The organism is Anaeromicrobium sp. (assembly GCF_025210435.1).
In the GTDB taxonomy this organism is placed as follows: Bacteria; Bacillota; Clostridia; order Peptostreptococcales; family Thermotaleaceae; genus Anaeromicrobium.
Genome location: NZ_JAOART010000123.1, coordinates 1 through 57,671, shown reverse-complemented (window position 1 = coordinate 57,671; position 57,671 = coordinate 1). Strand labels below are relative to the sequence as shown.

The 57,671-nt window shown below is 31.7% G+C and carries 63 protein-coding genes (1 of these 63 running past the window's edge); all 63 read right to left on the bottom strand.

Annotation, left to right across the window (positions count from 1 at the left end):
- Positions 1–639 carry the 5' portion of a bifunctional riboflavin kinase/FAD synthetase gene (locus N4A57_RS15365; RefSeq protein ID WP_293658916.1) on the bottom strand. It extends 303 nt beyond the left edge of the window, so the window shows 639 of its 942 coding nt (coding positions 1–639); its start codon is at positions 637–639; its stop codon lies off the left edge, out of view.
- Positions 640–651: 12 nt separating this feature from the next.
- The gene (gene truB / locus N4A57_RS15360; protein WP_293658915.1) at positions 652–1,536 is read right to left on the bottom strand and encodes a tRNA pseudouridine(55) synthase TruB; all 885 of its coding nucleotides are present in this window, start codon (positions 1,534–1,536) and stop codon (positions 652–654) included.
- A gap of 20 nt (positions 1,537–1,556) precedes the next feature.
- Positions 1,557–2,522: a DHH family phosphoesterase gene (locus N4A57_RS15355; protein ID WP_293658914.1), complete on the bottom strand. Its 966-nt coding sequence runs from the start codon at positions 2,520–2,522 to the stop codon at positions 1,557–1,559.
- Entirely contained in the window at positions 2,500–2,859 is a 360-nt protein-coding gene (gene rbfA / locus N4A57_RS15350; protein WP_293658913.1) for a 30S ribosome-binding factor RbfA, read from the bottom strand. Before rbfA ends, N4A57_RS15355 begins: the two co-directional genes overlap by 23 nt.
- 19 nt (positions 2,860–2,878) lie before the next feature.
- Entirely contained in the window at positions 2,879–4,819 is a 1,941-nt protein-coding gene (gene infB / locus N4A57_RS15345; protein ID WP_293658912.1) for a translation initiation factor IF-2, read from the bottom strand.
- A gap of 30 nt (positions 4,820–4,849) precedes the next feature.
- Positions 4,850–5,155 (bottom strand): L7Ae/L30e/S12e/Gadd45 family ribosomal protein, encoded by a 306-nt coding sequence (locus N4A57_RS15340; protein WP_293658919.1) that lies wholly within the window; start codon positions 5,153–5,155, stop codon positions 4,850–4,852.
- Positions 5,145–5,420, bottom strand: coding sequence for an RNase P modulator RnpM (gene rnpM, locus N4A57_RS15335; protein ID WP_293658911.1), 276 nt, complete (start codon positions 5,418–5,420; stop codon positions 5,145–5,147). Before rnpM ends, N4A57_RS15340 begins: the two co-directional genes overlap by 11 nt.
- A 15-nt stretch (positions 5,421–5,435) precedes the next feature.
- Positions 5,436–6,485 (bottom strand): transcription termination factor NusA, encoded by a 1,050-nt coding sequence (gene nusA / locus N4A57_RS15330; RefSeq protein ID WP_293658910.1) that lies wholly within the window; start codon positions 6,483–6,485, stop codon positions 5,436–5,438.
- 18 nt (positions 6,486–6,503) lie between these two features.
- A complete protein-coding gene (rimP, locus tag N4A57_RS15325; protein ID WP_293658909.1) occupies positions 6,504–6,968 on the bottom strand; it encodes a ribosome maturation factor RimP in 465 nt (154 codons plus the stop codon).
- A 226-nt stretch (positions 6,969–7,194) separates the two neighbouring features.
- Positions 7,195–11,451 (bottom strand): PolC-type DNA polymerase III, encoded by a 4,257-nt coding sequence (locus N4A57_RS15320; protein WP_293658908.1) that lies wholly within the window; start codon positions 11,449–11,451, stop codon positions 7,195–7,197.
- A 17-nt stretch (positions 11,452–11,468) separates the two neighbouring features.
- A complete protein-coding gene (ispG, locus tag N4A57_RS15315; protein WP_293658907.1) occupies positions 11,469–12,524 on the bottom strand; it encodes a flavodoxin-dependent (E)-4-hydroxy-3-methylbut-2-enyl-diphosphate synthase in 1,056 nt (351 codons plus the stop codon).
- A 39-nt stretch (positions 12,525–12,563) separates the two neighbouring features.
- Positions 12,564–13,565, bottom strand: a complete 1,002-nt coding sequence (gene rseP / locus N4A57_RS15310; protein WP_293658906.1) for an RIP metalloprotease RseP — start codon at positions 13,563–13,565, stop codon at positions 12,564–12,566.
- Positions 13,566–13,567: 2 nt separating this feature from the next.
- Positions 13,568–14,722, bottom strand: coding sequence for a 1-deoxy-D-xylulose-5-phosphate reductoisomerase (locus tag N4A57_RS15305; RefSeq protein WP_293658905.1), 1,155 nt, complete (start codon positions 14,720–14,722; stop codon positions 13,568–13,570).
- Between the two features lie 122 nt (positions 14,723–14,844).
- The gene (locus N4A57_RS15300; protein WP_293658903.1) at positions 14,845–15,630 is read right to left on the bottom strand and encodes a phosphatidate cytidylyltransferase; all 786 of its coding nucleotides are present in this window, start codon (positions 15,628–15,630) and stop codon (positions 14,845–14,847) included.
- Positions 15,631–15,644: 14 nt separating this feature from the next.
- The gene (locus N4A57_RS15295; RefSeq protein WP_293658902.1) at positions 15,645–16,403 is read right to left on the bottom strand and encodes an isoprenyl transferase; all 759 of its coding nucleotides are present in this window, start codon (positions 16,401–16,403) and stop codon (positions 15,645–15,647) included.
- Positions 16,404–16,450: 47 nt separating this feature from the next.
- Positions 16,451–16,639, bottom strand: a complete 189-nt coding sequence (locus N4A57_RS15290; RefSeq protein WP_293658901.1) for a hypothetical protein — start codon at positions 16,637–16,639, stop codon at positions 16,451–16,453.
- Positions 16,640–16,642: 3 nt separating this feature from the next.
- Positions 16,643–17,200, bottom strand: coding sequence for a ribosome recycling factor (frr, locus tag N4A57_RS15285; protein ID WP_293658900.1), 558 nt, complete (start codon positions 17,198–17,200; stop codon positions 16,643–16,645).
- A 13-nt stretch (positions 17,201–17,213) separates the two neighbouring features.
- Entirely contained in the window at positions 17,214–17,924 is a 711-nt protein-coding gene (gene pyrH / locus N4A57_RS15280; RefSeq protein WP_293658899.1) for a UMP kinase, read from the bottom strand.
- Between the two features lie 204 nt (positions 17,925–18,128).
- Positions 18,129–18,776 carry a translation elongation factor Ts gene (tsf, locus tag N4A57_RS15275; protein ID WP_293658898.1) on the bottom strand — a complete coding sequence of 216 codons (648 nt, stop codon included), beginning with the start codon at positions 18,774–18,776 and terminating at the stop codon, positions 18,129–18,131.
- A gap of 81 nt (positions 18,777–18,857) precedes the next feature.
- Positions 18,858–19,556, bottom strand: coding sequence for a 30S ribosomal protein S2 (gene rpsB / locus N4A57_RS15270; RefSeq protein ID WP_293658897.1), 699 nt, complete (start codon positions 19,554–19,556; stop codon positions 18,858–18,860).
- A 191-nt stretch (positions 19,557–19,747) separates the two neighbouring features.
- Positions 19,748–20,194 carry a hypothetical protein gene (locus N4A57_RS15265; protein WP_293658896.1) on the bottom strand — a complete coding sequence of 149 codons (447 nt, stop codon included), beginning with the start codon at positions 20,192–20,194 and terminating at the stop codon, positions 19,748–19,750.
- 4 nt (positions 20,195–20,198) lie between these two features.
- Entirely contained in the window at positions 20,199–20,648 is a 450-nt protein-coding gene (locus N4A57_RS15260) for a DUF6115 domain-containing protein (RefSeq protein WP_293658894.1), read from the bottom strand.
- Between the two features lie 12 nt (positions 20,649–20,660).
- Positions 20,661–20,945, bottom strand: coding sequence for a hypothetical protein (locus N4A57_RS15255; RefSeq protein WP_293658892.1), 285 nt, complete (start codon positions 20,943–20,945; stop codon positions 20,661–20,663).
- A gap of 13 nt (positions 20,946–20,958) precedes the next feature.
- Positions 20,959–22,320 (bottom strand): DUF342 domain-containing protein, encoded by a 1,362-nt coding sequence (locus N4A57_RS15250; protein ID WP_293658891.1) that lies wholly within the window; start codon positions 22,318–22,320, stop codon positions 20,959–20,961.
- Between the two features lie 26 nt (positions 22,321–22,346).
- On the bottom strand, positions 22,347–23,081 hold the full coding sequence (locus N4A57_RS15245; RefSeq protein ID WP_293658890.1) for a FliA/WhiG family RNA polymerase sigma factor: 735 nt from the start codon (positions 23,079–23,081) through the stop codon (positions 22,347–22,349).
- A gap of 16 nt (positions 23,082–23,097) precedes the next feature.
- The gene (locus tag N4A57_RS15240) at positions 23,098–23,331 is read right to left on the bottom strand and encodes a hypothetical protein (RefSeq protein ID WP_293658889.1); all 234 of its coding nucleotides are present in this window, start codon (positions 23,329–23,331) and stop codon (positions 23,098–23,100) included.
- Between the two features lie 14 nt (positions 23,332–23,345).
- Positions 23,346–23,831, bottom strand: a complete 486-nt coding sequence (locus N4A57_RS15235) for a chemotaxis protein CheD (protein WP_293658888.1) — start codon at positions 23,829–23,831, stop codon at positions 23,346–23,348.
- A complete protein-coding gene (locus tag N4A57_RS15230; RefSeq protein ID WP_293658887.1) occupies positions 23,831–24,448 on the bottom strand; it encodes a chemotaxis protein CheC in 618 nt (205 codons plus the stop codon). The genes N4A57_RS15235 and N4A57_RS15230 overlap by 1 nt, the downstream gene beginning before the upstream one ends.
- Before the next feature lie 29 nt (positions 24,449–24,477).
- Complete coding sequence (locus tag N4A57_RS15225) at positions 24,478–24,918, bottom strand: chemotaxis protein CheW (protein WP_293658886.1); 441 nt, start codon at positions 24,916–24,918, stop codon at positions 24,478–24,480.
- A gap of 19 nt (positions 24,919–24,937) precedes the next feature.
- The gene (locus N4A57_RS15220) at positions 24,938–26,989 is read right to left on the bottom strand and encodes a chemotaxis protein CheA (RefSeq protein ID WP_293658885.1); all 2,052 of its coding nucleotides are present in this window, start codon (positions 26,987–26,989) and stop codon (positions 24,938–24,940) included.
- Positions 26,990–26,991: 2 nt separating this feature from the next.
- Positions 26,992–28,068, bottom strand: coding sequence for a protein-glutamate methylesterase/protein-glutamine glutaminase (locus N4A57_RS15215; protein WP_293658884.1), 1,077 nt, complete (start codon positions 28,066–28,068; stop codon positions 26,992–26,994).
- Positions 28,069–28,083: 15 nt separating this feature from the next.
- Positions 28,084–28,752 (bottom strand): flagellar brake protein, encoded by a 669-nt coding sequence (locus tag N4A57_RS15210; protein ID WP_293658883.1) that lies wholly within the window; start codon positions 28,750–28,752, stop codon positions 28,084–28,086.
- Between the two features lie 63 nt (positions 28,753–28,815).
- Positions 28,816–29,730, bottom strand: coding sequence for a MinD/ParA family protein (locus N4A57_RS15205; protein WP_293658882.1), 915 nt, complete (start codon positions 29,728–29,730; stop codon positions 28,816–28,818).
- Positions 29,723–30,847 (bottom strand): flagellar biosynthesis protein FlhF, encoded by a 1,125-nt coding sequence (gene flhF, locus N4A57_RS15200; RefSeq protein WP_293658881.1) that lies wholly within the window; start codon positions 30,845–30,847, stop codon positions 29,723–29,725. The genes N4A57_RS15205 and flhF overlap by 8 nt, the downstream gene beginning before the upstream one ends.
- A 1-nt stretch (position 30,848) precedes the next feature.
- Positions 30,849–32,876, bottom strand: coding sequence for a flagellar biosynthesis protein FlhA (gene flhA, locus N4A57_RS15195; RefSeq protein WP_293658880.1), 2,028 nt, complete (start codon positions 32,874–32,876; stop codon positions 30,849–30,851).
- An 11-nt stretch (positions 32,877–32,887) separates the two neighbouring features.
- Positions 32,888–33,970: a flagellar biosynthesis protein FlhB gene (flhB, locus tag N4A57_RS15190; protein ID WP_293658879.1), complete on the bottom strand. Its 1,083-nt coding sequence runs from the start codon at positions 33,968–33,970 to the stop codon at positions 32,888–32,890.
- Between the two features lie 7 nt (positions 33,971–33,977).
- On the bottom strand, positions 33,978–34,763 hold the full coding sequence (fliR, locus tag N4A57_RS15185; RefSeq protein WP_293658878.1) for a flagellar biosynthetic protein FliR: 786 nt from the start codon (positions 34,761–34,763) through the stop codon (positions 33,978–33,980).
- A 14-nt stretch (positions 34,764–34,777) separates the two neighbouring features.
- Positions 34,778–35,047: a flagellar biosynthesis protein FliQ gene (fliQ, locus tag N4A57_RS15180; protein ID WP_293658877.1), complete on the bottom strand. Its 270-nt coding sequence runs from the start codon at positions 35,045–35,047 to the stop codon at positions 34,778–34,780.
- A gap of 10 nt (positions 35,048–35,057) precedes the next feature.
- The gene (gene fliP, locus N4A57_RS15175; RefSeq protein WP_293658876.1) at positions 35,058–35,822 is read right to left on the bottom strand and encodes a flagellar type III secretion system pore protein FliP; all 765 of its coding nucleotides are present in this window, start codon (positions 35,820–35,822) and stop codon (positions 35,058–35,060) included.
- Positions 35,823–35,837: 15 nt separating this feature from the next.
- Positions 35,838–36,113, bottom strand: a complete 276-nt coding sequence (locus N4A57_RS15170) for a flagellar biosynthetic protein FliO (protein WP_293658875.1) — start codon at positions 36,111–36,113, stop codon at positions 35,838–35,840.
- A 73-nt stretch (positions 36,114–36,186) separates the two neighbouring features.
- Positions 36,187–36,549 carry a response regulator gene (locus N4A57_RS15165; protein WP_293658873.1) on the bottom strand — a complete coding sequence of 121 codons (363 nt, stop codon included), beginning with the start codon at positions 36,547–36,549 and terminating at the stop codon, positions 36,187–36,189.
- A gap of 41 nt (positions 36,550–36,590) precedes the next feature.
- Positions 36,591–37,814: a flagellar motor switch phosphatase FliY gene (gene fliY / locus N4A57_RS15160; RefSeq protein WP_293658872.1), complete on the bottom strand. Its 1,224-nt coding sequence runs from the start codon at positions 37,812–37,814 to the stop codon at positions 36,591–36,593.
- Between the two features lies 1 nt (position 37,815).
- The gene (gene fliM / locus N4A57_RS15155; RefSeq protein WP_293658871.1) at positions 37,816–38,802 is read right to left on the bottom strand and encodes a flagellar motor switch protein FliM; all 987 of its coding nucleotides are present in this window, start codon (positions 38,800–38,802) and stop codon (positions 37,816–37,818) included.
- A 17-nt stretch (positions 38,803–38,819) separates the two neighbouring features.
- Entirely contained in the window at positions 38,820–39,236 is a 417-nt protein-coding gene (locus N4A57_RS15150) for a flagellar basal body-associated FliL family protein (RefSeq protein WP_293658870.1), read from the bottom strand.
- A gap of 22 nt (positions 39,237–39,258) precedes the next feature.
- Positions 39,259–39,999: a flagellar motor protein MotB gene (locus tag N4A57_RS15145; RefSeq protein ID WP_293658868.1), complete on the bottom strand. Its 741-nt coding sequence runs from the start codon at positions 39,997–39,999 to the stop codon at positions 39,259–39,261.
- Positions 40,000–40,785 (bottom strand): flagellar motor protein, encoded by a 786-nt coding sequence (locus tag N4A57_RS15140; RefSeq protein ID WP_293658867.1) that lies wholly within the window; start codon positions 40,783–40,785, stop codon positions 40,000–40,002. It abuts the gene before it with no gap.
- Between the two features lie 22 nt (positions 40,786–40,807).
- On the bottom strand, positions 40,808–41,008 hold the full coding sequence (locus N4A57_RS15135) for a flagellar FlbD family protein (RefSeq protein WP_293658866.1): 201 nt from the start codon (positions 41,006–41,008) through the stop codon (positions 40,808–40,810).
- Between the two features lie 48 nt (positions 41,009–41,056).
- Positions 41,057–42,538: a flagellar hook protein FlgE gene (locus N4A57_RS15130; protein ID WP_293658865.1), complete on the bottom strand. Its 1,482-nt coding sequence runs from the start codon at positions 42,536–42,538 to the stop codon at positions 41,057–41,059.
- A gap of 77 nt (positions 42,539–42,615) precedes the next feature.
- On the bottom strand, positions 42,616–42,975 hold the full coding sequence (locus N4A57_RS15125; protein ID WP_293658864.1) for a TIGR02530 family flagellar biosynthesis protein: 360 nt from the start codon (positions 42,973–42,975) through the stop codon (positions 42,616–42,618).
- 11 nt (positions 42,976–42,986) lie between these two features.
- Positions 42,987–43,442 carry a flagellar hook assembly protein FlgD gene (locus tag N4A57_RS18535; RefSeq protein ID WP_330671533.1) on the bottom strand — a complete coding sequence of 152 codons (456 nt, stop codon included), beginning with the start codon at positions 43,440–43,442 and terminating at the stop codon, positions 42,987–42,989.
- Positions 43,443–43,452: 10 nt separating this feature from the next.
- A complete protein-coding gene (locus tag N4A57_RS15115; RefSeq protein ID WP_293658863.1) occupies positions 43,453–44,763 on the bottom strand; it encodes a flagellar hook-length control protein FliK in 1,311 nt (436 codons plus the stop codon).
- 17 nt (positions 44,764–44,780) lie between these two features.
- Positions 44,781–46,028: a hypothetical protein gene (locus N4A57_RS15110; protein ID WP_293658862.1), complete on the bottom strand. Its 1,248-nt coding sequence runs from the start codon at positions 46,026–46,028 to the stop codon at positions 44,781–44,783.
- Between the two features lie 9 nt (positions 46,029–46,037).
- Positions 46,038–46,481, bottom strand: coding sequence for a flagellar export protein FliJ (gene fliJ / locus N4A57_RS15105; RefSeq protein ID WP_293658861.1), 444 nt, complete (start codon positions 46,479–46,481; stop codon positions 46,038–46,040).
- Between the two features lie 13 nt (positions 46,482–46,494).
- Entirely contained in the window at positions 46,495–47,802 is a 1,308-nt protein-coding gene (gene fliI / locus N4A57_RS15100; protein ID WP_293658860.1) for a flagellar protein export ATPase FliI, read from the bottom strand.
- Positions 47,803–48,585: a FliH/SctL family protein gene (locus N4A57_RS15095; protein ID WP_293658859.1), complete on the bottom strand. Its 783-nt coding sequence runs from the start codon at positions 48,583–48,585 to the stop codon at positions 47,803–47,805.
- A complete protein-coding gene (gene fliG, locus N4A57_RS15090; RefSeq protein ID WP_293658858.1) occupies positions 48,569–49,579 on the bottom strand; it encodes a flagellar motor switch protein FliG in 1,011 nt (336 codons plus the stop codon). The genes N4A57_RS15095 and fliG overlap by 17 nt, the downstream gene beginning before the upstream one ends.
- 11 nt (positions 49,580–49,590) lie before the next feature.
- The gene (fliF, locus tag N4A57_RS15085; RefSeq protein WP_293658857.1) at positions 49,591–51,141 is read right to left on the bottom strand and encodes a flagellar basal-body MS-ring/collar protein FliF; all 1,551 of its coding nucleotides are present in this window, start codon (positions 51,139–51,141) and stop codon (positions 49,591–49,593) included.
- A 27-nt stretch (positions 51,142–51,168) separates the two neighbouring features.
- Positions 51,169–51,483 (bottom strand): flagellar hook-basal body complex protein FliE, encoded by a 315-nt coding sequence (gene fliE / locus N4A57_RS15080; protein ID WP_293658856.1) that lies wholly within the window; start codon positions 51,481–51,483, stop codon positions 51,169–51,171.
- Positions 51,473–51,913, bottom strand: coding sequence for a flagellar basal body rod protein FlgC (gene flgC, locus N4A57_RS15075; RefSeq protein ID WP_293658855.1), 441 nt, complete (start codon positions 51,911–51,913; stop codon positions 51,473–51,475). The genes fliE and flgC overlap by 11 nt, the downstream gene beginning before the upstream one ends.
- Before the next feature lie 6 nt (positions 51,914–51,919).
- A complete protein-coding gene (gene flgB, locus N4A57_RS15070) occupies positions 51,920–52,333 on the bottom strand; it encodes a flagellar basal body rod protein FlgB (protein WP_293658854.1) in 414 nt (137 codons plus the stop codon).
- A 336-nt stretch (positions 52,334–52,669) separates the two neighbouring features.
- Positions 52,670–53,449, bottom strand: coding sequence for a GTP-sensing pleiotropic transcriptional regulator CodY (gene codY, locus N4A57_RS15065; protein ID WP_293658853.1), 780 nt, complete (start codon positions 53,447–53,449; stop codon positions 52,670–52,672).
- A 318-nt stretch (positions 53,450–53,767) separates the two neighbouring features.
- A complete protein-coding gene (topA, locus tag N4A57_RS15060; RefSeq protein WP_293658852.1) occupies positions 53,768–55,840 on the bottom strand; it encodes a type I DNA topoisomerase in 2,073 nt (690 codons plus the stop codon).
- A gap of 72 nt (positions 55,841–55,912) precedes the next feature.
- Positions 55,913–56,992 (bottom strand): DNA-processing protein DprA, encoded by a 1,080-nt coding sequence (dprA, locus tag N4A57_RS15055; protein ID WP_293658851.1) that lies wholly within the window; start codon positions 56,990–56,992, stop codon positions 55,913–55,915.
- Positions 56,993–57,671 lie beyond the last annotated feature (679 nt).

The window sequence follows — 57,671 nt, the reverse complement described above, 5'->3', positions numbered from 1 at the left end:
CTCTAACTTAATGTTAGCAGTTGGCACGCCTATCTTACGTCCTACTTTTTTTCCTTCTACCACTTGTCCATTTATTGAATATTTTTTTCCTAAGAATAGATTAGCTCTTTGAATGTTTCCATCACTAATTAAATTTCTAATATTAGTGCTGCTTACAATTTGTCTTTGAATTTCAATAGAATCTATTTCATTTAATTCATAGTCGTATTCTTTTGATAATTCCCTAAGTAAGTGTGTATCTCCCTGTGCCTTATAACCAAACTTATAATTAAATCCCACAATACAACTCTTCATTTTTAATGTATTTTTTAAAATATCTCTTATAAAACTTTCTGCCTTTAACTTCATTTGAAATTCATCAAAGGGCACTAACACTACATAATCTATACCCAGTTCACTTAATGTACTTAGCTTCTTATTTAAATTCATTATTCTCTTTGGTGCCCCATCCTCACTTGTAAAAGCTCTAGGATGATTTGAAAAGGTATATACTACACTTTTTAAGTTTCTGAGTCTACATGTCTCTACTAAATTCACAAGTAGAGTTTGATGTCCTATATGTACACCATCAAAATTGCCTAAGGCAACCCCCGTATCCTCACTAATATTCACATCACTTAACTTTCTTATTACTTTCATTTTGTTGCCCCTTTAATGAAATACTCTGTCTGTATGAATATATACATTCCTATCCTTATCTTTTTTTACTCTTCCTATGGCTATAAACTTATCCTTGCTGTACATTCTTACCAGGTCATCTTCTTTAAATTTTTCATTTTCTTTTATATTTTTCATATATATGGTATTTCCATTTAAAAGAAATCTCTCGGCCCAGTCGTGTACTATTACCTTAGGAAAAGATTCTATTGGATAATCTAGGGAGTAAAGCTTTTCCTCTAATTCTTCTATAGATAAGTTCTCTATATCTTCTATAGTAACTGTATCTTTTAAGCTAAAACCACCTGTTTGAGTTCTTAAAAGAAAGGTCATATGTGCCCCACATTCAAGTTTATTACCTATATCTTCACATATGGTTCTAACATAGGTTCCCTTAGAACATTCCACATCAAATAATATATTGTTACCTGAAATTTTAATAACTTCAATATTGTATATACATATTTTTCTGCTTTTTCTTTCTACAATTTTACCTTCCCTAGCCAACTCATACAATTTTTTCCCATCTTTTTTTAAAGCAGAATACATGGGAGGAGTTTGAAGAATTTCACCTTTAAACTCTTCAAAAACTCCAAGTATTTCTTTCTCGTCTACATTCACTGGTCTTTCATTAACTATAGTACCCCATCTATCCTGTGTATCTGTATTAGATCCTAAGACCATTTCACATCTGTATTTTTTTCTATCATTAAGTAAATATTGACTTACTTTTGTAGCCTGCCCTATACATATGGGTAAAACTCCACATGCCATTGGATCTAGTGTGCCCGTATGGCCTACTTTTTTTATTTTTAATGTTCTTCGTATTAACCCTACCACATCATGGGAAGTCATATTAGGAGGTTTTAGTATATTCATAATTCCATTCACTATATCACCTACAAGTATTCTTCTATGTTCTCTATTATGATTTCATTAACTTTTTTAATACTATCATTTATCAAACAACCAGCTGCTTTTTTGTGGCCTCCTCCTCCAAATATGTGAGCAATTTTACTTACATCCACATCATATTTAGATCGAAGTCCTACCTTAACCTTTTTTTCTTCCAGTTCTTTTAATAGTACACTTACCTCTACTCCCCATATGTCTCTTCCCATTTCAATTAATCCATCCGTATCCGATATGCCCATTTTGTTATTTTCTAGCATTTTCTGTGTCACATGCATAATAGCTACTTTTCCGTCATAATAAAATTTCATAGTATTTATGACATCCTTTAACAACTTAACCTTGTTTATAGGTTTATTTTGATACAACTCCACATTTATAGAGTTCACACTGATTCCTACATCTATTAATTCTGCTACAATTTTATGAGTCTTAGATGTGGTATTGTCGTATTTAAAACTACCCGTATCTGTTGACAAAGCAGTATAAAGACAAGTAGCTATTTTTTTGTCCATATGTACATTTAAATTCTTAATAAGGTCATATACTATCTCACCAGTGGCTGCTGCCTTTGGATCCACTAAATTATATTCACCATAAAAATCATTAGTGATGTGATGATCAATGTTAATGGTATTTCCCTTAAGGTATTCGCTTCTCTTTCCTAGTCTTTCTGTATCGCTAGAATCTATAGTAATACATAAATCATATTGAAATTCATATGCCCATTCATTTATTCCTTCAAATTCAATAAATTTAATGTTATTAGGTAAAGGTTCATCCATTATAATCTTAACGTCCTTGCCCAGGCTTTTAAGAGCTAAACACAGTGCCATAGACGAACCAATAGTATCACCATCAGGCATAATATGAGGAAGAATTATGATTTTGTTAGATGTTTTTATCACCTTTATGATTTCAATTAATCTATTATTCATTATCAACACCATCATTGATTTTTTTTATCAATCCGGATATATACATTCCATTTTCTATTGAGTTATCATTTTCAAAAATTGGTTCTGGTGTATATCTTAACTTCAGTTGTTTTCCAATTTCCCTTCTGACAAATCCACTAGAATTATTTAATGCTTCTAGTGTTGACTCTCTTTCCTTCTCATTTCCAAACACACTAACATAAATGTTTGCATATCTTAAATCACGTGTTACTTTTACCTCTACAATACTAGTTAGTGAAGAAATCCTAGGGTCTTTAAGTTCATTCATTATCATTTGGCTAACTATCTTTTTTATTTCTCCAGCTATCCTATTAGCTCTCATATACCCCATTTTTTATCACCCTTCTTTACTAGTCTCTTTTAATTTCTTCTATTATATAAGCTTCTATAATATCTCCTTCTCTAAGATCATTATAGTTTGCAATTCCTATACCGCATTCGTATCCAGTTTGAACTTCCTTTGCATCATCCTTAAATCTCTTAAGTGATGATACATCTCCTTCAAAGATTACTATTCCATCTCTTACTAATCTCATCTTAGCATTTCTAGCCATCTTACCTTCTTTCACATATGCACCAGCTATAGTTCCAATGTTAGGTACTTTAAATGTTGCTCTTACTTCTGCTTTACCTATAACAGCTTCTCTAAATTCTGGATCTAGCATACCCTTCATTGCCTTTTGCACATCTTCTATAGCTTCATAGATAACCCTATAAATTCTTACATCTACATTTTCTCTTTCAGCCATGTTAGATACTGCAGATGATGGTCTTACATTAAATCCTATTATAATAGCATTAGAAGCTGTAGCCAGTAGAATGTCTGATTCAGTAACAGTACCTACACCACCATGAATTACATTTATTTTAACTTCATTATTGGATAATTTAGCTAAAGATTGTTTTACAGCCTCAACAGAACCTTGAACATCTGCCTTAACAATTATATTTAGTTCTTTAACTTCTCCTTCTTGAATATGCATAAATAAATCTTCTAATGATACTTTTGTAGTAGCATTTAAGTTAGCTTCTCTAAACTTAGCTTTTCTCTTTTCTCCAATTTGTCTTGCAAGCTTATCACTTTTAACTGCATTAAAAGTATCTCCCGCATTTGGAACATCTGATAAACCTAATATTTCAACTGCAGTTGATGGGTTAGCTTTTTTAATATTTTTACCCTTATCATTTATCATGGCTCTAACTCTACCAAAGGAAGCACCTGCCACAATAGGGTCTCCAACCTTTAAGTTACCCTTTTGTACTAAAACAGTAGCCACAGGCCCTCTACTCTTATCAAGTTTCGCTTCAATTACAACTCCAGTACCTAATCTATTAGGGTTGGCTTTTAATTCTTGCATTTCTGCTGCCAACACTATCATTTCTAAAAGATTGTCAATACCTTCACCTTTAAGTGCAGATACGGGAACAGAAATAGTGTCGCCACCCCAATCCTCCACTAAAATTCCATGTTCAGATAATTCTTGCTTTACTCTATCTGGGTTTGATCCTGGTTTATCCATTTTATTTATAGCCACAATTATTGGTACTCCTGCAGCCTTAGCATGGTTTATAGCCTCTTTAGTCTGAGGCATAACACCATCATCTGCTGCTACAACCAATATGGCTATATCTGTAATACTAGCTCCTCTAGCCCTCATAGATGTAAAGGCCTCATGTCCTGGTGTATCTAAAAATACAATTTTCTTACCGTCTACATAGACCTCTGATGCACCTATATGCTGAGTAATTCCACCTGCTTCTTTAGCAGTTACATTAGTCTCTCTAATAGCATCTAAAAGAGATGTTTTTCCATGGTCAACATGCCCCATAACAGTTATAACTGGTGGTCTATCTTTTAAATCCTTTGGATCATCTTCAAAATCCTCAATCCCATATTCTGCTTCTTCTTCCTCTGCACCTTCTAATTTAACAGCTACATCAAATTCTAAAGCAAGAGTTTCAGCCGTTTCAAAATCTATTTCTTGGTTTATAGTTGCAAATACGCCCATAGATACTAACTTAGTCATGACCTCAGTAACTGACTTGCCTATTTTATCACAAAAATCCTTTACAGAAATACTCTCTGGCAATCCGATTGCATTTTCATCGTCTGCAGAGTTCATATTTCCCTCACCAGATTTGTAAAGTTCCTTAATAATTTCTATAATATCATCTTCTAAAGTGCTCATATGATTTGTTACTTCCACATCATATTCTTCTAATTTACTTATAAGTTCTTTGCTTGATATGTCTAATTCTTTAGCTAATTGATATACCCTAGTTTTTGACATATGCATTCACCCCCAAATTTATTTAGGCTATTAATTGGTTTCTATGAGAGAACATATTTTTTCTGAAAAACCCTTATCCCTAACTGCATAAACCGCCCTATTGTACTTTCCAATGGCATGGGAAAGTTCTTCTCTTTCTCCATATACTAAAAATTTAATGTTCCTATATGCGCATGCATCCTTAAATTTCTTTTTAGTATTCTCTGAAGCATCATCTGCCACAATGACTAAATTTATTTTTCCTTTTTTTATATCCATAAGACAAGTGTCTTCTCCGGTCATGAGATTTCCTGACCTTTGTGCTAACCCTAGCATAGAATAAATTTTATTTTTCATCACCTTTTATCTCTCCACATAGTTGTTCATATATTTCTTCTGAAATTTCTTGACTAAACGCTCTATTTAAACCTCTTTTTTTCTTAAGTTTATTAAAGCACTGAATATCATCACATATATATGCGCCTCTGCCAGCTAATTTACCTGTTTTGTCTATACTTATTTGACCATCCTTTGATCTTACAACTCTAATTAATTCTTTTTTTGGCTTACTTTCCATACAACCAAGACATTGTCTAAGAGGAATCTTTTTGGCTCTTACCATAATATACCTCCTTGATTATATTTCTAAAGACTGGCTATATTGTGATTCACTTTTGATATCAATTTTCCAATTTGTGAGTTTTGCAGCTAATCGAGCATTTTGCCCTTCTTTTCCTATTGCTAAAGATAATTGATAATCAGGAACCACAACTAAAGCTGTTTTTTCTTCTTCATTGACAATTACTTTTAATACTTTAGATGGACTCAATGAACTTGCTATAAGTTCTTCAGGATTTTCACTCCATTTTATAATGTCGATTTTTTCTCCCTTTAACTCATTTACAATAGTCTGTACTCTCACACCTTTGTGTCCCACACACGCTCCCACAGGATCTACATTTTCGTCATGAGAATATACAGCGATTTTACTTCTAGAACCTGCTTCTCTTGATATGCTCTTAATTTCTACAACACCATCATGAATTTCAGGTACTTCTAATTCAAACAATCTTTTAACTAATCCTGGATGTGTTCTAGATACTAATATTTGAGGTCCCTTTGTAGTCTTTTTAACTTCTACAATATATGTTTTTATTCTATCATTATGATTATAAGTTTCTCCTGGTATTTGTTCTGTAGGAGATAAAATAGATTCTGCTTTACCTAAGTTAATATATACATTACCTTTGCTCATTCTTTGTATAATACCAGTGACAATTTCGCTTTCCTTGTTTACGAATTCATCATATATAATACCTCTTTCAGCTTCTCTAATTCTTTGTACTACTACCTGTTTAGCAGTTTGAGCTGCTATTCTACCAAAGTTCTTTGGAGTCACTTCTCTTTCAATCATGTCTCCAATTTCGTAGTTTCTATCAATTTCCTTTGCTTCCTCTAGGCTAATTTGCAGTAACTCATCCTCTACAAATTCCTCTACGCTCTTAGCTGAAAAAACTCTAACCTCTCCTGTTTCCCTATTTATGTACACCTTAACATTTTGTGACGTTCCATAGTTTCTTTTATAAGCAGAGATTAATGCAGCTTCTATAGCGTCTATTAATATTTCCTTAGATATGCCCTTTTCCTTCTCTATTTGCTCTAATGCGTCAATAAAGTCTGCATTCATTTGCCACACCTCCTTAATTTAGAAAATAACAGCTAATTTAACTTTAGAAACTTTGTTTCTTCCTATATTAATTATATTGTTATTTTCATCTTTTACTTTAATTTCATTATTTTCTAGTCCTAACAATTCACCTTGAAGGACCTTTTTGCCCTCATATGGAGCATATAAAAATATTTCTATCTGTTCACCTTTATATTTCTCAAAATCTCTATCCTTTTTAAGTGGTCTATCTATTCCTGGTGAAGATACTTCTAAATAGTAATTATGTTCTATAGGATCTACTTCGTCTAATTTCTTACTTATTTTTTCACTTACTAATTGACAATGATCTAATCCTATACCTCCGTCTTTATCTATGTATAATCGTAAAAACCAATGTGGTCCTTCTTTTACAAATTCCACATCAACTAATTCAAATTTATTTTCTTCTATGATAGGAATAGCCAATTCTTCTACTATTTCCACAGTACGCTTCTTTGACATAATATCCCTCCCTTGTTTTATTTCTATATACATATTTTTATAAAAGTTTAAATATATTATTCTCTATGATTTCTTAATAAATGCAAAGAGTGGGTTTTTCCCACTCTTTTTAACAGAAAATTATATGATTATCGTTTTAATGATATCACATATGAAATAGTGACGCAAGTGTAAAATAGAGTTTAATACAGATTAAGGCATATTACACATATTTAATCTATAACTATTAAAACAAACTTAACTGATTAGTTTCTGGTACTCCCTTTAAACATCCATGGTTCTTTAATGTTTCTATTACAGTCTTAGTAACCTTGGCCCTATTTCTTAGATCCTCCATAGAGATAAATTCTCCATCATCCTTGCATTCATATATACTCTTTGCAGCATTTTCCCCAACACCTTGAAGTGCAATTAATGGTGGTAGTAATTTTCCATCTTCTATTTGAAATTTATTATAATGGGATTCATATACATGAACCCTTTTAAAATCAAAATCCCTTGAATACATTTCATTTACCACCTCTAAAACTGTGAGTAAGTCCTTTTCCTTTTGGGTAAGGTTATTTTGCATACTCTCTAATTCTTTTATTTTTTCTCTTACAGTTTCTTTTCCCTTAACAACTAATTCTGCATCAAAATCAGATGCTTTAGTGGTAAAATATGTGGCATAGAAAGCCAGAGGGTGGTGAACTTTAAAATATGCCAATCTAAAGGACATCATAACATATGCAACGGCATGAGCCTTAGGGAACATGTATTTGATTTTTTTACATGATTCTATATACCAACTAGGAACTTTATTTTCGACCATCATTTCTTCATCTTCCTCTGATAAACCCTTACCCTTTCTAACCTTTTCCATTATTTTAAAGGCAGATTTAGGAGGAAGTCCCTTTAATATAAGATAGTTCATAATATCATCCCTAGTAGATATAACATCCTTTAATTGGGCTATATTTTGTCTTACCAAATCCTGTGCGTTATTTAACCATACATCCGTTCCATGGGATAATCCACTTATTCGAACCAGTTCTGCAAAGGTAGTAGGCTGTGTATCCACAAGCATTTGTCTTACAAATTTAGTTCCAAATTCTGGTACCCCAAGACTTCCTACTTCACACTTAAAATCCTCATCTTGTATTTTAAGTGCCTTTGGAGATGTGAATATACTTATAGTTTCCTCATCTCCTAAATCTATATGGGTTGGGTCTATACCTGTTATGTCCTGAAGCATCCTTATAATAGTGGGAACATCATGACCTAGTATATCTAGTTTAAGTATTCTACCACTTATGGAGTGATAATCAAAGTGCATTGTTATTACCCCAGATGAACTATCATTTGCAGGATATTGGATAGGAGAAAAATCAAATACATCCTTATAGTGAGGAACAACCATAACTCCACCTGGATGTTGCCCTGTAGTTCTTTTAACTCCAGTACACCCCTTTGATAATCTATCTATCTCTCTGAAATTTACAATTTTTTCCCTTTCGTCGTGGTATTTTTTCACAAAACCATAGGCTGTCTTTTCTGCAATTGTACCAATGGTTCCTGCCCTATATACATGACCCTCTCCAAATAATTCTTCCGTATATTTATGGGCAGTTGGTTGATATTCCCCTGCAAAGTTTAGATCTATATCAGGCTCTTTATCTCCTTCAAAGCCTAAGAATACTTCAAAGGGAATCTCATGACCATCTTTTATATACACACTTTCACATTTAGGACAATTTTTATCTGAAAGGTCTGCTCCACTACCAATGGAACCATCTGTTATAAACTCTGAGTGTTTACACTTTGGGCACACATAATGGGGTGGTAATGGATTAACTTCTGTTATATCACTCATAGTAGCTACAAAGGAAGAACCTACAGAACCCCTTGACCCTACTAAGTATCCATCTTCTAGGGATTTAGTAACAAGTTTTTGTGAAATTATATACATAACTGCATAACCATTACTAATAATGGAGTTTAACTCCCTATCAAGTCTTTTTATTACAATCTCTGGAATAGGGTCCCCATAGATTCTTTTGGCCTTTTCATAGCACATGTTTCTCAAATCCTCGTCAGATCCATCTATAATAGGAGGATAAGTACCTTCAGGGATTGGTAATATTGATTCTACCATATCTGCTATTTTATTAGTATTAGTTATTACCACTTCCCTTGCCATATCTTTACCTAAATAACTAAACTCTTCTAACATTTCTTCAGTAGTTTTAAGATGCAGGGGTGTTTGTTTGTCCGCATCTGAAAAACCTTGACCTGCCATTAGAATTCGTCTATATACTTCATCTTTAGGGTCTAAGAAGTGTACATCCCCCGTTGCCACAACAGGCTTATTCAGTTTTTCTCCCAGGGCCACAATTTTTCTATTAGTATCTTTTAATTCTTCTTTATCTGCCACAAGGCCCTTTTCTATTAAAAATGTATTATTGCAAATAGGCTGTATTTCAAGATAATCGTAAAATTTAGCTATTTCCTCTATTTCTTTTTCACTTTTATTACTCAATATGGCTCTATATAATTCACCTGCCTCACAGGCCGTTCCAATTATAAGACCCTCTCTCATACTTGATAATAGTGATTTTGTTATTCTTGGTCTTTTGTAGAAGTTTTTAATATGGGCCTCTGAAATTATTTTGTATAAATTTTTAAGACCTATATAATTTTTCACTAATATTACAATATGATAAGTATCTAGTTTTTTCACATCTACCAAATCTGAATACAATTTATTTATTTTGTCTAGTCTATTTATATTCTTTTCCTTTAGCATTCCTAAAAATTTTATAAAGATTTCCCCTGTGGCCTTAGCATCATCAACAGCCCTATGGTGATTAACTAGTGCTATTCCCAATTCCTTAGCCACTACATTTAGTTTATACCTCTTTAGTTTTGGCAATAGTATTTTAGAAAGCTTTAATGTATCTAGTATAGGATTATTAAAGGATATATTTATTCTTTCGCAATTCTCCATTATGAAGGAAGTATCAAAACTTGCATTATGAGCAACTACAGGATAGTCCTTTATAAATTCCATGAATCTAGGAAGAATATGTTCTATAGTTGGCTTGTTTCTAACCATTTCGTTTGTTATTCCAGTGAGTTCAACGATTTTTAATGGAATAGACTTTTGTGGATTTATTAACTCATTGAATGAATCTATCACTTCACCATCTTTAATCTTTACAGCCCCAATTTCTGTGATTTTATCATTCTTACTTGAAAGGCCTGTAGTCTCTATATCAAAGACTATAAAAGTTTGGTCTAAATCTAAATTATTAGGATTTACAACTATGGGTTCTCCATCATTTGCTAAGTACCCTTCCACCCCATATATGACCTTTATATTATTTTTCTTGGCAGCAGACATGGCTTCTGGAAAGGCTTGTACTACACCATGATCTGTTATGGCAATAGCCTTGTGACCCCACTTAGCAGCTCTATTTACTAAAGATGTGGCAGAAACTACACCATCCATGGAACTCATTTGGGTATGGGCATGTAACTCTACCCTCTTTTCCTTTTCAAAATCCTCACGTATATCTATTGGCATGCTTTTCATCACATCTCTAGCCATTACGATTACTTCTTTAGAGAAGGTATCATATCTTGCTTCTCCTCTGATTTTATAAAATTGACCTTTCTTGAATAAAGCTTCAGTTCCTTCCTTATCTTCTTTCTTTATAAATAACTTTACTCCAATAGTACCCTTATAATCAGTTATACTAATGTTAAATAAGAATTTGCCACTTTTAAGTTCCCTAATTTCCATATCTATTAGTTCACCTTTAACGACTACCATTCCTGACTCATCTGTTATTTCATATGTGGCAATTTCTCCATCTGTAATCTTTTTACCAATAGAATCAATAATGTTATTTTCTTCGTCCTTTTTTGTATTAGACTTAAAACTAGATCTTTCTTCCCTTACTACCATATCCTTTACCATAGACTGTGTTTGGGCATCTTTTTCTTTCAAGTATTCTTTTATATCATTGTTCTTCATCAAAAATTGTATTTTAAGATCTTCATCAAAGGCGTTTCTAATGTTTTGCTTAATAAAATAATCTATACTTTTATTTTTCAAATAATCTATGCCCATATTATTCTCTAATAGTATATTTAAATATTCATTTTCAAATTCCATTTTAGGTTTGTTTAACCAAGCTACTATAGATGGATGTTCATCCTTTAGTGCATGTACTATGTTAGGCCAATAGGATCTTATATTATCCCTTACACTTAAATTCTTATATTTTATTTTAAGACTTAACTGACATATAAAATTCAGTTCTTTTAGTATATTTCCTTTTAATACATCTAATGATTCATTATTTATTATTTCGTCTGCATTTATTATTATATTTAATTCCTTCTTCTTTTTATCGTATACAATTTTGTCAACTATACTATTGTCCTTTGGTACTTTATCTGAATTAAACTTCTTAGATAATTCCTTTAATCTAAGCAATTATTTTCTCCTTTCTCCTACATCTTACTTATCTCTTCTAATAAGACTTCTTCAACCTTATTCTCATCTATCTTTCCTACTATTTTCCCCTTTTTAAATAGTAGTGCACTACCATTTCCACCGGCTATACCTATATCTGCTTCTTTAGCCTCACCTGGGCCATTTACTGCACAGCCCATTATGGCTACTGAAATGGGTTTTTGAATATTTTCTAGCTTTTTCTCAATTCGCCCAGCCAATTCTATTAAATTTATTTGACATCTTCCACAAGTAGGGCAAGATATCATATTAATTCCAAAGTTTCTTATTCCTATTGATCTTAATATTTCTCTCCCTACCTTTACTTCCTCTACAGGGTCTCCCGTTAAGGATACTCTTATAGTATCTCCTATTCCATCTAATAAAAGGGCTCCTATACCTATTGATGACTTAATAGTCCCCTTGTATATGGTACCAGCTTCCGTCACTCCCACATGTAATGGATAATCAACTTTCCTAGACATTAACCTATAAGCATCTAATGTCAATTTAACATCTGATGCCTTTAATGATATTATAATATCATTAAAGTTTAACTTTTCTAAAATTGCCACATGGTCTAGGGCACTTTCTACTAGGGCCTCTGCTGTCACTTTCCCATATTTATCTAGTATTTTTTTATCTAAAGAACCCCCATTTACACCAATTCTTATGGGTATGTTTTTCTCCTTAGCTTTTTTTACTACCATCTCTACTCTCTGAGCACTTCCTATATTACCAGGATTTAGTCTTAATTTATCAATTCCATTATCCATACACTCTAGTGCTAATCTATAGTCAAAGTGTATATCTGCAACTAATGGCACATTAACTTGTTTTTTTATTTCAGAAACGGCCTTTGCAGCCTCCATGTCAGGTATGGCAATTCTAACAATTTCACAGCCTGCCTCTATTAATTTGTTTATTTGATTTACTGTAGCTAATACATCCCTTGTATCCGTATTAGTCATTGATTGAATTAAAATAGGAGAGTCACCTCCAATGGTAACTTCTCCAACATTAATTTTTTTTGTGATTTTTCTATTAATTCTCATATTATTCAACTCTCTTCATAAGATAGTTATACCCATAGGTTAAAACACAAATCTTCCTAAGTCTTTCCATACCATAAAAATCATTAATCCCATAAGTAATACAAACCCTGTAAAATGAATCATACCTTCCTTATCGGGGTCTAGGGGTTTACCATTAATTGCCTCAAATAGTAAAAATATTATTCTACCTCCATCTAAAGCTGGTATAGGTAATAGGTTAACCATTCCTAAGTTTATGCTAATTAATCCCGTTAAAAATAATACATTATATATATTAGTTTTAGCAGCCTCTCCAACTAAATGAATAATACCTACAGGACCTACCACTTCACTAGCTGATGCCTTACCTCCAAATAATCTACTGAAGAAACTAAACATTTCACCTATTATAAAAATTATTCTGTCAAAGCTATTTTCAATAGATTTAATAATTGATTTTTCAATTTTGGGCGATATACCTATTATCCTTCTATTGTCTTCTTTATTTACTGCAGGAGTTATATATACATGTTCGCTTTTATCATTTCGTTCATAGGATATTTTTATATCATCCTTTGACTCACTTATATTCTTAACAATTTCATCCCAAGTACGTACTTTTTTATCATTTATAGCTATTATTTTATCTCCACTTTTAAGTCCTGCTTTATAAGCTGGTAAATCCTTTGTAGCTTCTGCCACTACAGTAGTTGCAAATCCTACTGAATAAGATATTGTACTAAATACTATGACAGCCAATACAAAGTTCATTAAGGGTCCTGCTATTATGACACCTAGTCTTGCCCATAGGGGTTTATTATTAAAGCTTCTTTCATCAGATGATTTTTCATCTTCTCCTTCCATTTTAACGTATCCGCCTATGGGAAGTATCCTTACTGAGTATCTTGTTTCTTGGCCCTTATAACTAATAATTTTAGGACCCATGCCAATTGCAAATTCATGAACCTTTATACCTACAAGCTTAGCCACACTAAAATGTCCAAATTCATGAAAAAGTACTAATATGCCAAAAACCAAAACGGCAACTATGAATGTTGTCATAATTACACTCCTTTAAATTTATTTTTCACAAAGTCTCTAGACCATTTGTCAATCTGGATAATATCTTTCACATTAAAATTATATTTAGGAACATGTGCTTCTAGCACTTCTTTTATAGTATCTGAAATATCATAAAATTTAATTTTTTCTTGTATATATAATTCTACTAATTCTTCATTTGCACCATTTAATACAGCAGGATAGCTTCCACCTTTTTTCAGTGCTTCATATGCCAGTTCTAGGCATGGAAAAGTTTCTGTATCTGCTTTTTCAAAGGTAAGTTGCCCTATTTTGTAAAAATCTGTTCTTTCATAGTTATTCTTTGTTCTTTTAGGATAAGTTAATGCATATTGTATAGGAACCCTCATATCAGGGTAGCCCATCTGAGATATTATGGAAGAATCCTTATATTCTACCATAGAATGAATTATGCTTTGTGGGTGTACTACCACTTCTATTTGTTCTGGTTCCACATCAAATAACCACTTTGCCTCTATGACCTCAAGGCCCTTATTCATTAAAGTAGCTGAATCAATACTAATTTTCTTACCCATATTCCACTTAGGATGTTTTAAGGCTTCATTTACCTTTTTATCCTTTACTTCATCCCTTTTTAGTCCTCTAAAAGGTCCTCCTGAGGCAGTTAAAATAACCCTATTAATATCCTTGTTCTCATACCCAGAAAGGGATTGAAATATGGCACTATGCTCACTATCTACAGGCAATATTTTAACCTTGTTTTTCTTTGCTGCATCCATAACTATTTTACCAGCTGTTACTAAGGTTTCCTTATTAGCCAGTGCTATATCCTTTTTAGCTTCTATAGCTTTCATAGTAGGTACTAGACCTACCATTCCAACTACTGATGTTAAAACTATTTGAGTTGACTTTAGTGTAGCCACCCTATTTAAACCTTCTATACCACTTAAAATTTCCACATCCATATGAGAAATTCTTTTTTTTAACTCCATAGATTTCTCTTCATCCATAAGTGCTACTACTTTTGGATTAAACTCTCTTATTTGTTTTTCTAATAAATCTATGTTTTTTCCTGCCGTTAATCCCACAACTTTAAATTTTCCCTTATTACTTCTAACCACCTCTAGTGCCTGTGTTCCAATTGAACCTGTGGAACCTAAAATGCTAATATTCTTCATTAGACCATCCTTTCATTTATCTTATGGATTTATTAATGAATATATAACTTAATCTCCTAGTACTTTTTAATACTACTTATGAAAAATAGTAATTTGTCTATTATAAACTTATTTTTTTCATATTACAGCATAAATGTAACATAGTAATAAACTAATGGTGCTGTAAATAATATACTATCAAATCTATCTAATATGCCTCCATGTCCAGGCATGATTTTTCCATAATCTTTAATTTCACAATATCTTTTAAACATAGATGCTACTAAATCACCTATTTGTCCTAATATACTTCCTATTAACCCTATTATGGCAAAATGAATTACATATTTAGGTATAAAGTAATAAGAATATATGATACTTACTAATACACTTCCTAAAATACCTCCAAGGGCACCTTCAATTGTTTTTTTAGGGCTAATTTGAGGACATAGTTTATTCTTCCCAAATAAATAACCTGTGAAATATGCGCACGTATCAGTGGCCCATGCAATTATAAAAATAAGCCAAACAAACTTACCATAGTTTTCATTCTTAGTCATTAAAGCTATATGATTTGCCAAAAAAGATACATAGAACAATCCCGTTATGGTAACTACAGTATCCTTAATTGTAAACTTATTGTCTAATACCATTTTTACTAAGGCAAGGGCTCCCATAGAAAAAAACCATAAGGGTAAGAAGCTAATAGGTTCATGACTAAACATATTTATTGCAAATAGGGCTATACAACTGATTATGCCTATACTCTTTGATGGCTTAATTTCAATGTTATTAAATGCATTAAAAAACTCTATAATAGCTAGAGTCGATACAAGTAATACGCCTATTGTCAACGTGTTGTCTCCTTTAAACACCACATATAGAAATATTGGAATTGCTACTAACGCTGATATTATCCTAGTTAACACAATTTACACCACCCTTATTTAAGACCTCCGAATCTCCTATGTCTCATTTGATAATCTCTAATTGCCATATATAGATGTTTTTTGTCAAAATCGGGCCAATATATATTTGAAAACCAAAATTCTGCATATGCAAGTTGCCACAAAAGAAAATTGCTAGTTCTAAATTCGCCACTTGGTCTTATTAATAAGTCTGGGTCAGGCAAATGACCTGTATCTAAATATGTAGAGAATTTTTCTTCATCCATATTTTCTATACATATATTTCCTTCCATATTTTCTTTCCATATATTTTTCACAGCTCTTATAATTTCATCTCTTCCTCCATAATTTAGAGCAATATTAACTGTAAGACCTTTATTATTTTTTGTCAGATCTACTGCCTTATGGATTTGACCTATGACCTGATGGGGTAGTTGGGTTATGTCACCAATCGTTCTAATTCTCACCTTATTTTTATGCAATTCCTTTACTTCCTTTTGCAAGTAATAAACTAATAGTTTCATTAAAGCCGAAACTTCTTCTTTTGGTCTTTTCCAATTTTCTGTGGAAAATGCATACAAAGTTAAGAATTCGATTTTCAATTCTGACGAAGCCTTAATGACTTCTCTGAGGACCTCAATTCCCGCTTTATGTCCCGCAGTTCGAGGTAATCCTCTTTTTTTTGCCCACCTACCATTGCCATCCATAATAATGGCAACATGTCTTGGAATATTTTCCATATCCAATTGGATATCTTCTTCTTTAGGGCCAAATATGTTTTTTATTGTCTTCATAAATCACATCTCCTGATTTAATAATTTTTAACCCCCAGTACAGGGGGTTAAAAATAGCTAACTATTAATTCAATTATATTATTTTCATTTTTCATATTAATAACTCTACATTCTCCTACTTTCTCTTTCTTTTTAGGAGAAAAAGTTTCAGTAATAGAGTATTTAAGTTTCTTATTCTCAAGAACTTTAATAGCTTCTTTCAATTGAAAACCTAAAATCATTTGGAGATTATCCAATTATTATACCTCCATCATTTCCTTTTCTTTTTTCTTTAATAATTCATCAATAATTTCTATATATTTATTAGTTAACTGTTGTACTTCTTCTTCTGCACCCTTTAAGTCGTCTTCTGTTATTTCTCCATTTTTCTGTAATTTCTTTAATTTATCATTTGCATCTCTACGCTCATTTCTAATAGCTACCTTAGAACCCTCAGCAGTCTTCTTAACTAGCTTTATAAGATCTTTTCTTCTTTCTTCTGTCAATTGAGGAATGGCTAATCTAATTACTTTTCCATCATTTGAAGGGTTTAGACCTAAATCAGATTGAGTTATGGCCTTTTCAATGCTAGATACAGCTGTTTGATCATAAGGTTGAACCACTAACATTCTAGGTTCTGGAGCAGATACATTAGCAATTTGCTTAAGTGGTGTACTTGAACCATAATAGTCAATCATTATTTTGTCTAATAAAGCTGGGTTAGCTCTTCCTGCACGCATGGCATTTAAGTCTTCTTTGTATACTCTTATGGTCTTTTGCATTTTTTCTTCTAATTCCTTATGAATTTCTAATATCATGTTCATTCCTCCCTTATTTTACACAAGTTCCTATTTTTTCACCTAAAATTACCTTCTTAATGTTTTCAGGTTCGTTTAACCCAAACACTAATATAGGAATTTTATTGTCCATACACAAGGACGTAGCAGTAGAATCCATAACTCCTAATCCCTTATTTAATACATCTATGTAACTTAATTCATCGAATTTTTTTGCATCTTTATTTATATTTGGATCTGAATCATAAACTCCATCTACCTTTTTAGCCAGAAGTATTACTTCAGCTTCAATTTCAGCTGCCCTTAAAGCTGCTGTTGTATCCGTTGAAAAATATGGATTTCCCGTACCAGATGCAAAGATAACAACCCTTGCCTTCTCCAAATGTCTAACTGCTTTTCTTCTTATATATGGTTCTGCAATTTGTCTCATTTCTATGGCTGTTTGCACTCTTGTAAGAACATCCATACCTTCTAGGGCATCTTGAAGAGCCAAAGCATTTATTACAGTAGCAAGCATTCCCATATAATCAGCTGTGGTTCTGTCCATACCTTCACCAGTTCTACCTCTCCAGAAATTGCCTCCACCTACAACTATAGCCACTTCTATACCTAATTCGTGTAGCTCCTTTACCTGCTTTGCTATAGCACTAACAGTATTACCATCTATGCCAAAGCCATTTTCTCCAGCTAAGGCTTCTCCACTTAATTTTAAGATTACTCTTTTGTATTTGGGACTCACTACCATGACCTCCGTTTATAATATTCTATAAAAACTTACAAAACCCTTCATTATGGTCAACATTCAATCTATTTTCATATTTAAATAAAAAAAATTATCTTTTATTATACATGAAGAAAATTATATTCCCCACCATTTTTCATAAGTTTATGATTTCCTACCTTTGTAAAAAGGAGAACACTATTTGTGTTCTCCATCTTAAGTTTTTAATTACTTATTTATTTGTTTTGCAACTTCTTCAGCAAAGTTCTCTTCTTTTTTCTCTAAACCTTCTCCAACTTCAAATCTTGCAAATCTTCTAATAGATAAGTTTTCACCTATTTTTGCAATTTTAGCAGTTAATAAGTCTCCCACAGTTACGTCAGGATCCTTAATGAAAGGTTGCTCAAGTAAGCAAATTTCTTTATAATGCTTTTCAATTCTACCTTCAACCATCTTATCAACGATTTTTTCTGGCTTACCTTCATTTAAAGCTTGGTTTCTTAATATTTCTTTTTCTTTTTCAATCTCTGCTTGAGATACTTCTTCTCTTGATATGTATTGTGGATTTGCTGCTGCAATTTGCATAGCTACATCCTTAACGAATTGCTTAAATTCATCATTTTTAGCAACGAAGTCAGTTTCACTGTTTACTTCTACTAATACTCCGATTCTTCCTCCATGGATGTAAGATTCTACAATACCTTCTGAAGCTAATCTTCCAGATTTCTTAGCTGCTTTAGCTAATCCCTTTTCTCTTAGAAGTTCGATTGCTTTGTCCATGTTACCTTCTGCTTCTATTAAAGTCTTCTTACAATCCATCATTCCAGCACCAGTGCTAACTCTTAATTCTTTTATCATAGCTGCAGTAATAGCCATTTTAAACTCCTCCTTGTCATATAGAAAAAGGTAAGAGAAGTAAGGAATAAATCCTTTCTTTACCCTTACCTACTTATTATATTATTCTTCGATTTGTTCCCCTTGCTTTCCTTCTATAATAGCATCTGCAACCTTAGCAGTTATTAATTTAACCGCTCTTATTGCATCGTCATTAGCAGGAATTACATAATCAACTTCATCAGGATCACAGTTAGTATCCACAATACCCACTACTGGAATTCCTAATCTTTGAGCTTCTTTAATAGCAATTCTCTCTTTTCTTGGATCTACCACGAAAATCATTCCTGGAAGTTCATTCATATCTTTAATTCCACCTAAGAACTTCTCTAGCTTTTCTTGCTCATGCTTTAACTTAATTACTTCTTTCTTAGGAAGAACATCAAATTTTCCTTCTTCTTCCATCTTAATTAAGGCATGTAAACGATCAATTCTTTTTCTGATTGTTTTAAAGTTAGTTAACATTCCACCTAACCATCTTTGGTTCACATAGAACATTCCAGATCTTTTAGCTTCTTGCTCAATAGCTTCTTGTGCCTGCTTTTTAGTTCCTACAAATAATACCTTTTCATTATTTGCTGCAACCTCTTTTACGAAATCGTAAGCTTGTTCAACTTTCTTTACAGTTTTTTGTAAGTCTATAATATATATACCATTTCTTTCTGTAAAGATATAAGGAGCCATCTTAGGATTCCATCTTCTTGTTTGGTGTCCAAAATGCACACCTGCTTCTAATAATTGTTTCATTGAAATTACTGACATTAGTTGCACCTCCCTGGTTTTTTTCCCTCCACTTTGGTCATCTTTTCAAGCACCCTTTATAGGGACCAACTTTAAAATCTCAAAGTGTGTGTCATAATTACCTTATGTAGTATAACATGTACATAAGTCTTTTGCAATAACTTTTTAAAATTTATTTCAATACATAGGTATTATTTCCATATTCATAGTTCTTATTCTTTATTTGTAATTTTCTCAATAATCTTATCTATGGGCGTATTTTTTTCCATTTCATATATTCCCCACCTTAACTTTTCCTCTAAATTTTTACTATTTATCCTTTTCAAGAAAAGTTGGGTAGATTGTATTATCTTATGATCTTTTAATATTTCTCCTATTTCTTCACTAGTAGAACCTTTAGGAATACTAACTTTTACTAATTCTTTTTCACTATTTTTTTCAATAATAGTCTCTTCTTTTTTAACCTCTTTATGGTATTCATCATTTTTAATGAAGTGATCTTTAGGATCTATCATACCCATTTGTTTTGCCTTTATTTTAATGTACTCGTCATTTATTTCTTCTTGAAAAAACTCTTTATTTATTATATTAAAAGTGGAAGAAATTATAAGACCTATTCCAATTCCCATAAGCAATGTTGTCTTTAAATTCTTTTTCAAAGGATCACCTCTTTTTTAAATTGCATATAAGCTGTACCTCACCGATCCCCCTATTTAATCGTTTTGCTATCTGGGATATGGAGTAACCATCTTTGTATAATTTAAGTATTTCTTCATTAATATTATCTTGATTTATTATTCTATGATCTATATTTGTTGATTCATAGTTTATATTCTTTTTTTGTACCTTCACTTCTTTTTCTTTTTCATTTTTACCTTTTATATTTAAACTATCTACCTTCATATCTATAAGTTCTATGCACTCTTCAATATACTCTAGTTTTCCATCTACTTTTCTTATAATTTCTTCATCCTTGTCCCTATTGATTTCATGCTCAATATTTTCTAAAGAAAAGTCCTCTGAAACTTCTTCCTCTCTTCCATCTTTAAAAAAAGAAAGGGTTCCTACTATTACAAATAATACACCTATTACTAATATAATATAATTTAACATTTTATCCCTACTTTATATCTTTATATCTAAATTAGATCCAACATTGTCTTTTTTCCTTTTTTCTTTATCCCTTTTCTTTTTCTTACGTTCCTTTTCTTTATCATTATTTTTCATATGGACATCATCTTTTTTCTCTGATTTATCTATTCTTTTTGCTTTTATTTCTGTTTCCTTCTGTTCTTCTTGAGCCATGTAACTTGCCTCTAGTGTGACTTTATTAACTTCCGTTTGTTTGTTTTTTGCTACCTCTTGACTTTTATAATAATTATTTTGAAAATCTAGTGGCCTAATATACATAATTTCACCATCCCTATAGGTGTATTATTTTTATGCCATCCTCATTTTTTATAAACTTAACTTTACTAAGTTCATCTCTTACATGGTAAATAGCATTATTTACACATATCTTAACACCTGGATAAACTTCTTTATCAATCCTTACTGATCCTATTTCTCTTGATTTAACAATCTCTTCTTCTATTGAGTCTAACTTTTCGTTTAGTTCCATTTCTTTAATCTTTAGAAAGCTTTCTGTCTTGATAGATTTTTCATATACAGCCTGCTTATCCTTAGTAAATAAAGGAGTATCTATTATTTTCCTTAATAATTTGATTGCCTTTAATACATTTTCACGGTTTTTGGTCACTACCTTTAACTCTTCTTGTGTTCTTATATATATTTCCTTATTTTTAGGATTAATTCCAGTCTCTATTTTAGTAATAGTAGCCATACTAGATCCTATAATCATAGCTTCGATTTCTTTTCCAGCAGTAGTTTCACCACCTACAACTAATCCCTTTCTTCCTTTGACATATATGGACCCTTGTACCTTTACATGAGAATGCATAATTATATCTACGAAAAGATCACCTTTTACGTCAACATTACTGTTTTGTATATATTTGCAGTTTAAATTTCCTTCACAAACTATATATCCATTATTTTGACCTTGTATCCCTTTGTGAATAATTATATGTCCGCCAGCTTTTATTTTAGCCCCTTCTACCACGCCTGAAACTTCAACATCACCTGTTGCCTCCACCTCAAATCCTGATCTTACATGTCCATTTATATGTATATTTCCATCAAAGTGAATATTTCCCGTATTATTGTCCACATCTCCTTGAATTTCATATACATTAGATACACTTATTTTCCCATTATCATATAATACTTGTCCAGCAATATTTGAGTAAACACTAAGACCATCTTCACTTAAAGTAGTATTCTTCCCAGCCCTGAGTAGAATATCTTTTCCCTTCCTAGCTCGTACATCCCTTCCAAATACATCTATTCCATTAGAACCATTTGTAGCCAACTCCTTTTTAGCTAGCAATTCATCCTTTTGCACCATTGCAATTAGGTTCAATTCTTTGAAATCAACAGTTCCATCTTCATTCATTTTAGGCTTAACTTTTTTATCTATAGGAAATTTGAGATTTATTTTAGCATCTTTTCCATTTATAGAACTAACACCTCTTGCAATTTCTTCTTTAATTATATTGTTTCCATGTCTTAAGAGTTCTTTGATTTTATCATGATTTATTCCATACTTTATTCTACGATCTTTTAAAGTATTTAAAATGTCTTCCTCTGTTTTTAACTCTTCATCTAATATAGTAATGTATACTACCATATTATCCTGTGAAACATCTAAAAATATTTTATTCACATCAATCACACCTTCGCACTTTAAAACTACATTATAGTTGAAAGTCTAGTTCCTAATTTATTTATTGCTTTACTATGAATTTGCGATATTCTTGATTCGGATACACTAAGAACATGGGCAATTTCCTTATATGTTAACTCTTCATAATAATATAATTTTATAACCATTTGTTCTTTCTCTGACAAATTTTCTAAACTCCTAATCAACTCTGCTTTTATTTCTTCTTTTTCTATGTTCCTATCAGGATCATATTCATGATAATTTGATATTATTGAAAAATTACTGTTATTAGATATTTTCTCTTCCAAAGACACTATAGATAAAGTATGTATTTCATTAAATACATTATCTAATTCTTTTTTACTTAAGCCCATATACTCTGCAATTTCCCTATCTGTGGCATATCGTCCTAGTCTATTTTCCAATTCAGAATAAGCTTTTTCAATATTTTTATGTTTTTGTCTTATTGACCTAGGAACCCAATCTAAATTTCTCAATTGATCAATTATGGCTCCTCTAATTCTAATTTGAGCATAGGTTTCAAATTTCACATTTTTATTATAATCAAATTTATCAATAGCGTCTATAAGGCCAAAAATTCCATAGCTTATTAAATCCTCATATTCCACATTGTTTCCATAGCTACTAAATAGTCTACCTGCCACATTTCTTACTATTGAAACATATTTTAAAATCAATTTTTCTTTCATATGCTTATCTTTTGTCTTTTCATACAACTGCCATAACTTTTTATCATCCATAAAAATCCCCCCTAGATTATTCCTTCTCCCCATATTCCTCTATCATATCTAAGGGACCAAACGGTTCTTTTTCTTTCAGTTTTACCATATTATTAGCAAAATACTTACTAGAAATGAACAATATTATATAAAATATTAATCCTCTACTCACAAATACAGAAAATTCCATTCTTTTAACAATACCTATGACTGCTCCAATTAGCACAAATATACTTAAAAGAAAATAATGAAGATATTTCAGCGCAAACATTTAAACAACTCCTACTATATTTCTTTTGTACCCTTTCCAATAGTCTTTATGAATAAAATTCCCGTATCTGAACTTATTTCTATGGTTCTTCCAAAATTGCCACCTGTATCATCTCCTATTAATCGTATTCCCTTTTCTTTTAAAATGTCTTTGGTGGCAATTATATTTCTTTGACCTATTTTCATTAAGTCATTTTTAGTTGAAAATGAAAACATTTGGGCTCCCCCTGCAATTTTGCTTACAAGACGGGTTTTCCGGGCCCCAGCCCTAATCATTTTATCTATTAAAATATCCATGGCCGTATCTGCAAACTTTGCAGGATTGCTGTTATTTTTAATACTTTTACTAGAGGGAAGCATTATATGGGCCATACCTGCCACTTTACTTATTGGATCATATAGAGTAATCCCTACACATGAACCTAATCCTAGAGTAGTTAAGCTATCCCCTGACTTTGCCACATTTAAATCTGCCATTCCCACTTTAATTACTTTCCCCATTATTCTAGCACTCCTAAACTCTTTAATAGTATTTCAAAGGACTGTACATCTGGGATTAAGAAAAAATATCCTTTTATATTGTGATCTCCCTCATTTAATTCCGTTTCTATCAATAGTACCTTATCTCCAACTTGTCCATATTGAATTATAGGTACACTAAGTATTGCTCCTGCCATATCTACTGTTAAAGAAGGAATGGAAATTTTCATGGCTAATTTTGTTAAACTAGTTAATGAACGTACATATGCACCTGACAAAATATTTCCCACTTCCTGTAATGCAGATATATCCCACTCGCTTAATTCTTCCCCATCCTCGTCCTTATTCATAAGCATATTGGCTAATCTTTTTGAAGAATCCATATTCAATAAAAACATTATATTTCCATTTATATCTCCGTCCACATCAAAATTAATGCCACATATTTTCTTTTCAGCTCCACCTAGCAACTCTGTAACTTCATTAAATTCTAATATATCAACCTTAGGAACTTCCATATCTACTCTTCTATTTAACATAGTAGCTAAAGCTGTAGTTGCATTTCCTGCACCTATATTTCCTATCTCCCTTAAAACATCTAATTGCACATTATTTATTTCATCTAAAGTCATTTTCATAATTACATTTCTCTCCTTAAGCAAAATACTTAACTTTGTAAAATCCCCTCAATGTCCAATAATATTATAATTCTCTCCTTGTCCTTTCCTATGGCCTTAATATTTTTTTCTGATACATTCTCACTTACCTTTGGTGCATCTTCTAATTGTATTTTATCTAACTTTATTACTTCTGAAGATGAGTCCACAAGTAAGCCTACTATAACTTCGTCACATTTAGTTATAATTATTCTACTATCACTAGTTAATTGGACATTTTCTAAGTTTAATCTTGTTCTTAGGTTTATTACCGGAATTATTTCACCCCTTAAGTTTATGACCCCCTCCACATAAGTTGGAGAATGGGGAACTCTAGTAATATCTATGACCTTTTCTATAGTTTGGACATTGTGAATATCAATACCATAATATTCCTTTCCTAATTCAAATAATACATATTGATTTTCTAGTAATTGCACATTTTCACTCATGTATATCTACTCCTTTAACTTATAGTAATGAATTAGTATCAACAATCAACGCTACTTGACCATTACCTAAAATAGTAGCTCCAGCTATAATATTAATTCCTGATAAAAACTTTCCTAATGATTTTATAACAATTTCTTGTTGACCAATAAGACCATCCACAATAAATCCAGCCACCTGTTCTCCCTTTTTAACCACAACTACAATTAAATCTTCTTTATTTTCTTCACTGGTATTTACATCTAATATTTTTTCCATTCTTAAAAGTGGAAGGGTAGTATCCCTATATAAAACAACTTCTTGTTCTTGTATTTTTCTTATATTTTGTGATTTAATAGTTATAATCTCTTTGATAGAGTTTAATGCTATTGCGTATTTTTCTTCTCCCACATTAACTAATAAAGCTTGTATAATTGCTAAAGTTAAAGGTAATCTAATAACAAATTTTGATCCTTTAAGCCTTGTACTTTGAACTTCTACGGCTCCACCTAAAGATTCTATCTTCGTTTTTACTACATCTAATCCAACACCACGTCCTGAAATATCTGATATTTTATCAGCAGTAGAAAATCCTGATTTAAACAACAGTTGAAGTGCATCCTTATCATCTATAGTACTCATTTGCTCTTCTGTGATCAATCCATTATCTTTGGCTTTATTTTTAACCTTGTTTATGTTAATTCCACCACCATCATCTTCCACTTCAATAACTACACTATTACCATCTGGATAGGCTATTAACTTAACCGTACCTATTTCTGATTTTCCATTTTTAACTCTTTCATCTGGATTTTCTATTCCATGGTCTATTGAATTTCTTATTAAATGGATTAGTGGATCTCCTATTTCATCTATTACAGTTCTATCTACTTCCGTTTCTTCTCCTAACATGATTAAAGAAATCTCTTTTCCTAATTCTTTAGATAAATCTCGTACCATTCTAGGGAATCTATTAAATACCCTTTCTATAGGAACCATTCTTACTTTCATAACTGCATCGTGAAGATTAGTAGTAATTCTTTCTAAGTATTCTATAGATTCATTCATGTCCTGCTTCTTGGTAGTTTCTTCCATATCCGTAAGTCTTGATCTAGTTATTATTAATTCACTTACCAAATTCATTAAATTATCTAATCTATCTATATCTACTCTAACAGTTTTTCCCAATTTAGGTTTAGAACTCTTTGCTTTGCCTTCCTTTTTAACTGTTTTTCTAGGCTCTACTTTCTTCTTTTCTACTTTTACCTTTTCTTTTTCCGGTTCCCCTGCCTTTTCCATTATTGTTTCTATATACACATTTTCAATTTCAGATATGCTTTTTATTCTTTCTAGTATTTCATTTCCATTACTCTTTGATACGATTACTAATTCAAAGATATATTCAAAATTTTCATCCTCTATATCTTCCACAGTAGGATTAGCTTTTACGATTTCCCCATCCTTTTCAAGGGTATTAAATATTATAAAAGCTCTTGCTGATTTTAGCATACAATTTTGATTTAGTTCTATTTTTAACTTAAAAGAGTTAAATCCATCCTTTACAGATTTTAATAGAACGTTCTTAGTAAATTCATCAATTTCGATTTCTATCTTTCCATTTTTAGAAGATTGATCCTCATCTACAGGTTCCATGATATTCTCCACAGTAGCTGCTACTTCTTCTTTTACTTCCTCTTTAACTTGTGAATTTTCAGGATTTATAGCTTCATGAAGCTTCACTAGTAAGTGAGAATAATCCTTATCACCTTCACTTCCAGTTTCCACTATATTGTTAATGTATTCTTCTAGTACATCTAAACACTGAAATAATACATCGATTATATTATCCGTTACTCTTACATCACCACTTCTTACAGATTGTAATATATCTTCCATTTCATGGGTGAAATGAGCGATTTTACTGAAACCCATAGTTGCAGACATTCCCTTTAAAGTATGGGCAACTCTAAAAATCTCATGTACTAACTCAATCTCATCTTTATCATTTTCTAATTTTAGTAGTGCCTCATTCATATTTTGTAAATTTTCTTTAGACTCTTCTATAAAAATTTCTAAATATTGATTTATATCCATGACTATACCCCCACTATTTTATTTATCTCATCAGCAATATCCTGCAAAGATACAATTTTATCAACACATCCTAAGTTCACAGCTGACTTAGGCATTCCATAAACCACGCAACTTTCTTCGTCTTGTGCAATAGTTATGGCTCCCTTTGACTTTAAATTCACCATTCCTTTAGCCCCATCAGAGCCCATACCTGTCATTATTACTCCTAGCATATCTGTAGTAACCTCATTGGCTGCAGAATCAAATAATACATCCACAGAAGGTCTATGTCCAGAAACGGGCCTATCTTGTGAAAGTTGTATTTTATATTTACCACCAACCTTTTTTATCTTCATATGTCTATCTCCAGGTGCAATATATGCACATCCTGCCATTAGAATGTCATTATCTTGTGCTTCTTTTACGCTGATTTCTGATAGGTCATTTAATCTCTTGGCCAAGGATTTAGTGAAACCTGGAGGCATATGTTGCACGATTAATAAACTACCCTTAATATTCTTTTGTATATCGGGTATTACATATTGAAGTGCTCTAGGCCCACCTGTTGACGTACCTACTACAATAATTTTGTTGGACTTATTATTAAATGTTTTATGTATATCCTTAGTAGTATGTACCTTTGGTTTATGTACACTTTTAGTTCCATTGACCTTTGTTTTGTATGCCCTTTTGATTGAAGCTTTTTTCTCTATCCTAACCTGGGATGCAACTTTAATTTTCTCTGTAACTTCCCTTTGTACATCATCATTATTCATTTTAAATATATTAGTAGGTTTAGTTATGAAGTCTACAGCACCTAACTCTAATGCCTTTAGGGTTGCATCAGCCCCCTTCTTAGTCAAACTACTAAGCATAACTACAGGTAGTGGTTTGTTTTCCATTATCCATTCTAAACACTTTATGCCATCCATTATGGGCATTTCCACATCCATAGTTACCACATCTACCTGAAGTTTTTCTAATTTAGCTGTGGCTTCTTTACCATTTTTCGCTATTTCAATCACTTCTAAACCTTCATTTGAGTTTATAATGTCTGATAATATTCTTCTCATGAATGCAGAATCATCTACTATTAGCACTCTCTTCTTCCTCATTTATATCAGTCCTTTTTTTCTCATTTTTCTTTGGGCATCAAATATAAATTTTACGATTCTTTCTCTATTGTTAATACTTATGTCCTTATAGGCTAATCCCACTTCATATTGGGAATATATTTCTTCATACAAATTACATCTCAAAACTTTTGCTATAACTTTAATAGGTTTATCTCCATTTTTTATAAAAAGTTCTATAATAGTGCCCTTTTGCACTGGTTCCTTACATAATACTCTTATGCCTCCACCACTTATATCTTTAGACAATCCCTCTACTACTTTAACAACATCTCCCTTATCATTGTTTATATGCATTTCTACATTTAATACCATGTCTAACCTATAATAATCTCTTCTTTGGATCTTATCAATTTCACTAGTTTTAATTACCTTTAGGTAAGGTATGTTTCCTTTATTTCCCCTATCTATTACGCGAGCCTTAAATCCATAGAACCCTGTTCCCTTTTTTGTGTATATTAATTTTATTTCATCTCTAATACTAATTGGTCTTATAGTTCCTTTACTAATGGGAATACCTACTAATAGGCAATTTTCCGATATAGTATCTATCACTTGACTAATTAGTCTCTCCTTTTTATTTATATTTAAAGTTTCTAGTAACTCTATTTCTAATTTAGTACCAACTTCGGGCATTTGATTGTTTATCATACTTCTACCTACCTTCACTTAGTGTTATTAAGTATATAAGCCTTTTATAATCTATCTAAGTGCTTATCTATTGATAAAATCCTTTTTATATCCTGACACAAGTCTATTTATAAATTTTTTAAAACCACCTGCTTTATAACTATCCTTTTCCTTTTTATCCACAATACTACTTGCAATTACTTTAATTCCCTTACTTACGGTGGAGTCAGGATAGCTTAAAGTAAAAGGTTTCTGCATCTTTACTGACTTTGTGACCATATTATCATCATATAAAAAACCTAATTTTTTCAATTTAGTATTTAGGAACCTTTGACTAGTAATATTTAATTTATTAAATACCTCTTGAGCCTCATTTTCCGATTCTACCCGATTAATTAAAAGACGTATATCATTTAAATTGTCTACGGCTATATTTTTAATTAATGCATAAGCATCAGTAATTGAGGTAGGCTCTGGAGTTGTTACTACAATAGTTTGTTCTGCTGCCCTAACAAATGATAATACAGTACTATTTATTCCAGCACCCGTATCTATTAAAATATAATCAGAAATTTGCCCTACTTCATCCAAATCTCTTACTAATGGACTTAGTTCTCTTTCAGTTAAATCTATAAGTTCTTTAAGTCCAGATCCACCTGAAATTAGATTTATTCCCTTAGGACCTTTTACCATGGCTTCCCTAAGGGTTTTTCTTCCATTTATTACATCTGCTAAGGTATACTTTGGTATAACCCCTAAAATCACATCCACATTAGCCAAGCCAATATCAGCATCAATTATAGTAACTCTATACCCTAAGTTTATAAGTTCTAATCCTAAATTTATAGTAAAGTTTGATTTTCCAACACCACCTTTACCACTAGCTACAGCAATTATTCTAGGCTCATGTCTAGGTCCATTATAGGATTGAAAATTTCCATCTACTACTACATCCTTTTTCTTTATAATATCTCTTAACCTTTTAGCTTGATCATTCATTAAATCCACCTACAATATTTTCTGCTATTTTTTGTGCGTTAGCAATCTCTATATCATCTGGAACACTTTGTCCATTAGTTATATAAGATAAATTCTTCTTTGCGTATAATTTAGCATTTAAAATATTTGCATAATTCCTACCTTCATCTATCTTTGTAATTATGATTTTATAATCTTCTACAAACTTATAAGCTTCAATTATATGAATCATGTTATCGTAAGAACTCGTGTTGCTAAGAACTAAATATATTTCTGGTTCTTCTAATAATTCTATTATTTTTTTAACTTCCTCTAATTGCTCTGAATTATTATGATTTCTTCCAGCAGTATCTATCAAAATTACATCCTTATCTTCATAGTTGCTTATTGCTTCATTAATTTCTTGTGGCTCATAAACTACTGAAACAGGTACATTTAATATTTCAGCATATACTTTTAATTGTTCAACAGCAGCAATTCTATAGGTATCTGCTGTGATAAATCCCACTTTCTTTTTTTCATTGATTATATATTTTGCTGCTAATTTAGCTAATGTGGTGGTTTTTCCAACTCCTGTTGGTCCCATAAATACTATTATCTTTTGTTTTTCAATTTCCATATCTTCCTTAACTTGTCCCAAGATTTCCTTTATTACATTTTCAATTCCCTTATTAATAAATTCTTCATTTCCCTTGGTAAAGGTTAGTCTTTTGTTTACAATATTCATCATAGTATCTACTGATCCTTTGGATAGTCCTGAATTGATTAGCTTATTATAATATTCCATATACATGTTATTACTTATATCTTCTTCATTCCCTTGGCTTTTTCCTTCTTTAACAAAATTTGACAAAATATTTTCTATATTCTCTATTTTATCCTTTAATTCACCCAAATTCCCATTAGATTTATCCTTAAGATTATTCACTACAAATTTATCATATTTAATGTTCTTATGATCGCTCTTCCCTTCATCAACGGCAGCCACTACTTCATGTAGTGGCTTTTTAAATATACCGAAGAAACCAGACTTTTTTATTTTTCTAGAATGTAATATTAGGGCATCGCTTCCTAGTTCTGCCTTAACTTTCATCATTGCTTCGTATGAAGTTTTTCCAATGTATCTTTTTACTTTCATTTTATACACTCACCATCCCAATTGATCTTACTTCTACCTTAGGGTCCATTTCATTATAGGAAAGAACTACTATTTCACTACTTAATTGTTCTGTTAACTTTTTAAAGTAAAATCTCACAATAGGAGAAGTTAATACTATAGGCTGCTCCCCTATAGATGTAGCCTTTTCTATTTCTCTGGCTAATTTATTCAGTATGCTTTGTGCCAAAGATGGTTCTAAATTTAAGTAAGAACCGTGTTCAGATTGTTGTATGGATTTTACTATTGACTGTTCTAATTCTGGATTTAATGTTATTACCTTAGCCATGTTATTTTCTACAAATTGTTTCGTTATGGCTCTATATAATCCCTGTCTTACATACTCTGTAAGCATATCCGTATCATTTGTAATAGGAGCATAATCTGCTAAAGTCTCTAATATACTAACTATATCCCTTATGGATATACCTTCTCTTAAAAGGTTTGAAAGAACTTTTTGGATTCCTCCTAAAGATATGGCCTTAGGCATGACTTCATCCACTAAAGCTCCATGATTTTCTTTTATATTATCAATAAGTATTTTAACTTCTTGTCTTCCAATAAGTTCATGGGAATGTCTTTTAACAATCTCTGTTAAATGGGTTGATATTACAGAGGATGAGTCTACCACAGTATATCCAAATATTTCTGCTTTTTCTCTCTCATTTTCTTCTATCCACTTGGCAGGTAAACCAAAGGCTGGTTCTATCGTATCGATTCCCTCTATATCTCCTTCTGCCATACCTGAATTCATGGCTAGATAGTGATCAAACATAATCTTACCCTTAGTAATTTCTATCCCCTTTATTTTAATTAAATATTCATTAGGCTCTAATTGTATATTATCCCTTAATCTTATCATGGGAACCACAATACCTAATTCTAAAGCACATTGTCTTCTTATCATGACCAATCTGTCAAACAAATCCCCTCCTTGCTTTGGATCAGCAAGGGGTATTATTCCATATCCAAACTCTAATTCTATTGGATCTACTTGAAGAAGAGGAATTACATTTTCTGGTTTCCTTATTTCACTAGCTTCATCACCTTCCTCTTGTATCTCCATTTCTTCTATTTCTTCTGTTGTAGTTTCTTTTAATATGAATCCAAGATATATGAAAACCGATGCCAATACAAATAATGGCAACTTAGGTAAACCTGTAAAACCTAAAAATATTAAAACACCTGAAACTATGAACATTATTTTAGGTTGATTAAATAATTGTTTAATTACATCACTACCTAAATCAGAATCTGATGCAGCTCTAGTTACTACAATACCTGCTGCCGTAGATATTAACAAGGCTGGTATTTGACTTACTAATCCGTCTCCTACAGTTAGTAGGGTATACTTTTGTAGTGCCTCAAGAAAACTAAGGCCACCACCTAACATACCAAGAACAAACCCAGCCCCTATATTAATAACTGTGATTATTATTCCCGCTATGGCATCTCCCTTAACAAATTTACTTGCACCATCCATGGCTCCGTAAAAATCAGCTTCCCTTTGAATTTTTTCTCTTCTACCCCTTGCATCAGCTTCTGTTATTATGCCTGAATTTAAATCTGCATCGATAGACATTTGCTTTCCCGGCATTGCATCAAGGGTAAATCTTGCTGAGACTTCTGAAACCCTTTCTGCACCCTTGGTAATTACCATAAATTGTATAATAACAATGATCAAGAATATGATAAAACCAACAACGGCATTTCCACCTATAACAAACTCACCAAAGGCCTCAATTACATCTCCTGCATTTCCTTTAGATAATATCATCCTAGTAGTTGAAATATTTAAAGATAACCTAAGCAATGTAGTTAACAATAACATGGATGGAAATATTGCAAACTGCAATGGTTCCTTATTATATATGGAAATTAGTAGTATTAATAGGGCCAGTGCTATATTCATACTAAGTAAAAAGTCTAGTACTCCTAAGGGAACTGGTATTATAATTATTACTACTACTGCAATTACTGCAAGGGATACTACTATATCACCAAACCTCATTTCTTAGCCTCCTAGTTCACGTTCTTAATCTTATATACATAAGCCAGTACTTCAGCAACTGCCTGGTATAAATTAGGAGGAATATATTCTCCTATATCTACACTAGCATAAAGCGCCCTTGCCAAAGGCTTATTCTCAACTGTGATAACTTCATTTTCTTTAGCAATTCTTTTTATATTTTGAGCTATGAGATCCTTTCCCTTAGCTATGACCATGGGGGCGTCTTGCTTCTCATTATCATATAAAAGAGCTATTGCATAGTGAGTTGGATTTGTAATTATTACATCTGCCTTTGGAACTTCTTGCATCATCCTACTCATAGCCATTTTTCTCTGTCTTTCTTTAATCTTACCCTTTATTTTAGGATCTCCCTCAGTTTGCTTATATTCTTCTTTAATTTCCTGCTTACTCATTTTTAAATCTTTTTCATATTGCCACTTTTGGTAAAAATAATCAAAAAAACCTAATATTAATAATATGACACTTCCTCTTATTCCAATTGATATAGCCCTATCAAACATGTAACCTCCAATTTGACTTATGTCCATATCTATGGCATTTAAAAAATTAGTGGATTCCTTAATAATATATTTAATCAAAACATACCCCACAAGACCAATTTTTGAAATGGACTTAAAAAATTCTACCACATTCCTAATTGAAAACAATCTTTTAAATCCACTCATAGGATTTATTTTGTTTAAGTCAAATTTAAGATTTTTAGTTGTAAATAAAAAACCAATTTGCATATAATTACAAGCTAAACCAGTAATAAGGGCAACTCCCGCAATTGGCATAAAAATCTGTAAAATTTTCACAATCACACTAATGGACAGGGCACTAACTGTCTTTATGGTAATGTCATTAACATATTGTACTTCAAATAACATATTTTTAGTAAAAGTAGCTATATTTGTATATATATATGAACCCAAAAGCTTTAAAGCTGTAAATACCAAGAGTAATACAAAGGCTGTATTTATTTCTTTACTCTTTAGAACTTGTCCTTTATCTCTAGCTTCTTTTCTTCTCTTTGGGGTAGCTTTCTCTGTTTTTTCACCTGAAAATAGTTGTAAATTTATTTCAAATTTCATTTTCACATCATCCTCGTGCAATACTATTAAAAAACTCATATATTGATTCAACCATTATCTCAGCTATGTTAGTATATACTCCTAAATAAATGGGTAGTAATATGACTAATACTGATAGACCAACTATTATTTTTAAAGGCATACCTACTACAAAAACATTCATCTGAGGCATAGTCTTAGCAAGTATTCCTAGTAAAACATTTGCTAGGAATGTGGAAACTATAACAGGTGCAGCAATTTTAAAGGCAATAACAAAACTCATAGAAAATATCCTAATAACCAAATCTAATATAAAGGTACCATTAATAGTCTTATCTATAGGTATATATTTAAAACTATCTACTATGGCATATATTACCTTGTGATGAGAATTAGTAGATAGAAATACCAATATAGAAATTAAGTAGAAGAAATTAGCCGTTAAGGGCACTTGCGTATCATCTTGAGGGCTTATAACACTAGCCATGGAAAAACCCATTTGCAAATCTATTATAAACCCTGACATGTATACAATTGTGTAGTACAAATAAGCTATCATTCCTATACTCATACCTATAATACTTTCTTTTACTATGTTAATGCCAAATAACAAAAAAGTACTATTATCAATAAGACTTTCAATTTCTATAAATGGAAATATTATTATTGCTATTAAAAAACTCAATATTATTTTTATATGACTTAGTATCATTTTATCCCTAAAGAATGGGATACTCACCATTATTCCAATAATTCGTGATAAAACTAACAAAAATATATCTTTATTGTTTAAAATTTTTAATACTATATCCATATCTCATCCTTATTTTATTGTATATATTTGTCTATATTCAGAAAAAGACCCTGTGTATAATCTACTATAGTATTTAATATCCAGGGTCCAAAGACCATAATTGCAATTAATACTGATAATATTTTAGGAACAAATGTCAAAGTTTGTTCCTGTATTTGTGTAGTAGCTTGAAATATACTTATGGCTAATCCCATAAATAAAGATAACATAAGCATAGGTGCAGCTAATAAAATTACTTTTGTCATTGATTGTTGTAACAACTCTACAATTAAACCTTGACTCATCTTCCCACCTCTAATTAAAACTCAACATTAATGATTTTATTATTAAATTCCAACCATCAACCAAGATAAATAATAGTATCTTAAATGGCAATGATATCATAACTGGTGGTAACATCATCATTCCCATAGACATTAAGGTACTAGCTACTACCATATCAACCATTATAAATGGAATAAATATTATAAAACCTATCTGAAACCCGGTCTTAAGCTCACTTATTATAAAAGCTGGTATAAGTACTTTATTAGGAATATCCTTTAAAGTGGCCGGTTCATCTAAATTAGATATATTGACGAATAATGCCAAATCCTTTTCCCTAGTTTGTTTAAACATAAACTTCCTTAAGGGCTCCATACCATACTCAATGGCTTCCTCTTGAGATATTTGTTCATTTGTATATGGCACTATAGCTTTTTCATTTATTTCAGTAGCTATAGGTGCCATTACAAAAAATGTTAAAAATAAAGCTAAACCAACCATTATTTGATTTGGTGGAGTAGTCTGAGTTCCCACTGCCTTTCTAATAAAGGACAAGACTATTATTATTCTAGTAAAACATGTCATCATTATTAATATGGATGGAGCAAGAGCAAGTATAGTAAACAAAAATAATATCTCAATACTACTAGATACTTCTCTTGGCGTATTGGCTTTTCCCAAACTTATTCCTATCTTTGGAATTGATAAAGTAGTTTCAGCATAAGACCCATTTGTTGACATAATTAATATAATTATTACAATTAAAACAATCTTGCTTTTAGGAAAACTCTTCATATTTTTCGTCCTTATCTATTTTTTATATTTTATACTCTTATTTATTGTTTCTTTAAATATTTCTTTAAAACCGAAACTTTCCTTATTTTCTTTAATCTTATCTATTTTTTCTTTTGAAATTTTCTCTATGAAGTTTATTTCATTCTTTCCTATGGCCAATATATAGTACTCGTCCAAAATTTCAATTATATTTATGGATTTATTCACACCTAAATTGAACTTATATATAATTTTAAATGGTCCTCTACCTATGAACTTATTGCTTTTACTAACTAATAAATTAGTAACCACATAGGTTAACCCTAATACTAGTAAGAAGCTTACGAAAGCACTTAAAAAGTTAATTTTGACTTCCCCTCTCCATTTATCCTAAAACTTTTTTAACAGCTTCTATAATCCTGTCTGCCTGGAATGGCTTTACAATGAAATCTCCTGCACCAGCCTGTATAGCTTCTATTACCATAGCCTGCTGTCCCATGGCAGAACACATAACAATTTTAGCTCCCGGATTTATTTTCTTTATTTCCTTCACTGCTTGAATTCCATCTACTTCTGGCATAGTAATATCCATTATTACTAGATCAGGTCCTAACTCTTTATATTTTTCAATAGCCTTAGCTCCATTTTCAGCTTCCCCCAAAACGTTATATCCATATTTTGTTAAAACATCTTTTACCATCATTCTCATAAATGCAGCATCATCTACTACTAAAATTCCTTTTGACATATAAATTCCTCCCTATCAAAGTTAATAGTTATTATTTTATTTTATTTTTTGTTTTGTTTTATTATATCTGTAACTCTTATACCATAGTTCTCATCAATTACTACAACTTCTCCCTTTGCCATAAACTGTCCATTAACTAGTATATCTAGAGGCTCTCCTACTAATTTATCTAGTTCTATTACTGTTCCTGGAGAGAAGGATAATATTTCACTAATTTTTTTTGTAGTTCTTCCAAGTTCAACAGTAACTTCAAGTGGCACATCTCTTATTAATCCAATATTTCCTCTTTCTATATAATTTGGTTCATTATCAAATGAATCAAATTGTACTGGTTGAACATTAACAGGTTGTGACCTATTTACTTGAGCAGTACTAGCCAAAGTTGGTTCATTCCTTTCTATAGGTGTATTATATAGAACACCTGGAGAAGCTTGAGTATTATTTGAACTCATATCTATATTATCATATTTTGTAATATTATTGCTATTATCTGTAGATTCTTCTTTTAAATTTATTTCTTCTTTTACATCTTCACTTATGTCTACAGTTCCCATGGATGCTTCATATAAAGTCCTTACCATATCCTTTGCAAACTCTATAGGAATAATTTGCATTATTTCACTATCTATTAAATCTCCTATTTCCATTCTAAAAGCTACTTTTACCACATCATCGCTATAGTCTATAAAATCAAAGGATTCTAAGCTTTTAGCAAAGTTTACAGATGTGGCCTTTGGTGGATTAATATCAATCTTACTATTAAACATTTCTGATAGGGATGTGGACGAAGACCCAACCATTTGATTCATAGCTTCACCAATGGCACTTAAATGAAGTTCTGTTAACTCACCAGCAGTATTTGTTCCATCTCCTCCCATCATTAAATCGGTTATTATCTTTACATCCTCTTCCTTTAAAACTAGAAGGTTTGTTCCCTTTATTCCCTCTTTATAACCTACTTCTACTGCCACGAAAGGAATAGGATATTGATCTGCCAATTCTACCATACTAAGCACAGTTACTTTAGGAGTAGTTATATTTACCCTCTGCCCTAGTAAAGTAAACAATGTGGTAGCAGAAGTTCCCATACTTATATTTCCCATTTCACCAAGTGCATCCTTTTCATCATCTGTAAGGATATCACTATTAGAATTGTTACCCTTAGCTAAGTTATTCGTCCCAGAATCACTAGGAGTTGAAGCTGGTGCTTGAGAAGTTCCATTAAGTAGGGCGTCTATTTCTTCCTGCGAAAGCATGTCTGCCATATTATTCATCTCCTTTCGTAAGGACATTTTCAATTCTTATAGCCATTTTATTGCCCTTAGTTCCTATTTTCCCTGTATACTTTAAGTTTTTACCTACATACACTTTTGCATCTTGTTTAATAGTTGCATCTATTGGTATAACATCTCCTATTTGTAACTCTAGAAAATCTCTTACAGTTATAGAAGAGGTTCCTAATATGGCCTTAACTATTATGTTACTTTTCTCAATTCTCTTTTCTATGATTTCTTCATCTTCTTTTGTACTTTCTTTTGTTTTAGTATTAAACCAAAACTTTGTATTAAGTTTTGGAAGTATGGGTTCTACTAATATATGTGGTATACATATATTCATCATACCCTCAATTTCTCCTATCTTGATATTTAGAGTCACTAATGCTATGGTTTCATTTGGAGAAACTATTTGAGCAAATTGAGAATTAGTTTCTATCTTTTCGATTTTAGGTCTTAACTCAATTACATTTTCCCAAGGTTCCTTTAATAATTTTACCATTTCTCTTACTATCTTTTTTAGTAAAGATAATTCAATTTCAGTAAATCCTCTTTTTTCCTCAAAGGCATCACCATTCCCACCTAATAACCTGTCCACAAAGGAAAAGGCTATATTGGGTCCTATATCAAGTATTATTTGACCCTCTAGGGGAGAAAAGTCAACAATTCCTAGTATAGTTGGGTTTGATATGGAATTTGTAAACTCATAATTAGATAATTGTTCTACACTTATCACTTCCACACTTACAAGACTTCTTAAATATGCTGATAAGAAATTTTTTAAAAGCCTTGCGTAGTTTTCATGGATAATATGTATAGTTCTTATCTGATCTTTAGGGAATTTATCAGGTCTTCTAAAATCATAATCTTTAATTTTTACTTCGTTTATTTCTTCTTTGATTTCTTGTGCATCTACTTCCCCTGTGCTTAATGCTTGCAAAAGCTGGTCTATCTCACTTTGTGACAGTACATCTGACAATTAAATTCCCCCCTCTACTATTGAACTATGAACTCTACGAAAAAGACATCCAGTATTTCACTTGAGGGCACAATTTTTTTGATTTCCTTTAAAATTTCTTTTCTTAAAGCTTCCTGTCCACCAACTACTAGTAAATCTTCCTCACTCTTTTTGCCTAATATTTCCAAAACCCCATTTTTAATTTTAGAATTCTTCTCTTTGAATTTTTCAACTAATTTTTCATCGGAAATTTCAACATCCATGTTAATCTTCAAAATTCTCCTACTGTCTTGTACATTGGCATAAATTTCTCCCATTGAATGGGTATATGTTTTTATTTCTTTAGGTTTTTCCTGTTTATTCTTTGATGTTATATAAAATACAGTTCCACCAAGGACAAGTGCAGTTATTATAAACCCTATTACGCTATACATTATAACTTTTTTAGTAGTCATTTAATCCACCCTTTATCTAGTATTATGATTGTGAAAAATCAGAACGTAAAATTAATATATCTACCCTTCTATTCTTAGATTTATTTTCCATAGTATCATTTGGTGCTACAGGATGATATTGGCTATATCCTGAGGCTGATAGTCTTTTAGGCTCCACATATGTATCTTCTATTAAAAATCTAACCACATTAGAAGCTCTTGAAATGGATAATTCCCAATTGGTAGGATACTTTTTAGACCTAACTATTGGATCTGAATCCGTATGACCTTCCACAGTAATGTATTTAGATTTGAATTCTTCCTGTTTAATTATATCTCCTAAAAATCTTAAGGTTTCCTTTGCGTTCTCTTTAAGTTCTGCTTTCCCTGAACCAAAGAGTACATTTTCATTAAGTCGTATTAAAAGTCCTCTTGATTCTAATTCTACAAAAATTTCATTTTTCATATTGTTTTCTTCTAAGTATTTATTTATTTTTTCCTCCATTACCTTAAAATCACGAATTTCTTTCAATTGTTTCGTTAATTTATCCTCATTTAAGCCCTTATCAATGTACTCACTCCCATCAATAGTTTTTCCTGCATGTAATACACCTGCTGATCCTTGAAAAGATTTCATAACAGCAGTGAACTTACGCTGGTCTATTGTGGAAAATGCAAATAATAGTACGAAAAAGCATAATAATAGGGTCATCAAATCACTAAAGGTGGTCATCCATTCGGGAGCTCCACCCTTTGCTTCTTCAGGTTTCTTTTTCTTTGCCATCTAACCTTCAGCTCCCTCTGAACCATCTCCTAGTCCCTTTCTCATACCTGGAGGAAGGAAGGATTCTAGTTTTACCTCAATTATTCTTGGATTTTCACCAGCTTGTATTGACAATAAGCCCTCAACCATAACTTCCTTTATTAACATTTCTTCCTTACTTCTTAATTTTAATTTTGTAGCTATAGGTATAAATACCAGGTTTGCTAAAACGGCTCCATAAAAAGTAGTAATAAGTGCTACTGACATCTTAGGTCCTACAGATGTGGGATCTTCTAAACTCTGTAACATGTTTATTAATCCAATTAGGGTTCCTATCATACCAAAGGCAGGGGCAAAAGCTCCTAATGCGTCAAATATACTTCTTCCTTCCCCATGTCTTTCATCTATAAATGCCAGTTCTGTTTCTAATATGTTTCTAACTAACTCTGGGTCTGTTCCATCTACTATAAGCATTATTCCCTTTTTTAGAAAATCATCATCAATTTTCGATGCGGCTTCCTCAAGGGCAAGTAACCCTTCCCTTCTAGCCACATTAGCAATTTCTACAATTTGATTTATACTTTCTTGATAATTAATAGAACCACCCTTAAAGGCCTTTTGGGCTACTTTAAAAGCAGCCTTTACCTTTTCCATTGGATAGGCTACAAACAATCCTGCAATAGTTCCCCCAATAACAATAAGTATAGAAGGCAGGTTGTAAAATGTTAAGATACTTCCATCTAGTAGTATACTTCCAACTATTAATGCCAATCCTAAAACTACCCCAATAACACTTCCTAAATCCAATCGTTACACCTCATTTCTATAATTATTGTTTCACAGTGAATCTGTTATAAATATTTCTTTTATATTCTATAATCTTTTCTATTACTTCACTGTCCCCTTCTAGGACTACTATTTTTTTACCTGAAGTTAAAGTAATTGTAGTATCTGGATTATTTTCCACAGATTCTATTAATTCACAATTTAAAATAAATTCTTTTCCATTCAATTTTCTTAGCCTAATCATTCTATCATCCTTTATTAGTTGCAGGCTAAAAAAGCCTGCAACTATTTATTACCTTTTAATATTTACCAGTTCCTGAAGCATTTCGTCCGTTGTGGATATTATCTTAGAGTTTGCTTGAAAACCCCTTTGGGTAGTAATCATATTAGTAAATTCCCTAGCCATGTTCACATTAGACATTTCTAGATTTCCAGGATTTAATTGAGCAAATCCACCGGCTCCAGGCATTCCTACTACAGGTTCTCCAGAGTTTCTCGTCTTTATAAACATATTAGACTGGGTCTTTTGAAGGCCTGCAGGGTTACTAAAGTTTGTAAGTCCAATTCTTCCTAATACTCTACCTTGCCCATTTGAGAAAGCTCCCACGATTTCTCCACTTGGAGATATGGAATATCCATCTAGTTTTCCTTGAGGGTATCCCTTTATTGTAGTTGCAGCTGCATTAGTTTTGCCTGAAAACTGAGTAAGTTTACTAAGGTCCATTTCAAAACTTAGTGCTGCTGCCCCTGCCGTTAAATCCGTTCCGATAGTAAATGGCATTTTTGAATCCCCAACTACATTTCCATTTTTATCAAATTCCAAAGTGATTGGCTTTCCTTTAAATCCGTTAGAGCCGTTACTGGCTTTTCCATCCGTGTATGAGGTATTCGTTTGTCCATCTATTAACATGGCTCCGTCATCATCCTTATAAAAGGCATGTACTTCCCATGTACTTTTAGGATCATCACCAGCTGTAGAACTCTTCTTTGCAAAGATTAGATTTATTTCATGTATATTCCCAAAATCATCATATACCTTCACAGATGTGGTTCCACCTAAGGCAGGTTTAAGAGCATCATTTTCTTGAGTATATATGGGATGTCCAGCTGCCTTACTCCTTGCCTGATTGAAATTATATATTCCCTTATCAGCACCAGTTGCTATTACCTTGGCAGTACTATCTAGTTTATTTAATTCCTTTGTTCTTGAATCTAAATTTCCTGTAATTGTAACTATTTCTTCCCCTTCAATAGGAGGATCAGAAGGTCTTGTAGCCTGAGGAGGATATACAGCTGAAAAATCAATTTTAAGCCCCTCTATGCTAGTTTTAAGCCTTCCTGTCTCATCTGCCATGTAACCAAGGACCTTAAATCCATCCTGAGTAACTAGGTTACCGCCCCCATCTACTAGGAAGTTTCCTGCTCTTGTATAGTATCTATTTAGGGCATTTGCATCATCTGATACCATGAAAAATCCTTCTCCATTTATCATTAAATCAGTAGCCCTATCAGTTCTTTCTAGGGATCCTCTAGTGTGTACCACATCTATGGCTCCCACATCTACTCCTAAACCTATTTGAACTGGGTTAGTACCACCACGGCCACCTTCTGCTCCACTGGCACCCTTTACTGTTTGGTTAAATGTTTCTTTAAATGTTACCCTTGACCCTTTAAATGCCACCGTATTCACATTGGCAATATTATTCCCTATTATATCCATCTTCATCTGATGTGCACTAAGTCCAGACACAGCAGCGTACATTGAACGCATCATAGTTTATTGACCTCCTCATATTTGCTGTAATTTGTCTTATCAGTCATTCAAAGACTAAGCCTCCTCAAAAGGTCCAGCTATAGGATTACAGCCCCATCTATATTAGTAAATATATTATCCGTCAAATCATTTTCTGTAGTCACAGTGATTATGGTTTTGCTTGACACATTGGCAATCACTGCCTTTTTATTCATTAATATTAATGAATCCTTAATTCCCTTTTGTTTTGCCTTATGTAGAGCATTTTCTATTTTATTGATTTCTTCTTTATTAAAATCAATTTTTCTGCTTTCAATTCTTTCTTTAGCATGTTTAGAAAATTTGACCTTATTATTATTTTCTATTTCATTTAGTATGTTACTAAAATTTTTGTTTTGGTAGTTAGAATTTTGTATTACAGAATTACTTCTAATTAAAGGATTATTATTAATTTTCATAATTAATCTACCTATTCCTTATTGCCATCTGATGAATTTGTTTCTTCAGTGCTACTTCCATTGTCTCCATCACTACTATCTCCATCACCACTGTCTCCATCATCAGTTTTATCCTTTAATATATCTAGCATTTCTTTGCTTATATTGTAATTTAACTTTTGGATTTCAAGGCTTAATCCATTGTAAGACTCCATCTTCTCTGTAAAACCTTTCATAGTATCATTTAGATTTTGTGTTTGTTCTAAAGCACTAAACTGGGCCATTTGAGATATGAATTCTTTGTCATCCATTGGTTCTAATGGATTTTGGTACTTAAATTGAGTAACTAATAAATTTAAAAAATCATCCTTTCCCAACTCACCATTTTTATTAGTATCCTTTTTAGAATTATTATCAGAATCATCCATTGGATTTTTCTGGCCAATAAATTCATACCAATTTTGACCTTGTATCTTATCTACTGCCATATTCTACCTCCTATCCTAAGTTATTTATAGATCCTGAATGGATCAGATCCATACTGGTTTCATGTAACTCTTCATCTATGTTGTCATCCAATTGAATTCTTGTTCTTCTCCTATTATTTCTAAAATTCATAAATTGTTGAGTTGATTCATTAGAATCATCTTTACTTACATCCACACTAAATTCACCTATGGAAAAGCCCTTTTCTTCTAGAGCATCCTTTAAACTTTGGAAATTAGATTCTATAGTTTCCTTTACCACTTGATTTTCAGCTACTATTTTTGCCACTACCATTTCTCTTTCAACTTCTATTTTCATAGTAATTTTACCTAAGTGTTCTGGTTTTAAGTTTATAGTCATTTCAGATCCATTTTCCTTAAGGTTTACACTGGCCTTTTCTACTATCTGTTCAATCACTTTAGTAGGCTCCACTTGCGTAGTTATGTTATTTTGAACTTTAGGTAACTGATCTATAAGGGGTATATCCTTTACATTTACATTTACGTTTTCATTTCTTAAGTTATATATATCTATTTTTTCATTTTTTGTAAAGCTTTCTTCTACTTTCTCACTTGGAAACTGAAGGTTATTCTCTCTGCTACCTTCTTTATGTCTCTTTTCTGATTTTTCCTCGTTTTGAGGAGAGCTTTTCTCCTTATTTACTTGGACAATCTTATTAAGTTCATTGTCAAAGGATACCTGAACTTTTTCATTTTCATTGTTTTGAGCATATTCTTTTATATTTTTTAGCAAATCTCCTGTGATTTTTTTCATTTCATCACCAGTCAATTCTAGTAAAGAACCTCCATCTAATTCACTTTCCAATATGCCCTTTATTTTTTCATATAACTCAGAATTATTCATAAAGCTGTCATTTTGTTTCAATAGATTTTTTATTTCTTCCAGATTCCCCATGATAGTTTCTTGTACTTTTACTTGATTTTCATCTAGTGCTTTATTAGTACAAATTTCTATTGAACATATGGCTTCATATAGACCTATGAGCTTATCCACCTTTTCACTTAAATCTTCGTCTTCCCCAATGGGTTCTTCTATCTCATCAGTTGATTTGTCATCACTAACTTTATCATTAGGTTTTTTAATCGTAGAAACAGAACCTTCATCATTGTTACTTTTTTTATTAATTTCATTATTCTTTTCACTTACTTTGTCCTTTTCAGGTTCAGACTTTTTATGGGCTTCATTTAGCTTTTTTCTAAAATCATCATGTTCATTGAACTTTGATTCTATCTTTTCCTTGTTATTTCCCATTAGGATACTATTTGTTTCTAAAAATGAATTTTGTTTTAAATTTACGTTCATCCCTTTTCACCCCCTCTCTAGTTGGGTAATGCTAATCCCTTTGATATATCTGATGCTAAGCTAGTATCTAGGTTAGCTAAGACATTACCTATGGTTTGTTGTTTTAATCTTCCTAGTAAGGATATGGCTATTTCTTTATCTGATATGTTAATTACTTGTCCATTTTCTAATTGAAATATTTTTTCTCCATTTCTGTTTCTATAAAGTTTTTCAATTATGTTTGCAATATCTGTTTCTGCCATTTTTGAATAGACCCTTTCAAGTTCCCCTATTCTTTCATTATATTCAGTATATATTTTTACAGCTTCCATCAAACTAGGTGTTAATGTATCTTCGTTCTTTTCTAATATTTCGTCATTTTTCATCTGATTTAGTAGTTCATATATAAATTCTTTATCTTCTATGAAGGCTATAACTTCACCACTTTTTTTTACGTCCATATTTCTATATATGGTAGATAATTCATTAATCTTATATTTTTTTGTGTTTCCTATAATTTCTACTAGGTTTTGTGCAGTTTCTGCATTATATATTTTAGCATATTTTAATAACTCTTCTTTTCTATTTTTTACTTTTGCCAGTTCATTAAGGAACTTCATCTTTTTTTCTGAATCATAATATTGTAAAAATTTATCTACTTCTTCTTTTTCAAAGTTATTAAGAATTTCTATAGCATCCTTATCCTTCATATGCCCAATGGTCTTTGCCATGTTTTCATAGGTTATTTCCTTATTTTCTATTTGTGATTCAATATCCTTTACCACATTAGCCCTAGATAAGTTTTCATAGTACTTTGCCCTATCTCTTAAACTATTTTCTAATTCATTGTCTATTTCTTCAATTGTAGCTATCAATATGTCCTTTTTCAAGTTTTTATTTCTCATATTTTCTAATACATCATTAGTTTTTCCCTTATCTATGCTTATCATTTTTTTAATCAAATCTGAATATAATTCTTCATCTTCCTTTTGTATAATTGTTAATTTATCTGAAGCCGTATTAATATCTAGTGTATTAAAATAATTAGCTATAATATCCTTTTGTACTTCTCTTTCTTCTTTAGTGGGAATACTTTCAAAATATTGACCTACAGCACCTGGAGCTTTTTGTAGATATTTATTAGCATTATACTGAAAATTCTTGTTAGTACTATATATTCCTCCAAATATTAAAAGTGGCATTATGGTAAATACACTAATCACAATCCCTATTATCTTAAATATGGATAATCCTCTTTTTTCCTTCGTATTATTATCGCCAGACATCTTCTCCCCCTAGTTGCTTTTAAAATTCTTATATGTTACTAATTCATCTACTAAAAGTATTTCTTGTTTCTTTTCCCATTCTATGAATTTTTCTCTTTCTTTTTCCTTAAACTTTTCCATTATTTTTTTTTCTTTAACAGCCCTAACTAATTCTTCTCTTTTTTCATTAACTCTACTTTTACATACTTGAATATCCTTTTCTTTTTTTTCTATATTAGTACTCAAGCTATTCATATAAGAATTGTATTGTTGTAAGAAAGTCACATTAGTTCCTTCTTTTACCCTATTGTTTATAACTCCAATACAATTATTTTTTTCATCTACCAAGGAATTTAGCTTGTTTTTTTCAATATCTAATTCCCTTTGAGCACCTGCCAATCGACCTTTAGCAGACTCTTCCATTCTTTCTTTAATCTGTATAATATTTTCATATTTAAACTTAAATCCACTCAATTTTCACACACTCCTAATCAAATATGTTATTTAGTTGTTTCATGGATTCTTCAAAGTTTATCTTTTCATCTATTCCCTGCCTTAAAAATTCATTTATCTTGTCAATCATTTTAATTGAATAATCGATTTTAGGATCACTACCTGGCACATAGGCCCCTATATTAATTAAATCCTCCGCTTCTTTATATGTGGCCAATGTATTTCTCAATTTATTAGCACTATTTTTATGATCTTCCTTTGCTATGTTAGGCATAACCCTACTTACACTTCCTAATATATCTATGGCAGGATAATGGTTTTGATTCGCAAGCTTCCTTGACAAAACAATATGGCCATCTAAAATACCCCTTACCGTATCTGTTATAGGTTCGTTTAAATCATCCCCATCCACCAATACGGTATATAGTGCAGTAATGGATCCATCACTTGAATTTCCTGATCTTTCTAATAATTTTGGCAATGCGGCAAATACAGAAGGTGTATACCCCCTTGTAACAGGCGGTTCTCCTACGGCTAATCCGACTTCCCTTTGGGCCATGGAAAATCTAGTTAGAGAATCCATTAATAACATAACATTTTTACCTTTATCCCTAAAATATTCAGCTATTGCTGTAGCTATCAGAGCCCCCTTCATTCTTACAAGGGCTGGCTTATCTGATGTGGCCACCACCAATACGGAACGTCTTAGTCCTTCTTCCTTCAAATCATTTTCTATAAATTCCCTTACTTCCCTACCACGCTCTCCTATTAGGGCTATAACATTTATATCAGCCTTAGTATTTCTTGCAATCATTCCCATTAGTGTACTTTTACCCACACCACTACCTGCAAATATTCCTATTCTTTGTCCCACTCCACAGGTCAGTAAACCATCAATAGACCTTACTCCTAAGGATAGGGGCTCCCTTATTTTTTTCCTTGTCAGAGGGTTAGGTGGTTGATTATTAACTGGATATATCTGTTTAGTATCAAATGCCCCCATGTCGTCTATGGGATTTCCCATTCCGTCTAGTATTCTACCAAGGAGTTCATCTCCAACCTTCACACTTAATAAATTTCCTGTTGCAACAACTTTACTTCCTGGGCCTATTCCATCCATCTCCCCTAAAGGCATGAGTAGGACTTTAGAGTCATTAAATCCTACCACCTCAGCCTTTATTGATCCTGGACTTTTTAATGGATAGATTTCACATATTTCTCCCAGGTTTACAGCTGGACCATTAGATTCTACCATCAATCCAACTACTCTAGATACTTTTCCTGTATACTTTATTAAATCCATATTTTCCAAAGCATTCTCATACTTTAAAAAGTTTATCATCTAGGCACTTTCCTCACTCTCTAGCATGTCATAAAATAGTTTTTCAATTTCTTTAAACTGAGTTTTTACACTTGAATCTATACTTCCCGAACTAGTTTCTAGTATACAACTCCCCCTTTGTAATGATGAATCCTTTTTGATTCTTATATTCTCCACATTAGGAATTAAACATATTATTTTATTTTCCAAAGTTTTCACCTTATCATAATCATCTTCACTGACCCTTATGACTATTTCCTCTGTGTAAGCACACTTGTCTATCGCAGATTTTACAAGACCTAACATATAATCATCATTTTCATCCATCTCCTTATTTAATACCTTATCTACTATATCCATAATGAGATTTATGGCTTCCTTTTCAGTTTTTTCATATAGGAGTTTTTTTTCTTCTATTAATTTCTTCTTTATTTCTAATGCTTCCTCAATATGATGATCAGTTTCTTTCTGCCCCTTCTCATATCCATCCTTGTAACCAAGATCTTTTCCCTGTAAATAACCTTCATCATAACTCTTTTTCTTCAATTCATTGGCTTCGTCCCTAGCCCTTTGAATTATGTCTTGGGCTTTTTCCTCAGCTTCCTTGTGCCTCTTTTCTGTAATCAAATCTAACTGAGCTATTTTTTTTTCATATTCTTCTTTATATAAGCTGTCATAATCAATAATTTCTCTTTCTTCTGTCACAGCTATTTCTTCTACTATCTTTCTTTTTTGGTTTATCAATTCCTTAATATTTCCTACAGTAACTATTGAAGACTTATAGACCCTAGACAATGATCTCATCGCCTCCTCCTCTTGCAATTATAAGCTCACCAGCTTCTTCTAATTTCCTAATTATATTAACAATTTTTTGTTGAGATTCTTCCACATCACGAAGTCTAACAGGTCCCATAAACTGCATATCTTCTTTTATCATTTCAGCCATACGCTTAGACATATTCTTAAATATAATTTCTTGTACTTCTTCTGTGGATCCCTTAAGTGCAACAGCCAAATCATTATTATCCACATCACGCATAAATCTTTGGATAGATGATCCATCTAATGTAACCACATCTTCGAACACAAACATCCTTTTCTTTATGTCCTCTGCTAACTCCACATCTTCTACTTCTAATTTTTCCATAATAAACTTTTCTGTTCCCCTATCAACGGCATTAAGTAGGTCAACAATAGCTTGTATACCACCTGCCGAAGTGTAGTCTTGAGTAACCATAGATGCTAATTTGTCTTCTAATACAGCCTCCACTTCCTTAATTATTTCTGGTGTGGTTCTATCCATAGTAGCAATTCTTTTAGCAACCTCAGCCTGTTTATTTTGTGGTAAAGAAGACAATATTTGTCCTGATTGATGGGGCTCTAAATAAGAAAGTATTAAGGCTATAGTTTGAGGATGTTCGTTTTGTATAAAATTTAATAATTGATTAGCATCTGCCTTTCTAGCAAAATCAAAGGGCCTTACTTGTAAGGATGCTGTTAATTTATGTACTATGTCAAAGGCCTTTTGTGAACCTAAGGCCTTTTCTAGTACTTCTTTAGCATAGTTTATTCCACCCTCTGAAATATATTCTTGTGCTAAACAGATCTCATAGAATTCACCTAAAACATCTTCCTTTTCCTCAGATGTTATTTTTCTCATATTAGCTATTTCTAAAGTTAATTCTTCTATCTCATCCTCACTTAAATGCTGAAATATCTTAGCTGACTTATCTGGCCCTAAAGATATTAATAGTACTGCAGCTTTTTCCTTACCTGTCAATTCGCCTTTTCGAGCCATTTTTATTCCTCCTACTCTTCATTTAACCAATTCTTTAATAATTGAGATACGGCCTGAGGATTTTTCTCTACAAATTTATTTATCTGCTTTTTATACTCAGACTTTTCACTTATTTCTATTTCATCAAATTCTTCATCAATCAATATATCTGTAGGCATGTTTCCTTCTGCCTCTTTATTTTTCCTTCTATTTCTTATACTGTATATTATAAGTCCTAGCAAACCAATTATAAATACTCCAATTATTCCTAAGGCCCAAACTGGAATATCCTTTAGTACAGTCATTCCTCTATTATTATTTTTCATTTCTTCAAATCTGTCAGCAACAGTATTATCAAAACTTTTCCCCATTACTTTTACAACTTTAGTGTCTAATCCTGCCGAGGCAGATACTATATCTATTATTTCATTTCTATTTTCATCAGTTAACTCTTTGCCGGGTAATATGTTACTATTTATTAATACAGCAACTGTTATATCCTTTATTTGCCCTTGAGCCTTAACTAATTTTTTCCTAGTTTCATTCAATTCATAGTTAATAGTCTTATTATTTTTATTATATTCAGACCCACTAGAAGTTCTCTCTAAATACTGGGGTATCTCACCTTCATTAGAATCCACACCTGGTACGCCTCCACCCATGGGACTATTAGTAGATTTTTCACTAGATTCATTCATACTTCTTACTAACCCATTTGTTTCATCCTTAATAGGAGGTTCATATGCCAGTACACTTGTTTCTTCACTGTCAAAGTCTAATTTTACATTTACCATAACAGCCACATTTCCATTTCCATAAACGGTGGCTAAAAATCCAGTTATATCTTCCCTAAGTTCATTTTGAACCTTTTCTTGCAAGGCCATTTGAGTTGATGCATCAAATTCTTCTCCATCATTCCCTTTAGTAAGGACTTCTCCCTTGTTATTAACAATTGATACGTCCTTTGCATCTAAACCCTTAACGGAATTTGTCACAAGCATTACTATTCCATCTACTTGCTTTTTATTTAATCTATAACCTTCTTCTAACTCAACAAATACTGATGCCTTGGATTTTTTGTCATCAGTCATAAAATTACTATCATCTGCAATTGTTAAATCTACCCAGGCCCAAGTTATTCCTTCGATAGCTTCTATAGTTTTTGCAATAGAATTCATCTGTGCTATTTCATATCTATTTTTTCTTTCCTCATTAGTCATTGTTAAACTAGAATTTGTAAGCATACTTTCATATGAAAATCTTTCTCCTGGAATTCCTTCAATGGCAAGTTGTGCCTTTGCCTTATTTTTGTATTCCTTAGGTACAAGTACACTTTTCCCTGTTTCATCATCTTTCCAAGGTATACCCACCTCATCTAATTTTTTAGTTATTTCCCCTGCTTTTTTAGGATTTAATTCATCATATAAAGTTACATATTGGGGTCTAGTCAGATAATACATTAAGAAAGCGATACTTAAAACCATTATAAGTGCACTTACACCGATTCTTATCTTCTGCTTTTTGTCCATATTAGTATAAAATTCATTCAACTGTTTTTTCGTCTGTTCTAGGACGTTGCCCATTGGTTCACCTCATTCCACTACTTCTTCCTATACTTGTAATCTCATTATTTCTTTATAGGCGTCTAGAACCTTATTCTTAACCTCTATCATGAACCCTAGAGCTACTTCCGACTTCTGAGCTGCTATCATGACCTGGTGAATATTATCAAGTTCATCCACAGCAGCCTTTTTTTCTAGATCTTGAGATTGTGCCTCATATTCATTTACTTTATTTAAATAATCCTTAAAATAATTACCAAAATCTGTACTTACCCTATTAGATTTTTTATTTTCCAAATTATTACTGCCATTTATCATTAGGTTGTTAACTTTCAAAATAAAACCCTCCAGTTTACTTTCCAATTTCTAGTGCCTTCATAAGCATTCCCTTTGTAGAATTTATTGAGGTAATATTGGCCTCAAAGGATCTTGTAGCTGATACCATATTGATCATTTCCGTTACAACATCCACATTAGGCATCTTCACATATCCATCCTTATCTGCATCTGGATGTCCTGGCTCATATACCATTCTAAAGGGTGATTTATCTTCAACAATAGCAGACACTTCTACTCCACCACCACTTTGGTTTTGCCTGTTTGATTCTCCTTTTAAGACCTCATCAAAACTCGGATTCTTTTTTTGGAATACAGCCATTTGTCTCCTATAAGGTGATCCATTGCTTGTTCTTGTAGTATTTGCATTAGCAATATTTTTAGATATAATATCCATTCTAAGTCTTTGAGCTGTCAAACCTGATGCACTTACGTTTATTGAATTAAATAATCCCAAAGATTACTACCTCCCATCTCTTACTAACATTTTCATTTTCTTAAAATCACTTGAAATTCTTTGTGCAATCATATTATACTTAATAGTATTTTTAGCCAAATTTGCCATTTCCACATCTATGTTCACATTATTTCCATCTTTTCTATATGTACTGTTCATATCCTTTTTTATCTGAGGATTAATCCCAGTCACTTTAATTCCACCATTTATAGGAATATGCTTTTCATTTGTAGTTGTACCCACAATATTTTCATCTTTGAAAAGTTCATTTTTCAAAACAGATTCAAATTCAACAAATTCTCTTTTGTAGTTTGGCGTATCAGCATTGGCAATATTATTAGATATGGTTTTATTCCTCGCCCAGCTAGCATCTAAAGTTTTTTGTAATATATTAATCCCTTTAAGAGATTTTTCTAACATTGATTTTTTCTCCCCCTCAACATTTTTTTACATTTTTTTCATTCATTAATTTACTATTCTACATAATAGTTTTTTTTCCTTCTTTTTTTACTAATATTATAATACAAAATAGGATTTTTTCCTTGTTCCTTTATTAACATTATAATACATTTTTTGCTATTAATCTTCCCTTTTTATTAGAAATGATAATATAGTACTATTTATTGTTAATTCATATAAATTTAGACATATATGTATTTTTTTTACATATATGCCTAAAAATAAAAATATATTTACCTAAAATTTATCATAGGAAAAAAGCAATCCGCTTCATAACAGTCAGATTGCTTTTTAAAGTTATTTCTTAAGTTTTTCTAACTCGTCAATTAATTTTTCATTTAATATTTTAATGTGAGTTCCCTTCATTCCTAGGGATCTAGATTCTATAACTCCTGCGCTTTCAAATTTTCTTAAAGCATTAACAATTACGGATCTTGTAATGCCTACTCTATCAGCTATTTTACTAGCTACTAAAAGACCTTCCGTTCCGTCTAATTCATCAAATATGTGCTCTACAGCTTCAAGTTCTGAATAGGATAAAGTTCCTATGGCCATTTGTACAACTGCTTTTTTTCTAGCTTCTTCTTCAATTTCTTCACTCTTAGCCCTTAAAATTTCCATTCCCACTACAGTAGCACTATATTCAGCTAATACTAAATCTTCATCCACAAAATCCTTATCTTGTCTCGATAAAATTAATGTTCCTAATCTTTGACCACTTCCATTGATTGGTACTATTGTAACTAATTTATTTGAAGTCTCAGTATCATACTTAAATATTTCTAACATTTTTTCTCCAGTCACATTGTATTTCGTGTCCAAAATTTTTAGCAACTGTTCATTATACTCAGTAGGAAATTTCTGAGTTCCCGTATCAGAATCAAGAACTATGGGATTTTCACTTGGGTCTACTAAATTCACCCCTAGAATTTTACCTCTTTTACTAGATACATATACATTAGAATCTAATACATTGCTTAAAGTTTTGCATAACTCTGAAAAAGAAACAGGTACATTTCCTGATTGCTGTAATATCTTATTTAACTTTCTTGTCTTTTCTAATAGTGTAATTGACATTTATATCCTCCTCCTGCTCACGTTTTATCTTATAGTATATAATCCTTCAGGTCATTTTCACTTATTTCATTTTTGAAATCCATGTAGCCTTATTACATGATATGCCCCTTAACTCCCTTTGCTCGGAAAGTACAGTAAACCTTTACCCGTTGGTTTGAAATATTACTAATTTAGTTTATCTTCTTTTAAGTAATACTTTTTTATTTTTTATCTTAGAATATTCCAGTAAATTATTCATTTTACAAACCAATGGCTATGTTACCACATTTGTCATATTAATTCAAGAAAAATTTTTTTTAAATTTCAAAAATGAATTACCTATTCTTCCTTTTCTAATATGATTTTATATCCACATTCTTTGTTTAAACATTCTTTAACCCTATCTTTTTTCCTTATTTTTTCAGCCATTAGACTTCCACATTTTTCACACTTTTCATCGATTGGTCTACTCCAAGATACAAAATTGCAGTTTGGAAAAGAACTGCACCCATAAAAAAGTTTTCCTTTTTTAGATCTTCTTTCTATTATGTCTCCTCCATCACACTTAGGACATTTCACACCTATTTTCTTCACAAAAGGTCTTGTATGTTCACATTCTGGATAACCGGAACAAGCTAGAAAACGTCCATATCTTCCGTATTTTATAACCATGTTTTTACCACAGTCTTCACAGATTTCATCAGTTTCTTCTTCAATCAACTCTATTTTTTTTATTTCTTCTTCTGCATGCTCTAGAGTTTTTGAAAATGGATTATAAAAATCATCAATTACTTTTTTCCAATCTATTTCAGTTTCTTCTACCTTATCTAACTGCTCTTCTAATTGGGCTGTAAAATATTCATCTAATATATCATTAAAGTATTCCTTTAATAAATCTGTAACTATTATTCCCAACTCTGTAGGTTTTAAAGCCTTACTTTCACGTTCTACATATCCTCTAGATAATATAGTAGATATGGTTGGAGCATAAGTACTTGGCCTTCCTATTCCCTTTTCTTCTAATTCCTTTACCAAGGAAGCCTCTGTAAATCTAGCTGGCGGCTGGGTAAAATGTTGAAGTGGGTCTATTTTTTTTGCCTTTAGCTCATCTTCTATTTCTACTTTAGGCATTTCCTCTTCCTTCACAGTAGTATATGAATATACCTTTAAAAATCCATCAAATACATTTTTTGAACCTGAGGCTTTAAATAAGTATCCATTATTAATTATTTCTATAGAATAACTGTCAAATATGGCATCCTGCATTTGGCTGGCTACAAACCTTTCCCATATTAGCTTATATAGCTTATTTTGATCTTTAGTCAAATACTTTTCAACACTTTTAGGTGTCCTAGATACTGAAGTAGGCCTTATGGCTTCATGGGCATCTTGAATCTCCTTTTTAGTCTTTTTCTTTTCTTTGTACTCACCTAGATAGTCTTTTGTATAATTTTCTAGAATAAACTCCTTTGCATCCTTTTTAGCTTCTTCAGATATTCTAGTAGAATCCGTTCTAACATAGGTAATCAAACCAACTGTAGCTCCTCTTTGAAGATCAATACCTTCATATAACTGCTGAGCCACACTCATGGTCTTTTTAGTACTAAATCCTAATCGATTAGATGCTTCCTGTTGAAGACTACTTGTAGTAAAAGGATTTCCTGGTTTTCTCTTTTTTTGCCTAACCTTTATGTCCCTTACTTGAAAATCTTCATTTAATTTTTCTAAAATATTATCTACTTCTTCTTTGTTATTTAATTCTTTTTTACCTTCAGTGTCTCCATAAAACTTTGCAATAAACTTCTTGCTTCTACCTTTAGAAAGACCAACCTCTATCGTCCAGTATTCTTGGGGTTGAAAGTCATTTATTTCCTTTTCCCTATCACAAATCATCTTTGTTACTACAGACTGTACCCTTCCAGCACTAAGACCCTTTCTAACCTTTCTCCATAACAGGGGAGATATACTATACCCAACTAATCTATCTAGTACCCTCCTTGCTTGCTGTGCATCTACTAAACTTTTATTAATAATTCTAGGTTTTTTCACTGCTTTTTTTATAGCATCTTTAGTAATTTCATTAAATTCAATTCTACATTTTTCACTTTCATCTATAGATAATATATTGCATAAATGCCACGATATGGCTTCACCTTCTCTATCAGGGTCTGTCGCTAATAAAACTTTCTTTACCTTTTTATATTCTTTCTTTAACTCTTTAATCACAGGCCCTTTTCCTCTTATAGTTATATAATGAGGTTCATAATTATCCTCTATATCTATTCCCATTTTACTTTTAGGGAGATCTCTTACATGTCCTACCGACGCTAAAACTTTATAGTTTTTTCCCAAAAACTTACCTATAGTTTTTGCTTTTGCAGGAGATTCCACTATAACTAAAGATTTTCCCATGTATTCACCTCCATTTGTAAAAGCAATAGTAATTATATCAGAAAACTTTTTCCATTTCAAAATTTACTAATCTTACTTTATAAAAAATTTATTCCCTGGTAAAGTTTCTAATACCCCTTTTAGTTCAAGAAAAGTTAATATGGTACTTATATTTTGAATATTCCACTTCTTATCTTTTTCAATTTTCTCAATACTAACGGGTTGATTATCTTTTATGTATTCATAAATTTCCTTTTCACTATCACTTAAACTGACTTCCTTTTTATTCTTATCACATATATTTTCTAATTGAAGTTCTTCTAATATATCATCTACACCAGTAACTAATTTAGCTCCATTTTGTATAAGTTTATTAGTCCCCCCACTAAGTAGAGCTGTCACATTACCTGGTAATGCGAAAACTTCTCTTCCTTGTTCTAATGCATAATCTACGGTTATGAGAGTTCCACTCTTTAAGGCAGCCTCTATAACAACAACCCCCTTTGCCATACCACTTATTATTCTATTTCTCCTTGGAAAATTTCCAGGTATAGGTTTAGTTCCTATGGGAAATTCAGATATGACAGCCCCATTTTCTATTATTTTTTCCATTAATAATCTATTTTCATATGGATAACATATATCTACACCAGTTCCTAAAATCCCATAGGTTATTCCTCCATTTTCAACACAGGCCTTATGGGCTATAGTATCAATTCCCCTAGCCATACCACTTATAATGATAATTCCCTTATGGGAAAGTTCTTTAGAGATCTTATAGGCCATAGTTTTTCCATATGTTGATGCTCTCCTTGACCCAATTATGCTAATTATATCACATTTTTCCTTCTCTATACTTCCTCGCACGTACAAAACAGCAGGTGGATTATATATATTCCGTAAAAGATCTGGATATTTTTTATCTTTTATACTTATTACGCTTATATTATTCCTATGGATAATTTCACCTAATTTTTCTAATTTATTTTTCTTTTTACCTATTATTATATTTTCTACTACCTTTTCTTTCAAATTAAATTTTTCTTTATATACATTAACATTTCCATCATAAATGTCTTTAGCACAATCTTTTTTTAATATTTTCCTTAAGGTAGCATTTCCAATTCCGTCTATGCTATGTAGCCATGCCACATAATGTTCTTCTTTATACATAATATTAACTACTCCCTATCTTTACTATTATAAAAATAAGTTTTATCCAAAAGATATTTAATAATACATATATACCAAATTTATATCCTCATGAGTCAGGCATATTCATGTCAATTATAGTCCTATTAATAATTTTTCTTCATTCTTCAGAAAATTTTGAGTTCCAACAATATGTGACAATGAAACCAGACCTTCCATTTAGCCTTTTAACAAGATAAACTTGCACACATGTACTCCTAGTACCTCTTATCATCCCACGGACCATTTAAAGCCCTTAGGTTTGAAATTTCATTTTTAAAATACATATTTTTCAAAGATCTATTCTTTTACTAAATTCGTATTTATTTAAGGCATACGAAAATATTAAAGGCCTCATTTACCCTAGTATTTAAATATGGTATAGTTATATACCTGACGCTCCCACGCCTAAAGGCATGGGGTTCTTAAATATGTTAACTTCCCTTATACTCTCAACATAAGGCTTACATTATTACTAAATGCTCATGACTACAACATTTAAGGACTAATTAATTTTTTCAAGACTTTCATTGACAATAATCCCAACGGACTAATTAGCGACAATTTAAGGCTCACATCAAAACCTTCTATATTTAAAAATTAGATTCCCATACTGGATATTAATTTACTTTTACTATTTTTAATCCTTTCTATTTCTATA

Excerpts from the sequence above, each read along its gene's own strand:
- truB (WP_293658915.1), bottom strand. The coding sequence starts at position 1,536 with ATGAATATACTAAAACCTCCTAATATGACTTCCCATGATGTGGTAGGG.
- N4A57_RS15355 (WP_293658914.1), bottom strand. The coding sequence starts at position 2,522 with ATGATGGTGTTGATAATGAATAATAGATTAATTGAAATCATAAAGGTG.
- rbfA (WP_293658913.1), bottom strand. The coding sequence starts at position 2,859 with ATGGGGTATATGAGAGCTAATAGGATAGCTGGAGAAATAAAAAAGATA.
- infB (WP_293658912.1), bottom strand. The coding sequence starts at position 4,819 with ATGTCAAAAACTAGGGTATATCAATTAGCTAAAGAATTAGACATATCA.
- N4A57_RS15340 (WP_293658919.1), bottom strand. The coding sequence starts at position 5,155 with ATGAAAAATAAAATTTATTCTATGCTAGGGTTAGCACAAAGGTCAGGA.
- rnpM (WP_293658911.1), bottom strand. The coding sequence starts at position 5,420 with ATGGTAAGAGCCAAAAAGATTCCTCTTAGACAATGTCTTGGTTGTATG.
- nusA (WP_293658910.1), bottom strand. The coding sequence starts at position 6,485 with ATGAATGCAGACTTTATTGACGCATTAGAGCAAATAGAGAAGGAAAAG.
- rimP (WP_293658909.1), bottom strand. The coding sequence starts at position 6,968 with ATGTCAAAGAAGCGTACTGTGGAAATAGTAGAAGAATTGGCTATTCCT.
- ispG (WP_293658907.1), bottom strand. The coding sequence starts at position 12,524 with ATGAGAATTAATAGAAAAATCACAAAAAAAATTAATGTTGGAGAAGTT.
- rseP (WP_293658906.1), bottom strand. The coding sequence starts at position 13,565 with ATGACAACATTCATAGTTGCCGTTTTGGTTTTTGGCATATTAGTACTT.
- N4A57_RS15305 (WP_293658905.1), bottom strand. The coding sequence starts at position 14,722 with ATGAAGAATATTAGCATTTTAGGTTCCACAGGTTCAATTGGAACACAG.
- N4A57_RS15295 (WP_293658902.1), bottom strand. The coding sequence starts at position 16,403 with ATGAAGACAATAAAAAACATATTTGGCCCTAAAGAAGAAGATATCCAA.
- frr (WP_293658900.1), bottom strand. The coding sequence starts at position 17,200 with ATGATATTAGAAATTCATAAGGAATTAGAAGAAAAAATGCAAAAGACC.
- pyrH (WP_293658899.1), bottom strand. The coding sequence starts at position 17,924 with ATGGTAGTGAGTCCCAAATACAAAAGAGTAATCTTAAAATTAAGTGGA.
- tsf (WP_293658898.1), bottom strand. The coding sequence starts at position 18,776 with ATGGCTATTACTGCAGCTATGATAAAAGAATTAAGAGTTAGCACTGGT.
- rpsB (WP_293658897.1), bottom strand. The coding sequence starts at position 19,556 with ATGTCAGTAATTTCAATGAAACAATTATTAGAAGCAGGTGTGCATTTT.
- N4A57_RS15260 (WP_293658894.1), bottom strand. The coding sequence starts at position 20,648 with ATGTTAAATTATATTATATTAGTAATAGGTGTATTATTTGTAATAGTA.
- N4A57_RS15255 (WP_293658892.1), bottom strand. The coding sequence starts at position 20,945 with ATGTATATTAGGCCACTAGATTTTCAAAATAATTATTATAAAAGTCAA.
- N4A57_RS15245 (WP_293658890.1), bottom strand. The coding sequence starts at position 23,081 with ATGGATGATAAAAAGTTATGGCAGTTGTATGAAAAGACAAAAGATAAG.
- N4A57_RS15240 (WP_293658889.1), bottom strand. The coding sequence starts at position 23,331 with ATGTTTGCGCTGAAATATCTTCATTATTTTCTTTTAAGTATATTTGTG.
- N4A57_RS15235 (WP_293658888.1), bottom strand. The coding sequence starts at position 23,831 with ATGGGGAAAGTAATTAAAGTGGGAATGGCAGATTTAAATGTGGCAAAG.
- N4A57_RS15230 (WP_293658887.1), bottom strand. The coding sequence starts at position 24,448 with ATGAAAATGACTTTAGATGAAATAAATAATGTGCAATTAGATGTTTTA.
- N4A57_RS15225 (WP_293658886.1), bottom strand. The coding sequence starts at position 24,918 with ATGAGTGAAAATGTGCAATTACTAGAAAATCAATATGTATTATTTGAA.
- N4A57_RS15220 (WP_293658885.1), bottom strand. The coding sequence starts at position 26,989 with ATGGATATAAATCAATATTTAGAAATTTTTATAGAAGAGTCTAAAGAA.
- N4A57_RS15210 (WP_293658883.1), bottom strand. The coding sequence starts at position 28,752 with ATGATAAACAATCAAATGCCCGAAGTTGGTACTAAATTAGAAATAGAG.
- N4A57_RS15205 (WP_293658882.1), bottom strand. The coding sequence starts at position 29,730 with ATGAATGATCAAGCTAAAAGGTTAAGAGATATTATAAAGAAAAAGGAT.
- flhF (WP_293658881.1), bottom strand. The coding sequence starts at position 30,847 with ATGAAAGTAAAAAGATACATTGGAAAAACTTCATACGAAGCAATGATG.
- flhA (WP_293658880.1), bottom strand. The coding sequence starts at position 32,876 with ATGAGGTTTGGTGATATAGTAGTATCCCTTGCAGTAATTGCAGTAGTA.
- flhB (WP_293658879.1), bottom strand. The coding sequence starts at position 33,970 with ATGAAATTTGAAATAAATTTACAACTATTTTCAGGTGAAAAAACAGAG.
- fliR (WP_293658878.1), bottom strand. The coding sequence starts at position 34,763 with ATGGATATAGTATTAAAAATTTTAAACAATAAAGATATATTTTTGTTA.
- fliQ (WP_293658877.1), bottom strand. The coding sequence starts at position 35,047 with ATGAGTCAAGGTTTAATTGTAGAGTTGTTACAACAATCAATGACAAAA.
- fliP (WP_293658876.1), bottom strand. The coding sequence starts at position 35,822 with ATGAAGAGTTTTCCTAAAAGCAAGATTGTTTTAATTGTAATAATTATA.
- N4A57_RS15165 (WP_293658873.1), bottom strand. The coding sequence starts at position 36,549 with ATGTCAAAAGGAATTTTAGTAGTAGATGATGCTGCATTTATGAGAATG.
- fliY (WP_293658872.1), bottom strand. The coding sequence starts at position 37,814 with ATGGCAGACATGCTTTCGCAGGAAGAAATAGACGCCCTACTTAATGGA.
- N4A57_RS15150 (WP_293658870.1), bottom strand. The coding sequence starts at position 39,236 with ATGACTACTAAAAAAGTTATAATGTATAGCGTAATAGGGTTTATAATA.
- N4A57_RS15145 (WP_293658868.1), bottom strand. The coding sequence starts at position 39,999 with ATGGCAAAGAAAAAGAAACCTGAAGAAGCAAAGGGTGGAGCTCCCGAA.
- N4A57_RS15135 (WP_293658866.1), bottom strand. The coding sequence starts at position 41,008 with ATGATTAGGCTAAGAAAATTGAATGGAAAAGAATTTATTTTAAATTGT.
- N4A57_RS15130 (WP_293658865.1), bottom strand. The coding sequence starts at position 42,538 with ATGATGCGTTCAATGTACGCTGCTGTGTCTGGACTTAGTGCACATCAG.
- N4A57_RS15125 (WP_293658864.1), bottom strand. The coding sequence starts at position 42,975 with ATGAAAATTAATAATAATCCTTTAATTAGAAGTAATTCTGTAATACAA.
- N4A57_RS18535 (WP_330671533.1), bottom strand. The coding sequence starts at position 43,442 with ATGGCAGTAGATAAGATACAAGGTCAAAATTGGTATGAATTTATTGGC.
- N4A57_RS15115 (WP_293658863.1), bottom strand. The coding sequence starts at position 44,763 with ATGAACGTAAATTTAAAACAAAATTCATTTTTAGAAACAAATAGTATC.
- N4A57_RS15110 (WP_293658862.1), bottom strand. The coding sequence starts at position 46,028 with ATGTCTGGCGATAATAATACGAAGGAAAAAAGAGGATTATCCATATTT.
- fliI (WP_293658860.1), bottom strand. The coding sequence starts at position 47,802 with ATGATAAACTTTTTAAAGTATGAGAATGCTTTGGAAAATATGGATTTA.
- N4A57_RS15095 (WP_293658859.1), bottom strand. The coding sequence starts at position 48,585 with ATGAGATCATTGTCTAGGGTCTATAAGTCTTCAATAGTTACTGTAGGA.
- fliG (WP_293658858.1), bottom strand. The coding sequence starts at position 49,579 with ATGGCTCGAAAAGGCGAATTGACAGGTAAGGAAAAAGCTGCAGTACTA.
- fliF (WP_293658857.1), bottom strand. The coding sequence starts at position 51,141 with ATGGGCAACGTCCTAGAACAGACGAAAAAACAGTTGAATGAATTTTAT.
- flgB (WP_293658854.1), bottom strand. The coding sequence starts at position 52,333 with ATGTTAGAAAAATCTCTTAAAGGGATTAATATATTACAAAAAACTTTA.
- codY (WP_293658853.1), bottom strand. The coding sequence starts at position 53,449 with ATGTCAATTACACTATTAGAAAAGACAAGAAAGTTAAATAAGATATTA.
- topA (WP_293658852.1), bottom strand. The coding sequence starts at position 55,840 with ATGGGAAAATCTTTAGTTATAGTGGAATCTCCTGCAAAAGCAAAAACT.
- dprA (WP_293658851.1), bottom strand. The coding sequence starts at position 56,992 with ATGTATAAAGAAGAACATTATGTGGCATGGCTACATAGCATAGACGGA.